The sequence below is a fragment of the Streptomyces sp. NPDC026301 genome, assembly GCF_055567935.1.
Window position 1 is genome coordinate 308102 of record NZ_JBVHPN010000008.1, and the last position, 54468, is coordinate 362569.

General features: G+C 68.7%; 62 protein-coding genes and 4 tRNA genes (1 of these 66 running past the window's edge). 7 read left to right on the forward strand and 59 right to left on the reverse strand.

Going from position 1 to position 54468, the window contains the following annotated elements; genetic code table 11:
• Positions 1 to 131 precede the first annotated feature (131 nt).
• From ACZ4MH_RS16650 to ACZ4MH_RS16840, 39 genes are all read right to left on the reverse strand, one after another.
• Positions 132 to 788, reverse strand: coding sequence for an adenylate kinase (locus tag ACZ4MH_RS16650; protein ID WP_351590566.1), 657 nt, complete (start codon positions 786 to 788; stop codon positions 132 to 134).
• The gene (gene secY / locus ACZ4MH_RS16655; protein WP_351590564.1) at positions 788 to 2101 is read right to left on the reverse strand and encodes a preprotein translocase subunit SecY; all 1314 of its coding nucleotides are present in this window, start codon (positions 2099 to 2101) and stop codon (positions 788 to 790) included. The genes ACZ4MH_RS16650 and secY overlap by 1 nt, the downstream gene beginning before the upstream one ends.
• A 283-nt stretch (positions 2102 to 2384) precedes the next feature.
• A complete protein-coding gene (gene rplO / locus ACZ4MH_RS16660) occupies positions 2385 to 2840 on the reverse strand; it encodes a 50S ribosomal protein L15 (RefSeq protein ID WP_351590560.1) in 456 nt (151 codons plus the stop codon).
• Position 2841: 1 nt separating this feature from the next.
• On the reverse strand, positions 2842 to 3021 hold the full coding sequence (gene rpmD, locus ACZ4MH_RS16665; RefSeq protein WP_351590557.1) for a 50S ribosomal protein L30: 180 nt from the start codon (positions 3019 to 3021) through the stop codon (positions 2842 to 2844).
• Positions 3021 to 3626: a 30S ribosomal protein S5 gene (gene rpsE / locus ACZ4MH_RS16670; protein ID WP_351590555.1), complete on the reverse strand. Its 606-nt coding sequence runs from the start codon at positions 3624 to 3626 to the stop codon at positions 3021 to 3023. The genes rpmD and rpsE overlap by 1 nt, the downstream gene beginning before the upstream one ends.
• 46 nt (positions 3627 to 3672) lie before the next feature.
• Positions 3673 to 4056, reverse strand: a complete 384-nt coding sequence (gene rplR / locus ACZ4MH_RS16675; protein WP_351590552.1) for a 50S ribosomal protein L18 — start codon at positions 4054 to 4056, stop codon at positions 3673 to 3675.
• Positions 4057 to 4059: 3 nt separating this feature from the next.
• The gene (gene rplF, locus ACZ4MH_RS16680; protein ID WP_351590549.1) at positions 4060 to 4599 is read right to left on the reverse strand and encodes a 50S ribosomal protein L6; all 540 of its coding nucleotides are present in this window, start codon (positions 4597 to 4599) and stop codon (positions 4060 to 4062) included.
• A 22-nt stretch (positions 4600 to 4621) separates the two neighbouring features.
• A complete protein-coding gene (gene rpsH, locus ACZ4MH_RS16685) occupies positions 4622 to 5020 on the reverse strand; it encodes a 30S ribosomal protein S8 (RefSeq protein WP_351590547.1) in 399 nt (132 codons plus the stop codon).
• 240 nt (positions 5021 to 5260) lie between these two features.
• Complete coding sequence (locus tag ACZ4MH_RS16690) at positions 5261 to 5446, reverse strand: type Z 30S ribosomal protein S14 (RefSeq protein WP_004571834.1); 186 nt, start codon at positions 5444 to 5446, stop codon at positions 5261 to 5263.
• Between the two features lie 5 nt (positions 5447 to 5451).
• Positions 5452 to 6012, reverse strand: a complete 561-nt coding sequence (gene rplE / locus ACZ4MH_RS16695; protein WP_030262823.1) for a 50S ribosomal protein L5 — start codon at positions 6010 to 6012, stop codon at positions 5452 to 5454.
• Positions 6012 to 6335, reverse strand: coding sequence for a 50S ribosomal protein L24 (gene rplX / locus ACZ4MH_RS16700; RefSeq protein WP_351511168.1), 324 nt, complete (start codon positions 6333 to 6335; stop codon positions 6012 to 6014). Before rplX ends, rplE begins: the two co-directional genes overlap by 1 nt.
• 3 nt (positions 6336 to 6338) lie before the next feature.
• Complete coding sequence (gene rplN / locus ACZ4MH_RS16705) at positions 6339 to 6707, reverse strand: 50S ribosomal protein L14 (protein WP_003974257.1); 369 nt, start codon at positions 6705 to 6707, stop codon at positions 6339 to 6341.
• 141 nt (positions 6708 to 6848) lie between these two features.
• Positions 6849 to 7130 (reverse strand): 30S ribosomal protein S17, encoded by a 282-nt coding sequence (rpsQ, locus tag ACZ4MH_RS16710; protein WP_030262818.1) that lies wholly within the window; start codon positions 7128 to 7130, stop codon positions 6849 to 6851.
• Positions 7130 to 7354 (reverse strand): 50S ribosomal protein L29, encoded by a 225-nt coding sequence (rpmC, locus tag ACZ4MH_RS16715; RefSeq protein WP_351590542.1) that lies wholly within the window; start codon positions 7352 to 7354, stop codon positions 7130 to 7132. Before rpmC ends, rpsQ begins: the two co-directional genes overlap by 1 nt.
• A complete protein-coding gene (rplP, locus tag ACZ4MH_RS16720) occupies positions 7354 to 7773 on the reverse strand; it encodes a 50S ribosomal protein L16 (protein ID WP_006604880.1) in 420 nt (139 codons plus the stop codon). Before rplP ends, rpmC begins: the two co-directional genes overlap by 1 nt.
• A 3-nt stretch (positions 7774 to 7776) precedes the next feature.
• Entirely contained in the window at positions 7777 to 8610 is an 834-nt protein-coding gene (gene rpsC / locus ACZ4MH_RS16725; protein ID WP_351590539.1) for a 30S ribosomal protein S3, read from the reverse strand.
• Entirely contained in the window at positions 8610 to 8957 is a 348-nt protein-coding gene (gene rplV, locus ACZ4MH_RS16730) for a 50S ribosomal protein L22 (RefSeq protein ID WP_351590630.1), read from the reverse strand. Before rplV ends, rpsC begins: the two co-directional genes overlap by 1 nt.
• 44 nt (positions 8958 to 9001) lie before the next feature.
• Entirely contained in the window at positions 9002 to 9283 is a 282-nt protein-coding gene (gene rpsS / locus ACZ4MH_RS16735; RefSeq protein WP_030262810.1) for a 30S ribosomal protein S19, read from the reverse strand.
• 12 nt (positions 9284 to 9295) lie between these two features.
• Positions 9296 to 10132 carry a 50S ribosomal protein L2 gene (rplB, locus tag ACZ4MH_RS16740; RefSeq protein ID WP_351590535.1) on the reverse strand — a complete coding sequence of 279 codons (837 nt, stop codon included), beginning with the start codon at positions 10130 to 10132 and terminating at the stop codon, positions 9296 to 9298.
• A gap of 40 nt (positions 10133 to 10172) precedes the next feature.
• Positions 10173 to 10496, reverse strand: coding sequence for a 50S ribosomal protein L23 (gene rplW / locus ACZ4MH_RS16745; protein WP_351590530.1), 324 nt, complete (start codon positions 10494 to 10496; stop codon positions 10173 to 10175).
• Entirely contained in the window at positions 10496 to 11146 is a 651-nt protein-coding gene (gene rplD, locus ACZ4MH_RS16750) for a 50S ribosomal protein L4 (RefSeq protein ID WP_351590527.1), read from the reverse strand. The genes rplW and rplD overlap by 1 nt, the downstream gene beginning before the upstream one ends.
• A gap of 8 nt (positions 11147 to 11154) precedes the next feature.
• Positions 11155 to 11799, reverse strand: coding sequence for a 50S ribosomal protein L3 (rplC, locus tag ACZ4MH_RS16755; RefSeq protein ID WP_351590525.1), 645 nt, complete (start codon positions 11797 to 11799; stop codon positions 11155 to 11157).
• Between the two features lie 17 nt (positions 11800 to 11816).
• Complete coding sequence (gene rpsJ, locus ACZ4MH_RS16760; RefSeq protein WP_014054162.1) at positions 11817 to 12125, reverse strand: 30S ribosomal protein S10; 309 nt, start codon at positions 12123 to 12125, stop codon at positions 11817 to 11819.
• A 456-nt stretch (positions 12126 to 12581) separates the two neighbouring features.
• Positions 12582 to 13007: an aspartate 1-decarboxylase gene (gene panD / locus ACZ4MH_RS16765; RefSeq protein ID WP_351590521.1), complete on the reverse strand. Its 426-nt coding sequence runs from the start codon at positions 13005 to 13007 to the stop codon at positions 12582 to 12584.
• Positions 13008 to 13129: 122 nt separating this feature from the next.
• Positions 13130 to 13714, reverse strand: coding sequence for a Uma2 family endonuclease (locus ACZ4MH_RS16770; RefSeq protein ID WP_351590518.1), 585 nt, complete (start codon positions 13712 to 13714; stop codon positions 13130 to 13132).
• A gap of 208 nt (positions 13715 to 13922) precedes the next feature.
• Positions 13923 to 15116 (reverse strand): elongation factor Tu, encoded by a 1194-nt coding sequence (gene tuf, locus ACZ4MH_RS16775; protein WP_351590515.1) that lies wholly within the window; start codon positions 15114 to 15116, stop codon positions 13923 to 13925.
• Between the two features lie 165 nt (positions 15117 to 15281).
• Positions 15282 to 17402: an elongation factor G gene (gene fusA / locus ACZ4MH_RS16780; RefSeq protein WP_351590512.1), complete on the reverse strand. Its 2121-nt coding sequence runs from the start codon at positions 17400 to 17402 to the stop codon at positions 15282 to 15284.
• A 39-nt stretch (positions 17403 to 17441) separates the two neighbouring features.
• A complete protein-coding gene (rpsG, locus tag ACZ4MH_RS16785; protein ID WP_027749253.1) occupies positions 17442 to 17912 on the reverse strand; it encodes a 30S ribosomal protein S7 in 471 nt (156 codons plus the stop codon).
• A 2-nt stretch (positions 17913 to 17914) separates the two neighbouring features.
• Positions 17915 to 18286: a 30S ribosomal protein S12 gene (gene rpsL / locus ACZ4MH_RS16790; protein WP_003948652.1), complete on the reverse strand. Its 372-nt coding sequence runs from the start codon at positions 18284 to 18286 to the stop codon at positions 17915 to 17917.
• Positions 18287 to 18682: 396 nt separating this feature from the next.
• Positions 18683 to 19156 (reverse strand): DUF1707 and DUF4190 domain-containing protein, encoded by a 474-nt coding sequence (locus ACZ4MH_RS16795; protein ID WP_351590628.1) that lies wholly within the window; start codon positions 19154 to 19156, stop codon positions 18683 to 18685.
• A 205-nt stretch (positions 19157 to 19361) separates the two neighbouring features.
• Entirely contained in the window at positions 19362 to 23261 is a 3900-nt protein-coding gene (locus ACZ4MH_RS16800) for a DNA-directed RNA polymerase subunit beta' (protein ID WP_351590508.1), read from the reverse strand.
• A 96-nt stretch (positions 23262 to 23357) separates the two neighbouring features.
• Entirely contained in the window at positions 23358 to 26840 is a 3483-nt protein-coding gene (rpoB, locus tag ACZ4MH_RS16805; RefSeq protein WP_351590505.1) for a DNA-directed RNA polymerase subunit beta, read from the reverse strand.
• A 614-nt stretch (positions 26841 to 27454) separates the two neighbouring features.
• Positions 27455 to 27841 (reverse strand): 50S ribosomal protein L7/L12, encoded by a 387-nt coding sequence (gene rplL, locus ACZ4MH_RS16810; RefSeq protein WP_351590501.1) that lies wholly within the window; start codon positions 27839 to 27841, stop codon positions 27455 to 27457.
• A 110-nt stretch (positions 27842 to 27951) separates the two neighbouring features.
• A complete protein-coding gene (gene rplJ, locus ACZ4MH_RS16815; protein ID WP_351590498.1) occupies positions 27952 to 28479 on the reverse strand; it encodes a 50S ribosomal protein L10 in 528 nt (175 codons plus the stop codon).
• A gap of 424 nt (positions 28480 to 28903) precedes the next feature.
• Entirely contained in the window at positions 28904 to 29626 is a 723-nt protein-coding gene (rplA, locus tag ACZ4MH_RS16820; RefSeq protein ID WP_351590495.1) for a 50S ribosomal protein L1, read from the reverse strand.
• A 106-nt stretch (positions 29627 to 29732) separates the two neighbouring features.
• Positions 29733 to 30167, reverse strand: a complete 435-nt coding sequence (gene rplK / locus ACZ4MH_RS16825; protein WP_030262765.1) for a 50S ribosomal protein L11 — start codon at positions 30165 to 30167, stop codon at positions 29733 to 29735.
• A 176-nt stretch (positions 30168 to 30343) separates the two neighbouring features.
• Complete coding sequence (gene nusG, locus ACZ4MH_RS16830; RefSeq protein WP_351590491.1) at positions 30344 to 31246, reverse strand: transcription termination/antitermination protein NusG; 903 nt, start codon at positions 31244 to 31246, stop codon at positions 30344 to 30346.
• Between the two features lie 73 nt (positions 31247 to 31319).
• Entirely contained in the window at positions 31320 to 31616 is a 297-nt protein-coding gene (gene secE / locus ACZ4MH_RS16835; protein WP_030619976.1) for a preprotein translocase subunit SecE, read from the reverse strand.
• A gap of 111 nt (positions 31617 to 31727) precedes the next feature.
• Positions 31728 to 31800, reverse strand: a tRNA-Trp gene (locus tag ACZ4MH_RS16840).
• A 183-nt stretch (positions 31801 to 31983) separates the two neighbouring features.
• Here ACZ4MH_RS16840 and ACZ4MH_RS16845 point away from each other — a divergent pair.
• Positions 31984 to 33219 carry a pyridoxal phosphate-dependent aminotransferase gene (locus ACZ4MH_RS16845; protein ID WP_351590487.1) on the forward strand — a complete coding sequence of 412 codons (1236 nt, stop codon included), beginning with the start codon at positions 31984 to 31986 and terminating at the stop codon, positions 33217 to 33219.
• A 117-nt stretch (positions 33220 to 33336) separates the two neighbouring features.
• Complete coding sequence (locus tag ACZ4MH_RS16850) at positions 33337 to 34356, forward strand: adenosine deaminase (RefSeq protein WP_351590484.1); 1020 nt, start codon at positions 33337 to 33339, stop codon at positions 34354 to 34356.
• Positions 34357 to 34401: 45 nt separating this feature from the next.
• On the opposite strand, the gene ACZ4MH_RS16855 is transcribed toward ACZ4MH_RS16850, so the two are convergent.
• Complete coding sequence (locus ACZ4MH_RS16855; protein WP_351590481.1) at positions 34402 to 34998, reverse strand: TetR/AcrR family transcriptional regulator; 597 nt, start codon at positions 34996 to 34998, stop codon at positions 34402 to 34404.
• A 60-nt stretch (positions 34999 to 35058) separates the two neighbouring features.
• On the opposite strand from ACZ4MH_RS16855, the gene ACZ4MH_RS16860 reads away from it, so the two are divergent.
• Positions 35059 to 35691, forward strand: a complete 633-nt coding sequence (locus ACZ4MH_RS16860; RefSeq protein WP_351590626.1) for an NAD(P)-dependent oxidoreductase — start codon at positions 35059 to 35061, stop codon at positions 35689 to 35691.
• A 56-nt stretch (positions 35692 to 35747) separates the two neighbouring features.
• On the opposite strand, the gene ACZ4MH_RS16865 is transcribed toward ACZ4MH_RS16860, so the two are convergent.
• From ACZ4MH_RS16865 to ACZ4MH_RS16890, 6 genes are all read right to left on the reverse strand, one after another.
• The gene (locus ACZ4MH_RS16865; protein ID WP_351590479.1) at positions 35748 to 36803 is read right to left on the reverse strand and encodes a UDP-N-acetylmuramate dehydrogenase; all 1056 of its coding nucleotides are present in this window, start codon (positions 36801 to 36803) and stop codon (positions 35748 to 35750) included.
• Between the two features lie 125 nt (positions 36804 to 36928).
• A complete protein-coding gene (locus tag ACZ4MH_RS16870) occupies positions 36929 to 37363 on the reverse strand; it encodes a MaoC family dehydratase (protein ID WP_351590477.1) in 435 nt (144 codons plus the stop codon).
• Between the two features lie 5 nt (positions 37364 to 37368).
• Positions 37369 to 37824 (reverse strand): MaoC family dehydratase N-terminal domain-containing protein, encoded by a 456-nt coding sequence (locus ACZ4MH_RS16875; RefSeq protein WP_351590474.1) that lies wholly within the window; start codon positions 37822 to 37824, stop codon positions 37369 to 37371.
• Positions 37825 to 37930: 106 nt separating this feature from the next.
• Positions 37931 to 38095 (reverse strand): 50S ribosomal protein L33, encoded by a 165-nt coding sequence (gene rpmG, locus ACZ4MH_RS16880; protein ID WP_006604855.1) that lies wholly within the window; start codon positions 38093 to 38095, stop codon positions 37931 to 37933.
• Positions 38096 to 38185: 90 nt separating this feature from the next.
• A tRNA-Met gene (locus ACZ4MH_RS16885) sits at positions 38186 to 38258 on the reverse strand.
• Between the two features lie 46 nt (positions 38259 to 38304).
• A tRNA-Thr gene (locus tag ACZ4MH_RS16890) sits at positions 38305 to 38377 on the reverse strand.
• Positions 38378 to 38550: 173 nt separating this feature from the next.
• Here ACZ4MH_RS16890 and ACZ4MH_RS16895 point away from each other — a divergent pair.
• Both ACZ4MH_RS16895 and ACZ4MH_RS16900 read left to right on the forward strand, forming a co-directional pair.
• Positions 38551 to 39810 (forward strand): amidohydrolase family protein, encoded by a 1260-nt coding sequence (locus ACZ4MH_RS16895; protein WP_351590471.1) that lies wholly within the window; start codon positions 38551 to 38553, stop codon positions 39808 to 39810.
• 157 nt (positions 39811 to 39967) lie between these two features.
• Positions 39968 to 40630 carry an NAD(P)H-binding protein gene (locus ACZ4MH_RS16900; RefSeq protein ID WP_351590468.1) on the forward strand — a complete coding sequence of 221 codons (663 nt, stop codon included), beginning with the start codon at positions 39968 to 39970 and terminating at the stop codon, positions 40628 to 40630.
• A 67-nt stretch (positions 40631 to 40697) separates the two neighbouring features.
• On the opposite strand, the gene ACZ4MH_RS16905 is transcribed toward ACZ4MH_RS16900, so the two are convergent.
• Positions 40698 to 40779, reverse strand: a tRNA-Tyr gene (locus ACZ4MH_RS16905).
• Between the two features lie 199 nt (positions 40780 to 40978).
• Between ACZ4MH_RS16905 and ACZ4MH_RS16910 the strand changes: the two genes are divergently transcribed.
• The gene (locus ACZ4MH_RS16910; RefSeq protein ID WP_351590465.1) at positions 40979 to 41467 is read left to right on the forward strand and encodes a YajQ family cyclic di-GMP-binding protein; all 489 of its coding nucleotides are present in this window, start codon (positions 40979 to 40981) and stop codon (positions 41465 to 41467) included.
• 140 nt (positions 41468 to 41607) lie between these two features.
• Here ACZ4MH_RS16910 and ACZ4MH_RS16915 read toward each other — a convergent pair whose 3' ends face one another.
• The 12 genes from ACZ4MH_RS16915 to ACZ4MH_RS16970 form a co-directional block, all read right to left on the reverse strand.
• Positions 41608 to 42000: a YccF domain-containing protein gene (locus tag ACZ4MH_RS16915; protein WP_351590462.1), complete on the reverse strand. Its 393-nt coding sequence runs from the start codon at positions 41998 to 42000 to the stop codon at positions 41608 to 41610.
• Positions 41997 to 42860, reverse strand: coding sequence for a zinc metalloprotease HtpX (gene htpX / locus ACZ4MH_RS16920; protein ID WP_351590460.1), 864 nt, complete (start codon positions 42858 to 42860; stop codon positions 41997 to 41999). The genes ACZ4MH_RS16915 and htpX overlap by 4 nt, the downstream gene beginning before the upstream one ends.
• A 160-nt stretch (positions 42861 to 43020) precedes the next feature.
• A complete protein-coding gene (locus ACZ4MH_RS16925; protein ID WP_351590457.1) occupies positions 43021 to 44604 on the reverse strand; it encodes an NADH-quinone oxidoreductase subunit N in 1584 nt (527 codons plus the stop codon).
• Between the two features lie 2 nt (positions 44605 to 44606).
• Positions 44607 to 46286: a complex I subunit 4 family protein gene (locus ACZ4MH_RS16930; protein ID WP_351590454.1), complete on the reverse strand. Its 1680-nt coding sequence runs from the start codon at positions 46284 to 46286 to the stop codon at positions 44607 to 44609.
• Between the two features lie 88 nt (positions 46287 to 46374).
• On the reverse strand, positions 46375 to 48408 hold the full coding sequence (locus ACZ4MH_RS16935) for an NADH-quinone oxidoreductase subunit 5 family protein (RefSeq protein ID WP_351590451.1): 2034 nt from the start codon (positions 48406 to 48408) through the stop codon (positions 46375 to 46377).
• A complete protein-coding gene (nuoK, locus tag ACZ4MH_RS16940; protein WP_351590448.1) occupies positions 48405 to 48776 on the reverse strand; it encodes an NADH-quinone oxidoreductase subunit NuoK in 372 nt (123 codons plus the stop codon). Before nuoK ends, ACZ4MH_RS16935 begins: the two co-directional genes overlap by 4 nt.
• Complete coding sequence (locus tag ACZ4MH_RS16945; protein ID WP_351590445.1) at positions 48776 to 49369, reverse strand: NADH-quinone oxidoreductase subunit J family protein; 594 nt, start codon at positions 49367 to 49369, stop codon at positions 48776 to 48778. The genes nuoK and ACZ4MH_RS16945 overlap by 1 nt, the downstream gene beginning before the upstream one ends.
• A complete protein-coding gene (locus ACZ4MH_RS16950) occupies positions 49366 to 49977 on the reverse strand; it encodes a NuoI/complex I 23 kDa subunit family protein (RefSeq protein ID WP_351590443.1) in 612 nt (203 codons plus the stop codon). Before ACZ4MH_RS16950 ends, ACZ4MH_RS16945 begins: the two co-directional genes overlap by 4 nt.
• A complete protein-coding gene (locus ACZ4MH_RS16955; RefSeq protein ID WP_031050874.1) occupies positions 49978 to 50943 on the reverse strand; it encodes a complex I subunit 1/NuoH family protein in 966 nt (321 codons plus the stop codon). It lies immediately after the preceding gene.
• Positions 50940 to 52292 (reverse strand): NADH-quinone oxidoreductase subunit C, encoded by a 1353-nt coding sequence (locus tag ACZ4MH_RS16960; protein ID WP_467754544.1) that lies wholly within the window; start codon positions 52290 to 52292, stop codon positions 50940 to 50942. Before ACZ4MH_RS16960 ends, ACZ4MH_RS16955 begins: the two co-directional genes overlap by 4 nt.
• On the reverse strand, positions 52289 to 52993 hold the full coding sequence (locus tag ACZ4MH_RS16965; RefSeq protein WP_351601969.1) for an NADH-quinone oxidoreductase subunit B: 705 nt from the start codon (positions 52991 to 52993) through the stop codon (positions 52289 to 52291). The genes ACZ4MH_RS16960 and ACZ4MH_RS16965 overlap by 4 nt, the downstream gene beginning before the upstream one ends.
• Positions 52984 to 53385, reverse strand: coding sequence for an NADH-quinone oxidoreductase subunit A (locus ACZ4MH_RS16970; protein WP_031050865.1), 402 nt, complete (start codon positions 53383 to 53385; stop codon positions 52984 to 52986). Before ACZ4MH_RS16970 ends, ACZ4MH_RS16965 begins: the two co-directional genes overlap by 10 nt.
• Before the next feature lie 242 nt (positions 53386 to 53627).
• Here ACZ4MH_RS16970 and ACZ4MH_RS16975 point away from each other — a divergent pair, with 242 nt between their 5' ends.
• Positions 53628 to 54468, forward strand: partial view of a sensor histidine kinase gene (locus ACZ4MH_RS16975; protein ID WP_351601973.1) — the 5' portion only. The gene runs 353 nt beyond the window's last position; only the first 841 of its 1194 coding nucleotides appear in the window; the start codon lies at positions 53628 to 53630; its stop codon lies off the right edge, out of view.

The window sequence follows — 54468 nt, forward strand, 5'->3', positions numbered from 1 at the left end:
TTGTTTTGTGTCTTTCCCCCCCCTCTTTCTTCCCCCCCCCCCCCCCCCCCCCCCCCCCCCCCCCCCCCCCCCCCCCCCCCCCCCCCCCCCCCCCCCCCCCCCCGCGGCCGTCTCGGAGAGTGCTCCCGCGGTTACGCGGCCTGGCGCTCCAGGGCCGCCATCGCGCGCTGCGTGACCTCTTCGACCTTCCCGAGGGCCGGGATGGTCACCACGAGGTCCTGCGCCTTGTAGTAGTCGATGATCGGCTCGGTCTCCGTGTGGTAGACCTCCAGCCGCTTGCGCACCGTGTCCTCACGGTCGTCCTCGCGCTGGTACAGCTCGCCGCCGCAGATGTCGCACACGCCGGGCGTCTTCGAGGGGCTGTACTCGACGTGGAAGATGTGCTTGCCGTCCTTGCGGCACATCCGCCGGCCGGAGATGCGCTTGACGACCTCGTCCTCCGGGACCTCCAGGTCCAGCACCGCGTCCAGCGTCTGGTCCGCGTCCTTGAGGATGCCGTCCAGCGCCTCGGCCTGCGCCAGGTTCCGCGGGAAGCCGTCCAGCAGGAAGCCGCCGGTGGCGTCGGACTGCTCCATGCGGTCCTTGGCCATGCCGATCGTGACCTCGTCCGGCACCAGGTTCCCAGCGTCCATGAACGCCTTCGCCTGCTTGCCGAGGTCGGTGCCCTGGCTGATATTGGCGCGGAACAGGTCACCCGTGGAGATGTGCGGGATGGCGAGGTTCTCGGCGAGGTACGCAGCCTGCGTACCCTTGCCTGCCCCAGGAGGACCGACGAGGACGATTCGCATCAGCGGAGGAACCCTTCGTAGTTACGCTGCTGAAGCTGGCTCTCGATCTGCTTCACGGTCTCCAGACCCACACCCACGATGATCAGGATGCTCGTCCCGCCGAAGGGGAAGTTCTGGTTCGCGTTGAAAAGCACCAACGCCACTGTCGGCACCAGCGCGATCAGACCCAGATACAGCGAGCCCGGCCACGTGATCCGGTTGAGCACGTAGCTGAGGTACTCGGCCGTCGGGCGACCAGCCCGGATACCCGGGATGAAGCCACCATACTTCTTCATGTTGTCGGCAACTTCTTCGGGGTTGAAGGAGATGGCGACGTAGAAGAAGGCGAAAAACACGATCAGCAGGAAGTACGTAACGATGTAAACCGGCCCATCTCCGCGCTGGAAGTGTGTCTGAAGCCACGTGGCCCAGCCTGCCTTCGAGCCGCTGAACTGCGCGATGAGCGCAGGGATGTAGAGCAGCGACGACGCGAAAATGACAGGAATCACACCTGCCTGATTCACCTTGAGCGGGATATAGGTGGACGTTCCGCCGTACGAACGACGACCGATCATCCGCTTGGCGTACTGCACGGGGATCCTGCGCTGGGCCTGCTCGACGAAGACCACCAGCGCGATCATCGCGAGTCCGATCGCGATCACGGAGCCGAATTCGATCCAGCCGTCGGCGAGCTTGCCGGACACCTTGATCTGCCACAGCGCGCCCGGGAATCCGGAGGCGATCGAGATGAACATCAGGATCGACATGCCGTTGCCGATGCCGCGGTCGGTGATGAGCTCACCCAGCCACATGACGACGCCGGTGCCGGCGGTCATGCAGATGACCATCGTGACGGTCGTGAAGATGGCCGGGTCGGGAATGATTTCGTTGCGCAGGGTGCAGGTGCTGAAGAGCGCGCCGCTGCGGGCGGTGGCCACCAGACCGGTGCCCTGCAGGATCGCGAGCGCCACGGTGAGGTACCGGGTGTACTGCGTGATCTTCGCCTGCCCGGACTGCCCCTCCTTCTTCAGGGCCTCCAGCCGTGGGATCACCACGGTGAGCAGCTGAAGGATGATGCTCGCCGTGATGTACGGCATGATCCCGAGCGCGAAAAGTGTGATCTTGAGCAGCGCACCGCCGCTGAACATGTTCACCAGGCCGAAAAGCCCACTACCGGAGCCGGCCTGCTTCATGCAGGTCTCGACGTTGGAGTAGTTCACTCCAGGAACCGGTACGTGCGCCCCGAGCCGATAGACCAGCACGATGCCCAGCGTGAACAGCAGCTTCTTGCGCAGGTCGGGCGTCTTGAACGCTCGGGCGAACGCGGTGAGCACGGTGCCTCCTGCGCCCCCCGCCTCGTGGGCGAGAGGTGACGGTCTTGAGGATCTACGAATACTGAGCGGCCGAAAACCGCGCGGCCCCCGGCCACGCGGCATATCCTCCGCGGTCCGCCACATCAGTACCCTGACGCGGCATCCCCCGGCGAAAGTACAGCAATAGTGCACGCCACCTTACCGGCGACCATGCCCCCCTTGGAACGACCAACCGGGGATGCCCCAATTCGTGGGCATCCCCGGTCAGTTGATTCACTCGCGTCGGAGCGGCGTCAGAGAGGTGTCAGAGCAGCTCGGTGACGCTGCCGCCGGCGGCGGCGATCTTCTCCTTGGCGGAGCCGGAAACGGCGTCGACCGTCACCGTCAGCGCCACGGAGATCTCGCCCTGGCCCAGGACCTTGACGAGCTCGTTGTTGCGCACCGCGCCCTTGGCGACCAGATCGGCCACCGTGACCTCGCCACCCTGCGGGTAGAGCGCGGCCAGCTTCTCCAGGTTCACGACCTGGAACTGCTTGTGGGCGGGGTTCTTGAAGCCCTTCAGCTTCGGGAGACGCATGTGGAGGGGCATCTGGCCACCCTCGAAGCGCTCCGGAACCTGGTAACGGGCCTTCGTGCCCTTGGTACCACGACCAGCGGTCTTACCCTTGGACGCCTCACCACGACCCACGCGGGTCTTGGCGGTCTTGGCACCCGGGGCAGGACGGAGGTTGTGGACCTTCAGCGGGTTGTTCTCCGCCATGTCAGACCTCCTCGACAGTCACGAGGTGACGCACGGTGTGCACCATGCCGACGACCACGGAACTGGCCTCCCGGACGACGCTGTCGTTCACGCGCTTGAGACCGAGCGAACGGAGCGTGTCACGGTGGTTCTGCTTGCTACCGATGACGGACTTGCTCTGCGTGATCTTGAGCTGAGTCATTACGCACTCACCCCGGCACGCGCCCGCAGCAGAGCGGCGGGTGCAACGTCCTCCAGCGGCAGGCCACGACGGGCCGCGATCTCCTCGGGGCGCTGAAGGCCACGAAGCGCGGTCACCGTGGCGTGCACGATGTTGATCGGGTTCGACGAACCGAGCGACTTGCTCAGCACGTCGTGAATGCCGGCGCACTCGAGCACGGCGCGCACCGGGCCACCGGCGATCACACCGGTACCGGGGGAAGCAGGCTTGAGCAGGACGACGCCCGCGGCCTTCTCGCCCGTGATGGGGTGCGGGATGGTGCCCTGGATACGGGGGACCTTGAAGAAGTGCTTCTTGGCCTCCTCAACACCCTTGGCGATGGCGGCCGGCACCTCCTTGGCCTTGCCGTAACCGACACCCACGGTGCCGTCACCGTCGCCCACCACGACCAGCGCGGTGAAGCTGAAGCGACGACCACCCTTCACAACCTTGGCGACACGGTTGATGGCGACAACACGCTCGACGTAGGCGGTCTTTTCGGCAGCTGCGCCGCCGTCCCGCCGGTCCTTACGGTCCCGCCGCTCGCCGCCACCGGCGCCGCCACCGCGGCGCTGGGGTCCAGCCATTGGAATTACCTCTCTCTGTTACGTCCGCTAGCTACGGAACCGGGGCTCAGAACTTCAGCCCGGCTTCGCGGGCGGCGTCGGCCAGAGCGGCAATCCGCCCGGCGTACTGCTTGCCACCTCGGTCGAAGACGACAGCCTCGACACCGGCGGCCTTGGCACGCTCGGCGACCAGGGCGCCGACCTTCTTCGCCTGGGCGCTCTTGTCGCCCTCGCCACCACGGATCGACGCGTCCAGGGTCGACGCAGAGGCCACGGTGTGGCCCTTGATGTCGTCGATGACCTGTGCGGTGATGCCACGGTTGGACCGCGTCACGACCAGACGAGGACGCTCCGGGGTACCCGAAATCCGCTTACGGATGCGGATGTGGCGACGCTTCGCAGCGGCGCGCTTGTAGGCGTCGCCCTTAGCGATCTTCACACCGTATGCCATGGCTTACTTACCAGCCTTTCCGACCTTGCGGCGGATGACCTCGCCGGCGTACTTGACGCCCTTGGCCTTGTACGGGTCGGGCTTACGCAGCTTGCGGATGTTCGCGGCGACCTCGCCGACCTTCTGCTTGTCGATGCCCTCGACGCTGAGCTTGGTCGGGGACTCGACCTTGAACGAGATGCCCTCGGGCGCCTCGATCACGATCGGGTGGCTGTAGCCCAGGGCGAACTCCAGGTTGGAGCCCTTCGCCTGGACGCGGTAACCCACACCGCTGATCTCGAGCGCCTTGCTGTAGCCCTGGGTCACGCCGGTGATCATGTTCGCCACCAGCGTGCGGGACAGGCCGTGCAGGGCCTTGTTCTGACGCTCGTCGTTCGGGCGGATGACGTTGATGACGCCGTCCTCACCCTTGGCGACCTCGATGGGCGCGGCGACCGTGTGCTGAAGGGAACCCTTGGGGCCCTTCACGGAGACCGTCCGGCCATCGATGGTGACGTCCACACCAGCGGGAACCTGGATGGGCAGCTTGCCAATACGCGACATTAGCTATTCCTCCGTTCCCTGGTTACCAGACGTAGGCGAGAACTTCTCCGCCTACACCCTTCTTGCTGGCCTGCTGACCGGTCAGGAGACCGTGGGACGTGGAGATGATCGCCACGCCCAGGCCGCCGAGGACCTTCGGCAGGTTGGTGGACTTTGCGTAGACCCGCAGGCCCGGCTTCGAAATCCGCTTGATGCCGGCGATCGAGCGCTCGCGGTTCGGGCCGAACTTCAGCTCGAGGACGAGGTTCTTGCCGACCTCGGCGTCCTCGACCTTCCAGCCGGTGATGTAACCCTCCTGCTGGAGGATTTCCGCGATGTGCGACTTGATCTTGCTGTGCGGCATCGACACGGAGTCGTGGTATGCCGAGTTCGCGTTCCGCAGACGGGTCAGCATGTCTGCGATGGGGTCAGTCATGGTCATGAATTGGCCTTCGGCCTCTCTCGCCGGGGTTTCCTATATGCGCCATCCCTCTCCCCACTCAGTGGCGGGACGGGTGCGGCACGGGGACCTACGGCGTAGTAAGCGACTTTGAGCGGGTACGGAACCCGCGGTCGGTCTCGGGCGGCGGGCGCCCAACCCTTCCACTCTAGGTGATGAAGGGCGGGGCACCACGCCATCCGAATGCTTACCGAGAGCCTCCGGTAACCACCAAGTAGGCGGTTACCAGGAGCTCTTGGTCACGCCCGGCAGCTCGCCACGGTGAGCCATCTCACGAAGGCACACGCGGCACAGGCCGAACTTGCGGTAGACGGAGTGCGGACGACCGCAGCGCTGGCAGCGGGTGTACGCGCGCACAGCGAACTTGGGCTTGCGAGCAGCCTTCGCGATGAGAGCCTTCTTCGCCATCTCGCTCACGCCTCCTTGAACGGGAAGCCGAGGTGACGGAGGAGGGCGCGGCCCTCGTCGTCGTTGGTCGCCGTGGTGACCACGGTGATGTCCATACCCCGGGTACGGTCGATCTTGTCCTGGTCGATCTCGTGGAACATGACCTGCTCCGTGAGACCGAAGGTGTAGTTGCCCCGGCCGTCGAACTGCTTCGGCGACAGACCACGGAAGTCGCGGATGCGCGGCAGCGCGAGCGACAGCAGGCGGTCCAGGAACTCCCACATGCGGTCACCGCGGAGGGTGACGTGGGCACCGATCGGCTGGCCCTCACGCAGCTTGAACTGCGCGATGGACTTGCGGGCCTTGGTCACGGCCGGCTTCTGGCCGGTGATCGTGGTGAGGTCGCGGATGGCGCCCTCGATCAGCTTGGAGTCGCGGGCGGCGTCGCCCACACCCATGTTGACCACGATCTTGGTCAGACCGGGGATCTGCATGACGTTCTCGTACGAGAACTCGTCCTTCAGCTTCCCGGCGATCTCTTCGCGGTAGCGCTGCTTGAGGCGCGGCGCGTTGGTGGTGGCAGTCATCAGATGTCCTCACCGGTCCGCTTGGCAACGCGGATCTTGTTGCCTTCGTCATCGAAGCGGTACCCGACGCGGGTGACGACCTTGTTGCCGTCCTTCTCCACCACGAGCTGAACGTTGCTCACGTGGATCGGGGCCTCGGTCGTCACAATGCCGCCGGTCTTCGAACCGCGAGCGGTCTGACCGGCCTTGGTGTGCTTCTTGACCCGGTTGACACCCTCGACCAGGACACGGTCGTCGGCGGGGAAGGCCTGAATGACCTTGCCCTGCTTGCCCTTGTCCTTACCGGTGATGACCTGGACCAGGTCGCCCTTCTTGATCTTCATCGGTTACAGCACCTCCGGCGCGAGCGAGATGATCTTCATGAACTTCTTCTCGCGCAGCTCACGGCCCACGGGGCCGAAGATACGGGTGCCGCGGGGGTCGCCATCGTTCTTGAGGATGACGGCCGCGTTCTCGTCGAAGCGGATGTACGAACCGTCGGGACGGCGGCGCTCCTTCACGGTGCGCACGATGACCGCCTTGACGACGTCACCCTTCTTCACGTTGCCACCGGGGATCGCATCCTTCACGGTGGCGACGATGACGTCACCGATGCCCGCGTAGCGTCGGCCCGAGCCACCGAGAACACGGATGGTGAGAATTTCCTTCGCACCCGTGTTGTCGGCGACGCGCAGCCGAGACTCCTGCTGGATCACGTCTATCTCCTGATCGTCTGCCGGTTCCCCGCGGGGGCGTTACCTCTTACGAGGCGCAGCCCCCGCGGAGCCTGGCGGAACTATTCCGAGGGAATCCCCCTCGGGGGGATGTGCTTGCCGTCTGCAATTCCCTTGCGGGAATTACTTGGCCTTCTCGAGGATCTCGACGACGCGCCAGCGCTTCGTCGCGGAGGTCGGCCGGGTCTCCATGAGGAGGACACGGTCGCCCACGCCCGCGGCGTTCTGCTCGTCGTGCGCCTTGAGCTTGTTCGTACGACGGATGACCTTGCCGTACAGCGCGTGCTTGACGCGGTCCTCGACGGCGACGACGACGGTCTTGTCCATCTTGTCGCTGACGACAAGACCCTCGCGGGTCTTGCGGAAGCCGCGCTCGTTCTTCTCAGTCACATTCGTCTCGCTCATCAGGCGCTCTCCACCGTCTCGATGCCGAGCTCGCGCTCCCGCATCAGGGTGTAGATCCGGGCGATGTCCTTGCGGACGGCCTTCAGCCGGCCGTGGTTTTCGAGCTGTCCGGTCGCCGCCTGGAAGCGGAGGTTGAACAGCTCCTCCTTGGCCTCACGAAGCTTCGCGACGAGGTCCTCGTCATTCAGCTCGCGCAGCTCGGTCGCCTTGATACCGGCCGCCATCACGACTCACCTGCCTCGCGCCGCACGATGCGGCACTTCATCGGAAGCTTGTGGGCGGCGCGGGTCAGCGCCTCCTTCGCAACCTTTTCGTTCGGGAAGGACAGCTCGAACATCACCCGACCGGGCTTGACGTTCGCGACCCACCACTCCGGAGAACCCTTACCGGAACCCATGCGGGTCTCGGCCGGCTTCTTCGTCAGCGGGCGGTCCGGGTAAATGTTGATCCAGACCTTGCCGCCACGCTTGATGTGACGGGTCATGGCGATACGAGCGGACTCGATCTGCCGGTTCGTCACGTAGGCCGGGGTGACAGCCTGGATGCCGTACTCACCGAATGCCAGCTCGGTGCCACCCTTGGCCATGCCACTGCGCTTCGGGTGGTGCTGCTTGCGGTGCTTGACCCTACGAGGGATCAGCATGGGTCAGCTCTCCTTTCCGGCAGCGCTGGGCTCAGCGGCGGCACCGGCCGGAGCCTCGGCCTTGGCGGCCTCGGCGGAGGGAGCCTGCTGCTGCGGCTTGCGGCCACGGCCACCACGCTCGCCACCGCGGCGCGGACGGTCGTTGCCGCCGCCACCACGGGCCGGGCGGTTGCCCGCACGGGCGGCGGCGTTCTCGGCGCGAACCTCGGCGATGTTCTTGACGTCGCCCTTGTAGATCCAGACCTTCACGCCGATGCGACCGAAGGTCGTCTTGGCCTCGAAGAAGCCGTAGTCGACGTTCGCACGGAGCGTGTGCAGGGGCACGCGGCCCTCGCGGTAGAACTCCGAGCGGGACATCTCGGCGCCGCCGAGACGGCCACCGCACTGGATCTTGATGCCCTTGGCGCCGGCCTTCATCGTCGACTGCATGCTCTTACGCATGGCGCGACGGAAGGAGACACGCGAGGACAGCTGCTCCGCGACGGCCTGCGCGACCAGCTGGGCATCCGTCTCGGGGTTCTTGACCTCGAGGATGTTCAGCTGGACCTGCTTGCCGGTGAGCTTCTCCAGCTCACCGCGGATGCGGTCGGCCTCGGCGCCGCGGCGGCCGATGACGATGCCCGGACGGGCGGTGTGGATGTCAACGCGGACGCGCTCACGGGTGCGCTCGATCTCAACCTTCGAGATACCGGCGCGCTCCATGCCCTTCGTCATCATGCGACGAATGGCGACGTCTTCCTTGACGTAGTCCTTGTACAGCTTGTCGGCGTACCAGCGCGACTTGAAGTCGGTGGTGATGCCGAGCCGGAACCCGTGCGGGTTTACCTTCTGGCCCATTACCGGGTTCCTTCCTTGCTGCTGACGACCACAGTGATGTGGCTGGTCCGCTTGCGGATCCGGTAGGCACGGCCCTGAGCACGCGGACGGAACCGCTTCAGGGTCGGGCCCTCGTCGACGTACGCCTCGCTGATGACCAGCGAGGAGGCGTCCGTGTGGTCGTAGTTGTGCGCGGCGTTGGCAATGGCGCTGTCCAGCACCTTGCCCACCGGCACGCTCGCGGCCTGCGGGGCGAAACGCAGGACCGCCTGAGCCTCCGTGGCATCCATGCCACGGACAAGGTCCACCACGCGGCGGGCCTTCATGGGCGTGACACGCACGTAGCGCGCCTGGGCCCTGGCTTCCATGGTTGTCCCTTCGGTGTCAGTCATTGGTCTTCGCTTTCCGCAGATCAGCGACGACGCGACTTGCGGTCGTCCTTCTCATGGCCGCGGAAGGTGCGGGTCGGCGCAAACTCGCCGAGCTTGTGGCCGACCATCGACTCGGTGACGAACACCGGGACGTGGGTCTTGCCGTTGTGCACCGCCAGCGTGTGGCCGAGCATGGCCGGCACGATCATGGAGCGACGGGACCAGGTCTTGATGACGTTCTTGGTGCCGGCTTCGTTCTGGACATCCACCTTCTTGATCAGGTGGTCGTCGACGAAGGGCCCCTTCTTGAGACTGCGCGGCATCTAAACCCGCTCCTAGCGCTTCTTGTTCGTCTTGCGGCGGCGGACGATGTACTTGTTCGAAGCCTTCTTCGGCGAACGAGTACGACCCTCCTTCTGACCCCACGGCGAGACCGGGTGGCGACCACCGGAGGTCTTGCCCTCACCACCACCGTGCGGGTGGTCGACGGGGTTCATCACGACACCACGCACGGTCGGGCGAACGCCCTTCCAGCGCATGCGGCCGGCCTTGCCCCAGTTGATGTTCGACTGCTCGGCGTTGCCGACCTCGCCGACGGTGGCGCGGCAGCGGACGTCGACCAGGCGGATCTCACCCGACGGCATACGAAGGTGGGCCATGGAGCCCTCCTTCGCCAGCAGCTGCACGGAGGCACCCGCGGAGCGGGCGAACTTCGCGCCGCCGCCGGGCCGCAGCTCGATGGCGTGGATGGTCGTACCGACCGGGATGTTGCGCAGCGCCAGGTTGTTGCCGGGCTTGATGTCGGCGCCAGGGCCGTTCTCAATCCGGTCACCCTGCGACAGACCGCGGGGGGCGATGATGTAGCGCTTCTCGCCGTCCGCGTAGTGCAGGAGCGCGATGCGCGCGGTGCGGTTCGGGTCGTACTCGATGTGCGCGACCTTGGCCGGCACGCCGTCCTTGTCGTGACGACGGAAGTCGATCACGCGGTAGGCGCGCTTGTGGCCACCGCCCTGGTGGCGAACGGTCACACGACCGGCGTTGTTACGGCCGCCCTTGCTGTGCAGCGGGCGAACCAGCGACTTCTCCGGCGTGGACCGCGTGATCTCGACAAAGTCGGCGACGCTGGAGCCACGACGGCCCGGGGTCGTCGGCTTGTACTTGCGGATACCCATTTCTCAGTCCTCGTCCGATTCCGGACGATCCAGACCGCCGTTAGGCGGTCGGACCGCCGAAGATGTCGATGCGGTCGCCCTCGGCGAGGGTCACGATGGCGCGCTTGGTGTCAGCGCGCTTGCCGAAACCGGTGCGGGTGCGCTTGCGCTTGCCCTGCCGGTTGATCGTGTTCACCCCGGTGACCTTGACCGAGAAGACCGCCTCGACGGCCTGCTTGATCTGGGTCTTGTTGGCACGCGGGTCGACGATGAACGTGTACTTGTTCTCGTCCAGGAGCGCGTAGCTCTTCTCGGACACGACGGGCTTCTTCAGCACGTCACGGTGGTCCGTGTAGGTCTTGCTGGTGACGACGGCCTCACTCATCAGGCGTCGCTCCCTTCGGTCTCAGCGGCCTTGGGGCCAGACACGAAGGACTCGAAAGCGGTCTGGGTGAAGACCACGTCGTCCGAGACGAGCACGTCGTACGTGTTCAGCTGGCCCGGCTCCAGGATGTGAACCTGGGGCAGGTTGCGGGCGGACAGCCACGCGGCCTCGTCGCTGCGCTCGGCGACCAGGAGCAGGTTCTTGCGCTCCGAGATCTTGCCGAACAGCGTCTTCGCGGCCTTGGTGGAGGTCGCACCCTCGACCACGCCGGAAACGACGTGGATGCGCGAGTTGCGGGCCCGGTCGGTGAGGGCACCGCGCAGGGCGGCGGCCTTCATCTTCTTCGGGGTCCGCTGCGAGTAGTCACGCGGCACGGGGCCGTGGACGACGCCACCGCCGGCGAACTGCGGCGCACGGGTCGAGCCCTGACGCGCGCGGCCGGTGCCCTTCTGGCGGTACGGCTTCTTGCCACCGCCGCGGACCTCGCCACGGGTCTTGGTCTTGTGCGTGCCCTGACGGGCAGCGGCCAGCTGTGCGACGACGACCTGGTGGATCAGCGGAACGCTGACCTTCGCGTCGAAGATCTCCGTGGGGAGCTCGACGGTACCGGCCTTGTCGCCTGCCGGCGAAAGGATGTCAATGGTGCTCATCGGTTACCTCAGGCCCCCTTGGCCGCGGTACGGACCAGGACGAGGCCGCCGTTCGGACCAGGAACTGCGCCCTTGATGAGCAGCAGACCCTTCTCCGCGTCAACGGCATGGACGGTCAGGTTCTGGGTGGTGACCCGCTCGTTGCCCATACGACCGGCCATCCGCATGCCCTTGAACACGCGGCCCGGGGTGGCGCAGCCACCGATGGAGCCCGGCTTGCGGTGCACACGGTGCGCGCCGTGGGAGGCCTTGCCGCCGTGGAAGCCGTGACGCTTCATGACACCGGCGAAGCCCTTGCCCTTGCTCGTGCCGGTCACGTCCACCTTGATGCCGGAGTCGAAGACCTCGGCATTGATCTCCTGGCCGAGGGTGTACTCGCCGGCGTCGGCGGTACGGACCTCGACGAGGTGACGACGGGGGGTGACGTCGGCCTTGGCGAAGTGGCCCTTGAGGGGCTTGTTCACCTTGCGCGGGTCGATCTCGCCGAAGGCGATCTGGACGGAGTCGTAACCGTCCTGGTCTGCGGTGCGCACCTGGGTAACGACACAGGGGCCGGCCTTGACCACGGTCACCGGAACGACACGGTTGTTGTCGTCCCAGACCTGGGTCATGCCGAGCTTCTCGCCCAGGAGGCCCTTGATCTGCTTAGTCATTCTCGACTCACCGACCCTCAGAGCTTGATCTCGATGTCGACACCGGCCGGGAGGTCGAGTCGCATCAGGGAGTCAACGGTCTTCGGCGTCGGGTCGAGGATGTCGATCAGGCGCTTGTGCGTCCGCATCTCGAAGTGCTCGCGCGCGTCCTTGTACTTGTGCGGCGACTTGATGACGCAGTACACGTTCTTTTCAGTGGGCAGCGGCACCGGGCCTGCGACCGACGCACCAGTGCGGGTCACCGTCTCGACGATCTTCTTCGCCGAGCTGTCGATGACCTCGTGGTCGTAGGCCTTGAGCCGGATGCGGATCTTCTGTCCCGCCATGGCTACTGTGTAGTCCTTTGTCTCGTAAACGCTCTGGGACCCGATGCGCTTGTGCCTTGTACGGACACGGCCCACATCCGCCACGCTCTCGCTCTTCGCCGACCCACGCGGTCGGGCGTGTCGCATCCCTTCCCGCGTATCTCCGCAAGGGAGATCCTTCGAGAAGGAGAACGTGGGGTCATGGACACCCACCGGGCGCCTGGCTGAGGCACCCCGCTGAGCTTCCCGGAAGATTCCCGTACTTCCGCCCCTGATAAGAGGCGACGAATACCTAGGACTCGCTTCCGGTCCTCCCGGCGGGAGGCGCGCAGCATCGGCACTCAACCGAGCAACTTGGCTAGTGTGCCATATGGGGCACACGGCTGGCCAACCGAAGGGGAGAGAGTACCCCACGCCACACTCGGCGAATCCTCGGGCCCGCCTCATCCGTCCCGGACAGGCCCTCCGGCCCCGCCGTCAGCCGGCCGGAACGACCGCCTGCGGACTGCGCTCCTGCGCGCTCCCGGGCACCGGCGCCGAGGCGTCGCTCCCCAGCGCCACGATCCGGTTTCCGGCGTCCACATGCACCACGCGCGGCTTCATCGCCCGTGCCTCGGCGTCCTCCACCTGCCCGTAGCTGATGAGAATCACCAGGTCACCGGGGTGCACGAGGTGCGCGGCCGCGCCGTTGATCCCGATGACCCCGGACCCCCGCTCCCCCTCGATCACGTACGTCTCCAGCCGGGCCCCGTTGGTGATGTCGACGATGTGGACCAGCTCGCCCGGCAGCAGATCGGCGGCGTCCAGCAACTCCGCGTCAACGGTCACGGACCCGACGTAATGCAGATCGGCCTGGGTCACGGTCGCCCGGTGGATCTTCGACTTGAACATGGTGCGCAGCATGGCGTCACTCCTGTGATAAGGGTCGCGCCCTCACCCGAGGTGCGCGCCGACGAGCCCATGCTAAGCGCCCCCATCGGGCCCACAAAGAGTGACGACTGTCACCGCCAGGAACCCCTCAAGCCCTACAGATGGTCGACCTCGCTCAGATCGATGTCGATCGTGAACGGCACCGTCGTCTTCAGCCGCTCATGGTGAATACCGGTGAGCCCGTACGCCTTCGTGACCGCGTCCAGCTCGTACGTGTGCACCGCCGGGTGGTCCTTCTCCCCCGCCATCTCGACCAGCCAGAAGTGCGGGATGCCCGCCGCCGCGTACTTGCCCGGCTTGGTGTCCCGGTCCCGCGCCTCGGAGTCGGGCGAGACGACTTCCACGGCGAGCACGGCATCGGACGCCTCGTAGCGCGTCTGCCGCCGGTCCCGTACGGCCTCGGCGTGCAGCACGACGATGTCCGGCTCGGGGGCGTTCCGCGCGTCCAGTACGACGGTCATCTCCCGCCGCACCCGGAAGCGCTCCGGCGCCGTCCGCCGCAGCCCGGCCTCCAGCAGATACATCACCAGCGTGTGAAAATCCCGCTGGGGGCTCACGAAGACCAGGCTCCCGTCGATCAACTCGGTGTGCGGCGGGAGATCGGGCAGAGCGAACAGGTCGTCCACGGTGTAGCCGTACGGCGGCGGCACCGGCCAGGTGTGCTGCGGTTCGGCGGTCATGATTCCTCCCATGGACGAGATCGTCGACCGTCCACCCACCGTAGCGCCCCGATACGACCAAAAGCCGCTCGAAGGCGGGGGAACACCTGCACACCCTTGACGCCATGCAAGAAGGGCCCGTACGACCGAAGTCGTACGGGCCCTTCTGTGAGCCGAGGCTCGGTGCTCCTAGGAGCGCCGGGTCTCCTCGATCAGCAGGTAAGCGAGCTTACTTGTTGATCTTGGTGACCTGGCCGGCGCCGACGGTCCGGCCACCCTCACGGATGGCGAACTTCAGGCCCTCCTCCATGGCGACCGGCTGGATCAGCTGGACCGACATGGCGGTGTTGTCGCCCGGCATGACCATCTCGGTGCCCTCGGGGAGGGTCACGACGCCGGTCACGTCCGTGGTACGGAAGTAGAACTGCGGGCGGTAGTTGTTGAAGAAGGGGGTGTGACGGCCACCCTCGTCCTTCGACAGGATGTAGGCCTGGGCCTCGAACTCGGTGTGCGGCGTGACCGAACCGGGCTTGATGATGACCTGGCCGCGCTCGACGTCCTCGCGCTTGATACCGCGAAGCAGCAGACCGACGTTCTCACCGGCCTGACCCTCGTCCAGCAGCTTCCGGAACATCTCGATGCCGGTGACCGTGGTGGTGGTCTTCTCGGTCTTGATGCCGATGATGTCGACGGTCTCGTTGACCTTCAGGACACCGCGCTCGATACGGCCGGTGACGACCGTACCGCGACCGGTGATCGTGAAGACGTCCTCGATCGGCATCAGGAACGGCTTGTCGGTGTCGCGCTCCGGGGCCGGGATGGCCTCGTCGACAGCCTTCATGAGGTCCAGGACCGACTTGCCCCACTCGGCGTCGCCCTCGAGCGCCTTCAGCGCCGAGACCTTGACGACCGGGAGGTCGTCGCCCGGGAACTCGTACTCGGAGAGGAGCTCACGGACCTCGAGCTCGACGAGCTCCAGGATCTCCTCGTCGTCCACCATGTCGGCCTTGTTCAGGGCGACAACGATGTAGGGAACGCCGACCTGGCGGGCCAGGAGCACGTGCTCCTTGGTCTGCGGCATCGGACCGTCGGTCGCGGCGACCACGAGGATCGCGCCGTCCATCTGGGCGGCACCGGTGATCATGTTCTTGATGTAGTCCGCGTGACCGGGGCAGTCGACGTGGGCGTAGTGACGGTTTTCCGTCTGGTACTCGACGTGCGCGATGGAGATGGTGATACCACGCTGGCGCTCTTCCGGCGCCTTGTCGATCATGTCGAAGGCCGAGGCCTCGTTCAGGTCCGGGAACGCGTCGTGCAGCACCTTGGTAATGGCGGCCGTGAGGGTCGTCTTACCGTGGTCGATGTGACCGATGGTGCCGATGTTGACGTGCGGCTTAGTCCGCTCGAACTTCGCCTTCGCCACTGGGGTCCTCCTGTGGAGTGGTTCTGTACGCCTTACTCATCGGCGCCAGGTGATCTTTGCTGGGGTGCCGGCTGACGGGGGCAATCCTCACGGATAGCGGGGATTGCCCCGTCAGTCGGTGTCAAGCCTAAAGCGTGTCGGGGTCCGACTCTGACGAGACGGGTCTTACTCGCCCTTGGCCTTCGCGATGATCTCCTCGGCGACGTTCCGCGGAACCTCGGCGTAGGAGTCGAACTGCATCGAGTAGCTCGCGCGACCCGACGTCTTGCTGCGGAGGTCTCCGACGTAGCCGAACATCTCCGAGAGCGGAACCAGGCCCGTGACGAGCTTGGCACCGTGACGGTCCTCCATGGACTGAATCTGTCCACGGCGGGAGTTGATGTCGCCGATCACGTCGCCCATGTAGTCCTCGGGCGTGGTGACCTCGACCTTCATCATCGGCTCGAGCAGGGCCGGGGAGGCCTTGCGGGCGGCCTCCTTGAAGGCCATCGAACCGGCGATCTTGAACGCCATCTCGGAGGAGTCGACCTCGTGGAAGGCACCGTCGAGGAGCGTGACGCGGACACCCGTCAGCGGGTAGCCGGCGAGCACACCGAACTCCATGGCCTCCTGGCAGCCGGCGTCCACGGACGGGATGTACTCCCGCGGGATGCGGCCACCGGTGACCTTGTTCTCGAACTCGTAACCGTCGCCCTCCAGGGGCGCGATCGCGATCTGCACCTTCGCGAACTGGCCGGAACCACCAGTCTGCTTCTTGTGCGTGTAGTCGAGACGCTCGACGGGCTTGCGCAGCGTCTCGCGGTACGCGACCTGCGGCTTGCCGACGTTGGCCTCGACCCGGAACTCACGCTTCATACGGTCGACCAGCACGTCGAGGTGCAGCTCGCCCATACCCGCGATGATGGTCTGGCCGGTCTCCTCGTCGGTGTGGACCTGGAACGACGGGTCCTCTTCGGCGAGGCGCTGGATGGCGACACCCAGCTTCTCCTGGTCGCCCTTGGACTTGGGCTCAATGGCGACCTGGATGACCGGGGCCGGGAACTCCATCGACTCCAGGATCACCTGGTTGGCGGAGTCACAGAGGGTCTCACCGGTGGTGGTCTGCTTCAGACCCATGACGGCGACGATGTCACCGGCACCCACCGAGTCGATCTCCTCACGCTTGTTCGCGTGCATCCGGTAGATCTTGCCGATGCGCTCCTTCTTGCCCTTGACGGAGTTCAGCACCTGCGTGCCGGACTCCAGGCGACCCGAGTAGACCCGGATGAAGGTGAGCTTGCCCAGGTGCGGGTCGCTCGCGATCTTGAAGGCAAGAGCGGCGAGCGGCTCGTCCTCGGACGGACGGCGCGTGATGACCTGCTCGGCGTCGTTGACCGCGTGGCCCTCGATGGCCTCGACGTCCAGCGGCGACGGGAGGTAACGCACGACCGCGTCCAGCAGCGGCTGGACACCCTTGTTCTTGAACGCGGTACCGCAGAACACGGGCGTGACGGTGGTGTTCTCCGCCTTGCCGGCGTTGATGGTGATGCGGCGGATCGCCGCGTACAGCTGCTCCACGGTGGGCTCCTGGCCCTCCAGGTACAGCTCCATCAGCTCTTCGTCGTTCTCGGCGACCGTCTCGAGGAGCTTGCCGCGCCATTCCTCGGCAGCCTCGATGTGGGTGTCGGGGATGTCGACGGTGTCGTACATCTCGCCCTTGGCGGCCTCGGCCGACCACAGCAGGGCCTTCATGGTGACGAGGTCGACGACGCCCTTGAAGTCCGCCTCGGTGCCGATCGGCAGCTGCATCACGATCGGGGTCGCGCCGAGGCGGTCCACGATCATGTCGACGCAGCGGTGGAACTCCGCGCCGGTGCGGTCGAGCTTGTTGACGAAGCAGATACGCGGCACGCCGTAGCGGTCCGCCTGACGCCACACGGTCTCGGACTGGGGCTCAACGCCGGCAACGCCGTCGAACACCGTCACAGCACCGTCGAGCACACGCAGGGAACGCTCCACCTCGACGGTGAAGTCGACGTGACCCGGGGTGTCGATGATGTTGATGGTGTGGTCGACGTTTTCCAGCGGCCAGTGACAGGTGGTGGCAGCAGAGGTGATCGTGATGCCACGCTCCTGCTCCTGCTCCATCCAGTCCATCGTGGCGGCGCCGTCGTGGACCTCACCGATCTTGTACGAAACACCGGTGTAGAACAGGATCCGCTCGGTGGTCGTCGTCTTGCCCGCGTCGATGTGGGCCATGATCCCGATGTTGCGGACCTTGGCCAGGTCAAGTGAAGTGGTAGCCATAAGGCTTTCGTCTTCTCTCGGTCTCGATGTGGGTAGCGACTACCAGCGGTAGTGCGCGAAGGCCTTGTTGGACTCGGCCATCTTGTGCGTGTCCTCGCGCTTCTTGACCGAAGCGCCGAGGCCGTTCGAGGCGTCCAGCAGCTCGTTCATGAGGCGCTCGGTCATGGTCTTCTCGCGGCGGGCGCGGGAGTAGCCCACGAGCCAGCGCAGCGCCAGGGTCGACGCGCGGCCCGGCTTGACCTCGATCGGGACCTGGTAGGTCGCGCCACCGACACGGCGGGACTTGACCTCGAGGGTCGGCTTGATGTTCTCCAGCGCGCGCTTCAGCGTGATGACCGGGTCGTTGCCGGTCTTCTCGCGCAGCCCCTCCATGGCGCCGTAAACGATGCGCTCGGCGGTGGAGCGCTTTCCGTTCAGCAGCACCTTGTTGATGAGGGAGGTCACCAGAGGAGAGTTGTAGACCGGGTCGATGATGACCGGGCGCTTCGGGGCGGGGCCCTTACGAGGCATTCTTACTTCTCCTTCTTGGCGCCGTAGCGGCTGCGAGCCTGCTTGCGGTTCTTGACGCCCTGCGTGTCGAGGGAGCCGCGGATGATCTTGTACCGAACACCCGGCAGGTCCTTCACACGACCGCCACGCACGAGCACGATCGAGTGCTCCTGCAGGTTGTGGCCCTCACCCGGAATGTAAGCGGTGACCTCGATGCCGCTGGTCAGACGCACACGCGCGACCTTACGCAGGGCCGAGTTCGGCTTCTTCGGGGTGGTGGTGAAAACACGCGTGCAGACGCCACGGCGCTGGGGCGAACCCTCGAGTGCAGGCGTCTTGTTCTTCTCGACCTTGTCCTGCCGGCCCTTGCGGACCAGCTGCTGGATCGTAGGCACCGTTTCTCCGGTTTCTGTGTGCCAGTCTCGGTAAAGCTAACCTGGAACTTCGCCGACCCACGAGGTCGGGTGTGTCGAATACCGCAGATCCCTCGCTGGAACGAGGAGCAGCGAATTACGGTGTCGGACCCGGCTTCGTGCGCACCGGCACCGCCCGCCCGAAGGCTGAGGGAGATGCGCGCACGGCAGGCCAGGGACACCCCAGGCACAAGGTCAGAGCGTACCTACCGCATGGGCTGCGGTCAAAACAAATGCACACGCGTAGGACACGCCGGACTCCCACGGCGCTGCCGCCACCGTAGTGCGCTGATCGCGCCGACGGAAGAAGGTGTCCAGCCCCGTTGCGACAGCGCCCCGGAGCGTGCCCCACGGCCCGTGCGGACGCCGCCCCGCGCCTCAGGTCTTCGGCAGCAGCGCCAGCAGCGTGATCAGCATCACCAGGCACCAGCCCCCGATGGCCAGCCAGCCCAGCACCACGCCGGTGAGCGCCATGCCGTCGCCCCGCTCGTCGTTCCGGCGGATCTCCGCCCGCGCCTTGTGCCCCAGGATCACCGCCGGGATCGCGGTCACTCCCCAGGTCAGCGGGGTGAGCAGGCCGCAGATCATGGCGCCGGTCGCGGACGGGTTGGTCCGCGCCGGGGGCATCGGCAGGAACGTCGGCGGGACCATCGGCTGCGGCAGCAGCATCGGCGGCTGCGGCACCGGCCCCTGCGGCAGGTCCCCCACCAGTAACTGCAGGTCGCCGTAGGTCAGCGCCTGATAGGCGCGCTCCACCCGCTCCTCGTACTCGCTCTGGGAGAGCCGCCCCTCGGCGAACCCGGCCTTCAGTACATCGACCGCCCGCTCCCGGTCCGCGTGCGCGGCGCGCATCGCGGGCATGGCGGGCATCTGACGGGGCGGGTGGGCCGGCCGGCCCCCCTGCCACGGTTCGAATGCCACCTGTGAGACCTCCCCCCGGCCGGAGCCCTGATAGCCCCATCATCCCCCACACACCGCAGGGCGGTCATCCAACATGAGGATGACCGCCCTGCGGTTCGCGTTTCGCCCTTACGGGCCGGCCGCCGCCGACCACCGCTTACTGGTTGTACGGACCGTAGTCGTAGTCCTCCAGCGGAACGGCCTGGCCGGAGCCGGTGCCGAACGGCGAGTAGTCGATGTCGTCGTAGCCGACGGCCGAGTACATCGCGGCCTTGGCCTCCTCGGTCGGCTCGACCCGGATGTTGCGGTAGCGGGACAGGCCCGTACCGGCCGGGATGAGCTTACCGATGATGACGTTCTCCTTGAGGCCGATCAGGGAGTCCGACTTGGCGTTGATCGCCGCGTCGGTCAGGACCCTGGTCGTCTCCTGGAAGGACGCCGCCGACAGCCACGACTCGGTGGCCAGCGACGCCTTGGTGATACCCATCAGCTGCGGACGGCCGGAGGCCGGGTGGCCACCCTCCGCCACGACCCGACGGTTCTCACCCTCGAACTTCGAGCGCTCCACGAGCTCGCCCGGCAGCAGCTCCGCGTCGCCGGACTCGATGATCGTCACGCGGCGCAGCATCTGCCGGATGATGATCTCGATGTGCTTGTCGTGGATCGCCACGCCCTGGCTGTTGTAGACCTTCTGGACTTCGCCGACCAGGTGGACCTGGACCGCACGCTGGCCGAGGATGCGCAGCACGTCGTGCGGGTTGATCGCACCCACGGTCAGCGGCTGGCCGACCGTGACGTGGTCGCCCTCGCCCACCAGCAGACGGGCACGCTTGGAGACGCCGTAGGCCGTCTCGTCGCTGCCGTCGTCGGGGGTGACGATGACCTTCTTGGTCTTCTCGGTCTCCTCGATCCGCACGCGGCCTGCGGCCTCGGAGATCGGGGCGACGCCCTTGGGCGTACGGGCCTCGAAGAGCTCGACGACTCGCGGCAGACCCAGGGTGATGTCGTCACCCGCCACACCACCGGTGTGGAAGGTACGCATCGTCAGCTGGGTACCGGGCTCACCGATGGACTGGGCCGCGATGATGCCGACGGCCTCACCGATGTCGACCAGCTTGCCGGTGGCCAGCGAACGGCCGTAGCAGAAGGCACAGGTGCCGACCGCGGACTCACAGGTCAGGACCGAGCGGGTCTTGACCTCCTCGACGCCGTGCGCGACCAGCTGGTCGATGAGCACGTCACCGAGGTCGACGTTGGCGGGGCCGATGACCTTGCCGTCGACGACGACGTCCTCGGAGAGCATCCGGGCGTACACGCTGGACTCGACGTCGTCGGTCTTGCGCAGGACGCCGTCGGGACCCTTCGTGGCGATCCGCAGCTTGAGGCCGCGCTCGGTGCCGCAGTCCTCCTCGCGGATGATGACGTCCTGGGAGACGTCCACGAGACGACGGGTGAGGTAACCCGAGTCGGCGGTACGCAGGGCGGTGTCCGCGAGACCCTTACGGGCACCGTGGGTGGAGATGAAGTACTCCAGCACGGAGAGACCCTCACGGAACGACGCCTTAATGGGTCGCGGGATGGTCTCGTTCTTCGCGTTCGACACCAGACCACGCATACCGGCGATCTGCCGCATCTGCATCATGTTTCCTCGGGCACCCGAGTCAACCATCATGAAGATGGGGTTCGTCTTGGGGAAGTTGTCGTTCATCGCCTCGGCGACCTCGTTGGTCGCCTTGGTCCAGATGTTGATCAGTTCCTGAGTGCGCTCGTCCTTGGTGATCAGACCGCGCTCGTACTGCTTCTGGACCTTCTCGTCCTGGGCCTCGTAGCCCTCGACGATGGCCTTCTTGGCCTCCGGCACGACGATGTCGGAGACGGCGACGGTGACACCGGAGCGGGTGGCCCAGTGGAAACCGGCCGCCTTCAGGTTGTCCAGCGTCTGCGCGACGATGACCTTGGGGTACCGCTCGGCCAGGTCGTTGACGATCGCGGAGAGCTGCTTCTTGCCCACCGAGTAGTCGACGAACGGGTAGTCCTCGGGCAGCAGCTCGTTGAAGAGCGCGCGGCCCAGGGTCGTCCGCAGCCGGAAGCTGTCACCCTGCTGCCACTCGGGCTCGCCCTCCTCCGGAGCCGGCGGGGTCCAGCCGCGGGGCGGGACCGTGCCGATCGGGAAGCGGATGTCGACCTTCGCCTGGAGCGAGAGCTCCTTGGCGTCGAACGCCATGATCGCCTCGGCGACCGAGCCGAACGCGCGGCCCTCACCGATGACCTTGCGCTCCTCCTCGTCGGTGGTGAGGAAGAACAGGCCCAGCACCATGTCCTGGGTCGGCATGGTGACCGGACGGCCGTCGGCCGGCTTGAGGATGTTGTTCGAGGACAGCATCAGGATGCGGGCCTCGGCCTGCGCCTCCGCGGAGAGCGGCAGGTGCACGGCCATCTGGTCACCGTCGAAGTCCGCGTTGAACGCGGTGCAGACGAGCGGGTGAATCTGAATGGCCTTGCCCTCGACCAGCTGCGGCTCGAAGGCCTGGATGCCGAGGCGGTGCAGGGTGGGCGCACGGTTCAGCAGAACCGGGTGCTCGGCGATGACCTCTTCGAGGACGTCGTACACGACCGTGCGGCCGCGCTCGACCATGCGCTTCGCCGACTTGATGTTCTGCGCGTGGTTCAGGTCCACCAGGCGCTTCATCACGAACGGCTTGAAGAGCTCCAGCGCCATGGCCTTGGGCAGACCGCACTGGTGCAGCTTCAGCTGCGGGCCGACGACGATGACGGAACGCGCGGAGTAGTCCACACGCTTACCGAGCAGGTTCTGACGGAAACGGCCCTGCTTGCCCTTCAGCATGTCGCTGAGGGACTTCAGCGGGCGGTTACCGGGACCGGTGACCGGGCGACCGCGGCGGCCGTTGTCGAACAGCGCGTCGACGGCCTCCTGCAGCATCCGCTTCTCGTTGTTCACGATGATCTCGGGGGCACCGAGGTCAAGGAGACGCTTGAGGCGGTTGTTGCGGTTGATCACACGGCGGTACAGGTCGTTCAGGTCGGAGGTCGCGAAGCGGCCACCGTCCAGCTGCACCATCGGACGCAGGTCCGGCGGGATGACCGGGATGCAGTCCAGCACCATGCCGTTGGGGCTGTTGCGGGTCTGCAGGAACGCGGAGACGACCTTGAGGCGCTTGAGCGCACGGGTCTTCTTCTGGCCCTTGCCGGTACGGATGATCTCGCGGAGCTTCTCGGCCTCTTCGTCGAGGTCGAAGGACTCCAGGCGCTTCTGCAGGGCAGCCGCGCCCATGCCGCCCATGAAGTACGTGCCGAAGCGGTCACGCAGCTCGCGGTAGAGCAGCTCGTCGCCCTCGAGGTCCTGGACCTTGAGGTTCTTGAAGCGGTTCCAGACCTCGTCCAGGCGGTCGATCTCGCGCTGCGCACGGTCGCGCAGCTGCTTCATCTCGCGCTCGGCACCCTCGCGCACCTTGCGGCGCACGTCGGCCTTGGCGCCCTCGGCCTCCAGCTCGGCCAGGTCGGTCTCGAGCTTCTTGGCGCGGGCTTCGAGGTCGGCGTCGCGGCGCTGCTCGATCTGCTGACGCTCGACGGAGACGTGCGCCTCCAGCGAGGGCAGGTCGCGCGTACGGCGCTCCTCGTCCACCCACGTGATCATGTAGGCGGCGAAGTAGATGACCTTCTCGAGGTCCTTGGGGGCGAGGTCCAGCAGGTAGCCCAGCCGGCTCGGAACGCCCTTGAAGTACCAGATGTGCGTGACGGGCGCGGCCAGCTCGATGTGGCCCATCCGCTCACGACGCACCTTGGCGCGAGTGACCTCGACGCCGCAGCGCTCGCAGATGATGCCCTTGAAGCGGACGCGCTTGTACTTACCGCAGTAGCACTCCCAGTCCCGAGTGGGGCCGAAGATCTTCTCGCAGAAGAGGCCGTCCTTCTCGGGCTTGAGGGTGCGGTAGTTGATGGTCTCCGGCTTCTTGACCTCGCCGTGGGACCACTGACGGATGTCGTCAGCGGTGGCGAGGCCGATCCGCAGCTCGTCGAAGAAGTTGACGTCGAGCACTGTCGTCAATCCCTCTTTCAGGGTCGAGTCTCAATCATGGTCTGAGGGGGTCCGGGGTGGGGCCGGGACCTCACAGGGAGGTCCCGGCCAGACCCGTCAGACCTCTTCGACGCTGCTCGGCTCGCGCCGGGACAGGTCGATACCGAGCTCCTCCGCCGCGCGGAAGACGTCCTCGTCGGTGTCGCGCATCTCGATGGACATGCCGTCCGAGGACAGCACCTCCACGTTCAGGCACAGCGACTGCATTTCCTTGATGAGCACCTTGAAGGACTCGGGAATGCCGGGCTCGGGGATGTTCTCGCCCTTGACGATGGCCTCGTAGACCTTCACGCGGCCGGTCACGTCGTCGGACTTGATCGTCAGCAGCTCCTGGAGGGCGTAAGCGGCGCCGTAAGCCTCCAGCGCCCACACCTCCATCTCACCGAAGCGCTGGCCACCGAACTGAGCCTTACCACCCAGCGGCTGCTGGGTGATCATCGAGTACGGACCGGTCGAGCGGGCGTGCAGCTTGTCGTCGACCAGGTGGTGCAGCTTGAGGATGTACATGTACCCGACCGAGATCGGGTCCGGGAACGGCTCGCCGGAGCGGCCGTCGAACATCCGGGCCTTGCCGGTGTCCTTGACCATCCGGTCGCCGTCGCGGTTCGGCAGCGTGGAGTCGAACAGACCCTGCAGCTCGTCCTGGCGCGCACCGTCGAAGACCGGCGTGGCGACGTTGGTCCGCGGCGCGACGTCGTCGGCGCCGATGGCCTGCAGCCGCTGCTGCCACTCCTCGGAACCCTCGACCTTCCAGCCCTGGCTGGCGAGCCAGCCGAGGTGGATCTCCAGGACCTGTCCCGGGTTCATTCGGGACGGGACACCCAGCGGGTTGAGGATGATGTCGACCGGGGTGCCGTCCTCCAGGAACGGCATGTCCTCGACCGGCAGGATCTTCGAGATGACGCCCTTGTTGCCGTGACGGCCGGCGAGCTTGTCACCGTCGGTGATCTTGCGCTTCTGCGCCACGTACACGCGCACCAGCTGGTTCACACCGGGGGGAAGCTCGTCGCCCTCCTCGCGGTCGAAGACGCGGACGCCGATGACCTTGCCGGTCTCGCCGTGCGGCACCTTCAGCGAGGTGTCACGGACCTCGCGCGCCTTCTCACCGAAGATCGCGCGGAGCAGGCGCTCCTCCGGGGTCAGCTCGGTCTCACCCTTGGGCGTGACCTTGCCGACCAGGATGTCGCCGGCGACGACCTCGGCACCGATGCGGATGATGCCGCGCTCGTCGAGGTCCGCGAGGACCTCCTCGGAGACGTTCGGGATGTCCCGGGTGATCTCCTCCGGGCCGAGCTTGGTGTCACGGGCGTCGACCTCGTGCTCCTCGATGTGGATCGAGGAGAGGACGTCGTCCTGCACGAGGCGCTGCGACAGGATGATCGCGTCCTCGTAGTTGTGACCCTCCCACGGCATGAACGCCACGAGCAGGTTCTTGCCGAGCGCCATCTCGCCTTCGTCCGTGGACGGACCGTCGGCGAGGACCTGGCCCTCGATGACCCGCGCGCCCTCGTCCACGACGACCTTCTGGTTGAAGGAGGTGCCCTGGTTGGAGCGGGTGAACTTGGCGACGCGGTACGTGGTGTACGTGCCGTCGTCGTTGGCGACGGTGATGTAGTCCGCGGAGACCTCCTGGACCACACCGTCCTTCTCGGCCTTGATGACGTCGCCGGCGTCGACCGCGCAGCGGTACTCCATGCCGGTGCCGACCAGCGGCGCCTCGGCCTTGATCAGCGGTACGGCCTGGCGCATCATGTTCGAGCCCATGAGCGCGCGGTTGGCGTCGTCGTGCTCGAGGAACGGGATCATGGCGGTCGCGGCCGACACCATCTGGCGCGGCGAGACGTCCATGAAGTCCACCTCGTCGACCGTGACGAGGTCGGCTTCGCCGCCACGCCGGCGGACCAGGACACGCTGCTCGGCGAAGCGCATGTCCTCGGTCAGCGGGGCGTTGGCCTGGGCGATGATGAAGCGGTCTTCCTCATCGGCGGTGAGGTAGAGGACCTCTTCGGTCACCTGGCCGTCGACGACCTTGCGGTACGGGGTCTCAATGAAGCCGAAGACGTTGACCCGGCCGTACGAGGCGAGCGAACCGATCAGACCAATGTTCGGGCCTTCCGGGGTCTCAATCGGGCACATGCGGCCGTAGTGAGACGGGTGCACGTCACGGACGTCCAGGCCGGCCCGCTCACGGGAGAGACCACCCGGGCCCAGCGCCGAGAGACGGCGCTTGTGGGTCAGACCCGACAGCGGGTTGGTCTGGTCCATGAACTGGGACAGCTGGCTGGTGCCGAAGAACTCCTTGATGGAGGCGACGACCGGCCGGATGTTGATCAGGGTCTGCGGCGTGATCGCCTCGACGTCCTGGGTGGTCATGCGCTCACGCACGACGCGCTCCATACGGGCGAGACCCGTACGGACCTGGTTCTGGATCAGCTCGCCGACGTTGCGCAGGCGGCGGTTGCCGAAGTGGTCGATGTCGTCGGTCTCGACGACGATCTCCCGGCCGCTCTCGCCCATCGTCTCGGTCTCACCGGCGTGCAGCTTCACCAGGTACTTGATCGTGGCGATGATGTCGTCGGTGGTGAGCACGCCGGCGTCGAGCGGCTCGTCGCCGCCGAGCTTCTTGTTGACCTTGTAGCGGCCGACCTTGGCGAGGTCGTAACGCTTCGGGTTGAAGTACAGGTTCTCCAGCAGCGTCTGCGCGGCCTCACGCGTCGGCGGCTCGCCCGGGCGCAGCTTGCGGTAGATGTCGAGCAGCGCGTCGTCCTGGCCCTGGGTGTGGTCCTTCTCCAGGGTGGCGCGCATGGACTCGTACTCGCCGAACTCCTCGAGGATCTGCTCGGTCGTCCAACCGAGGGCCTTGAGCAGAACGGTGACCGACTGCTTGCGCTTGCGGTCGATGCGGACACCGACCATGTCGCGCTTGTCGATCTCCATCTCCAGCCAGGCACCCCGGGACGGGATGATCTTGGCGGAGAAGATGTCCTTGTCGGACGTCTTGTCGATCTGGCTGTCGAAGTAGACGCCCGGCGAGCGGACCAGCTGCGAGACGACGACACGCTCGGTGCCGTTGATGCAGAAGGTGCCCTTGTTGGTCATGAGCGGGAAGTCGCCCATGAAGACCGTCTGGGACTTGATCTCGCCGGTCTCGTTGTTGGTGAACTCGGCGGTGACGAAGAGCGGAGCCGCGTACGTGAAGTCGCGCTCCTTGCACTCGTCGATGCTGTTCTTCGGGGGCTCGAAGCGGTGGTCGCGGAACGTCAGCGACATCGACCCGGAGAAGTCCTCGATCGGGGAGATCTCTTCGAAGATCTCTTCCAGACCGGACTTGGTGGGGACGTCCTGACCGGACTCCAGCGCAGCCTCGACGCGACCCTTCCATGCGGCGTTGCCGAGCAGCCAGTCGAAGCTTTCGGTCTGCAGCGCAAGGAGGTTCGGAACCCCGAGGGGCTCCTTGATCTTCGCAAAAGAGATGCGCAGCGGGGCGGTGCTGTCGCCGTTGTTCGTATTGGCAGTCGAGGCGTTGCGCGAGGCGGCCAAGAGGGGGTCCTTCCGAGGGCTCGGACTCACTACGCGCGTACCGGTCCCACGTCCGCACAGAACGGAAGAAATCCCTGGTCAGGGAGGTGACGTCCGCAGTGCTGAGATGTGGGTATGCCCCTGGTGACGGGCAGGGAGCAGCTAACAGGCAGCGCAAAGGGTCAGTGTAGCCACTCGGCACACTGATGTCCAGACCGGGTTTTCGGAGACCGGCTCTGCACCCAATCTCTCCTCCGGAAGGCTCCCTCTAGCAGGGGTACCCCTCGTTGTAGTTCTTCACGCTCAGCGCCTGCTGCATACCGTGCGCCCCCTGGGCGCACATCGATACTGCCCTCTTCGTCGGCGATCCATGCCTCGGACTCCGGATCGCTTCTGACGTCGCGTCCTGAGAATTGCGCGCCGCGTGCTGTTCGTCAAGGCCCCCCACCCCAGGGAGATCGTCACGAGGCGCACGGCCGGACAACGAAGATCACCATACTCGCACGGGAGTGCGCGGCAACTCCGCAAGGACATCGCAACGCCGAAGGGCGACCACCCGCATGGGTGATCGCCCTTGGCACGGGACCCGGTACTCGCCCGGGGCCCGGAGGTGTTCAGTCAGCGACTGACAGAGGTCACTTGACCTCGACGGAGGCGCCGGCGCCCTTGAGGGCCTCAGCGGCCTTCTCAGCGGCGTCCTTGGCGACCTTCTCGAGGACCGGCTTCGGGGTGCCGTCCACGAGGTCCTTGGCCTCCTTCAGACCCAGGGAGGTCAGCTCACGCACGACCTTGATGACCTGGATCTTCTTGTCGCCCGCACCGGTGAGGATGACGTCGAACTCGTCCTGCTCCTCAGCGGCCTCGGCGGCCGGGGCGCCCGGGGCACCGGCGGCGGCAACGGCGACCGGGGCGGCAGCCTCGACGTCGAACTTCTCCTCGAAGGCCTTCACGAACTCGGAGAGCTCGATGAGGGTCATCTCCTCGAACTGCGCGAGCAGGTCTTCCTGGCTGAGCTTCGCCATGGTGGCGGTCCTTCCACTAATTCGGCTGGTGCCGGATGTACATGTCGGCGGGCGTACGTTGGGCCCGCTTTCGACCGTCGCCTCAGGCGGCGGTCAATGTGCGAGCCGAATTACTCGGCACCGCCCTGCTCGGCCTTGCTGCGAAGCGCGTCCGCGGTGCGGGCGAACTTCGTGAGGGGGGCCTGGAAGGTCGCCGCGGCCTTGGCCATGGACGCCTTCATGCCACCCGCCAGCTTGGCGAGCAGAACCTCGCGGGACTCGAGGTCCGCAAGCTTCTTGATGTCGTCGGCGGACAGCGCCTTCCCTTCGAAGACACCGCCCTTGATGACGAGGTTCTGGTTCTCCTTGGCGAAGTCACGAAGACCCTTCGCCGCCTCGACCGGGTCACCGGTCACGAAGGCGACGGCCGTCGAGCCCACGAGGTGCTCGTCCAGCACGGAGATCCCGGCCTCCTGGGCCGCGATCTTGGTCAGCGTGTTCTTCACCACACGGTACTGAGCGTTGTCACCGAGCGAACGACGCAGATTCTTGATCTGCGCGACAGTAAGTCCGGTGTACGCGGTGACGACAGCGGCGTTGGAGTTACGGAACTTGTCCGTGATCTCCTCGACAGCTGCGACCTTGTCGGGACTTGCCATGAGCCTCGGCCTCCTTCCGGGTGATGAGGACCGCGCAGAAGGGGCTGGGCAAAACAAACGCCCCGGCGCAGGCGCACGGGGCGTGACTCGACCGGGCACGGAATCCGTTCCGGGAGTTCATCCTCATTCACACCTGCGCAGGCCGTCCGCAGCTAGCGGATCCTTCGGCCACCGCACACCCGGACGGGCGTACAGAGACAACCAGCGGTCTTTGGCTTCCTGGTTAAGGTACGCGAACGGCCGAGGCCATGGCAAATCCGGCCCAACCCCGCTGTGGGAGCCAGCCACGATGCGCCCTCAGGCGCCCCGCCAAGGCCCGTACAGCGCCGCGCAGCCCGCCTCACGGCCGTACGCAAAAAGGCCGGGCCCCGCACCGAAAGTCGATGCGAGGCCCGGCCTCACGCGTACGCGCGAGCCGTCAGGCTCAGACCGCGGCCGGGTCCTCCTCGACGAGGAGGTTGCGGGTGCGGTTGGCGTCCAGCGGGACACCGGGGCCCATCGTGGTGGTGATGGTGGCCTTCTTGATGTACCGGCCCTTGGCGGCGGACGGCTTGAGGCGGTTGATCTCCTCGAGCGCCGCGGCGTAGTTCTCCACCAGCTTGGTGTCGTCGAAGGACACCTTGCCGATGATGAAGTGGAGGTTCGCGTGCTTGTCCACGCGGAACTCGATCTTGCCGCCCTTGATGTCGGTGACAGCCTTGGCGACATCCGGGGTGACGGTGCCGGTCTTCGGGTTCGGCATCAGACCACGGGGACCGAGCACGCGGCCGAGGCGGCCGACCTTGCCCATGAGGTCCGGCGTGGCGACGACGGCGTCGAAGTCCAGGCGGCCCTTGGAGACCTCGTCGATCAGCTCGTCCGCGCCGACGATGTCGGCGCCGGCGGCTTCCGCGGCCGCAGCACGGTCGCCGGTCGCGAAGACCAGGACCCGGGCGGTCTTACCGGTGCCGTGCGGGAGGTTCACGGTGCCACGGACCATCTGGTCGGCCTTGCGCGGGTCGACACCCAGACGCATGGCAACCTCGACGGTCGCGTCGAACTTGGCCGAGGAGGTGTCCTTGGCGAGACGGACGGCCTCGAGCGGGGCGTACACACGCTCCCGGTCGATCTTCGCGTCCGCGTTGCGAAGAGTCTTGCTGCGCTTCACTGCTGCTCCTGAATGCAGTTACGCCATGCGGCTCGTGCCGCCTGGCAGGTGGAGTCGTGGTCCGGGCCAGCGCCTGGCCCTGCCACGTTGGTGCGACGAGGCTCGATCAGCCTTCGACCGTGATGCCCATGGAACGGGCGGTGCCGGCGATGATCTTCGACGCGGCGTCCAGGTCGTTGGCGTTCAGGTCGGGCATCTTGGTGGTGGCGATCTCGCGGACCTGGTCGGCCGTGATCTTGGCGACCTTGGTCTTGTGCGGCTCGCCGGAGCCCTTCTCCACGCCCGCGGCCTTCAGGATCATCTTGGAGGCCGGCGGGGTCTTCGTGATGAAGGTGAAGGAACGGTCCTCGTAGACCGTGATCTCCACCGGGATGACCCAACCGCGCTGCGACTCGGTCGCGGCGTTGTAGGCCTTGCAGAACTCCATGATGTTGACGCCGTGCTGACCCAGCGCGGGGCCGACCGGCGGAGCCGGGTTAGCGGCACCGGCCTGGATCTGGAGCTTGATGAGCCCCGTGACCTTCTTCTTCTTGGGAGGCATTGCTCTCTCCGGGTCCTAGTGAGAGTTTCCAGCCGACCATCCGGTCATCCGGATGGAGGCATACCGCACAACGATAACGGGTATAGAGGTGCGGCCTAAAACCGAGCAGGTCAGGCGGCCCCTGAGGGCCTGCCTGACCTGTTCGGAAGCGGTTGCTCCAGGGTGTCCTGACGAGGTCAGTTCTTCTGGATCTGGTCGAAGCTCAGCTCGACCGGGGTCTCGCGGCCGAAGATCTCGACGAGGCCCTTGACCTTCTTCGAGTCGGCGTTGATCTCGTTGATCGTGGCCTGCAGCGTGGCGAACGGACCGTCGGTGACGGTGACCGAGTCGCCCACCTCGAAGTCCAGTACCTGGACCTCCATCTTGCGCTGCGGCGCCGGCTTGCCCTCGGCCTCGGCGGCCTCCTTGGCGGCCTTCTCCTCGGCCTCCGGGGCGAGCATCTTGACGATCTCGTCCAGCGTGAGCGGGTACGGGTCGTAGGCGTTGCCCACGAAGCCGGTGACGCCCGGGGTGTTGCGCACAACGCCCCAGGACTCGTTCGTCAGGTCCATGCGCACGAGCACGTAGCCCGGGAGCTTGTTCTGACGGACGTTCTTCCGCTCGCCGTTCTTGATCTGGACGATCTCTTCCTCGGGCACCTCGGCCTGGTAGATGAAGTCCTCGACGTTGAGCGAGACGGCGCGCTGCTCCAGGTTGGCCTTCACGCGCTTCTCGTAGCCCGCGTACGTGTGGATGACGTACCACTCGCCGGGCAGGCCGCGCAGCTCCTCACGCAGCGCCGCGATCGGGTCCACCGGCTCCGCCTCGGCCGCTTCCTCGGCGACCTCGTCGGTGGCCTCGGCCTCGTCGGCTTCCTCGGCGGACTCGGTGCGCACCGCGGCTTCCTCGGCGGCCTCACCGGCGGCAGCGTCCTCGGCGTCGAGCTCGTCGACGACGTCGGCGCCCTCGACGATCTGCTGCGCGTCCTGGTCCTCGGTCGACGCCGTGTCGCCCTCGACCTCGGCCGTAGCCGCCGCGTCGACGTCGGCAGCCGCCGCCGCGACGGGCTCGGCGGGCTCGTTCAGGTTCGGGTCAGACACTGTGGCTGCTTCTTCCTGGCTTCAAGGGGTTGAACATGCGAACGGGCGCCCGCTTCAGGCGCCCATCGCGGGATCAGGCGAAGACGTAATCGACGACTTCCTTGATTCCCAAGTCAATCACGGTTACGAGACCGATGACGATGACTACGAAGACGATCACCACGGTGGTGTACGTCGAAAGCTGGTTCCGCGTCGGCCAGACGACCTTACGGAGCTCCGCGATGATCTGGCGGTAGAACAGTGCGAGCCGGGCGAGGGGGCCCTTCTTGCCGCGCTTACCTCCGCGGCGGGGCTTCTTCTTCGACTCGGTCGCGTCGTCATCGGAACGGCCACGCTCAGGCATGTCGATGGAGCCCAGGGCGTCCGTCACTCGTCCTCACCTGAATCCGGGTCGTGGCCGTGCCGCGCCCGGTAGAGCCCGCACGGCGGTGCATTGCCTTACGTACGCGTGCACGCACCCTGGTGAATCAAGTGCGTGTAGCAGGGCCGGAGGGACTTGAACCCCCAACCGCTGGTTTTGGAGACCAGTGCTCTACCAATTGAGCTACGACCCTTTGTGGTTTCCCCAACCTACAGCATGTGACCGGTGCACTGTGTGCGCGGCCACCGACGACCCGTCGGGGAGCCAACGGTGGTCGAGTGTACGTGCTCCGCGGCCGGGCGTCGAACGGAAACCCCCGGGCCGACCGCGCCAAACCGCCGTGCCGGGCGCCCGGGCGGTCTGCGACGATGCAGGTATGAGCGCTGCTACTCCTCCCGCACAGTCCCCTACCGAGCGTCGTGTGTCGGCCCGCGTCGGCGCGATCTCCGAGTCCGCCACGCTGGCCGTGGACGCCAAGGCGAAGGCCCTCAAGGCCGCCGGGCGCCCGGTGATCGGCTTCGGCGCCGGTGAGCCCGACTTCCCGACGCCCGGCTACATCGTCGAGGCCGCCGTCGAGGCCTGCCGCAACCCCAAGTTCCACCGCTACACGCCGGCCGGCGGCCTGCCCGAGCTCAAGGCCGCGATCGCCGCGAAGACGCTGCGCGACTCCGGCTACGAGGTCGAGGCCGCCAACATCCTGGTGACCAACGGTGGCAAGCAGGCCATCTACGAGGCGTTCGCGGCGATCCTCGACCCGGGCGACGAGGTCATCGTCCCGGCCCCGTACTGGACCACCTACCCCGAGTCGATCCAGCTCGCGGGCGGCGTCCCGGTCCCGGTCGTGGCCGACGAGACCACCGGCTACCGGGTCAGCGTGGAGCAGCTGGAGGCGGCCCGCACGGAGAACACCAAGGTGGTGCTCTTCGTCTCGCCGTCCAACCCGACCGGCGCGGTCTACAGCCGCGAGCAGGTCGAGGCGGTCGGCCGCTGGGCCGCCGAGCACGGCCTGTGGGTCATGACGGACGAGATCTACGAGCACCTCGTCTACGGCGACGCCGAGTTCAGCTCGCTGCCGGTCGTCGTGCCCGAGCTGCGCGACAAGTGCATCGTCGTCAACGGCGTGGCCAAGACGTACGCCATGACGGGCTGGCGGGTGGGCTGGGTGATCGGCCCGAAGGACGTGATCAAGGCCGCGGCGAACCTCCAGTCGCACGCCACGTCGAACGTCGCCAACGTCTCCCAGGCCGCCGCCATCGCGGCCGTCTCCGGCGACCTGAAGGCCGTCGACGAGATGAAGGTCGCCTTCGACCGCCGCCGCCGGAAGATCGTCCAGATGCTCAACGAGATCGAGGGCGTCGTCTGCCCCGAGCCCGAGGGCGCGTTCTACGCGTACCCCTCGGTCAAGGGTCTGCTCGGCAAGGAGATCCGCGGCAAGCGGCCGCAGACCAGCGTCGAGCTGGCCGAGGTCATCCTGGAGGAGGCCGAGGTCGCGGTCGTCCCGGGCGAGGCCTTCGGCACCCCGGGCTACCTGCGTCTTTCGTACGCACTGGGCGACGAGGACCTCGTCGAGGGCGTGTCGCGCATCCAGAAGCTGCTGGCCGAGGCGAAGTAAGGCACGCGGAGCGGCGGGTTTCGGATCAGTCCGAAACCCGCCGTTCGCATGTTCACACAATCCTTCGTTCGAGGCTGGGCCTACCGGATCGGCGGTCGCGTGCGGCAAGATCCTGGAATGGTGCGTGTCCGAGATCTCCGTCTGCTGCCCAAGGCCCATCTCCATCTGCACTTCACCGGGTCCATGCGGTCACCGACCCTGCTGGAGCTCGCCGAGAAGTACGGCGTCCACCTGCCGGAGGCGCTCAGCAGCGGCGAGCCGCCGAGGCTCCGGGCGACCGACGAGCGGGGCTGGTTCCGCTTCCAGCGGCTGTACGACATCGCGCGGTCCTGCCTGAGATCACCCGAGGACATCCAGCGGCTGGTGCGCGAGACGGCCGAGGAGGACGTCCGCGACGGCTCCCGCTGGCTGGAGATCCAGGTCGACCCCACCTCGTACGCGCCCCGGCTGGGCGGGCTGATCCCGGCTATGGAGATCATTCTCGACGCGGTGGCGACCGCCTCCCGCGAGACCGGTCTCGGAATGCGCGTCCTGGTCGCCGCGAACCGCATGAAACACCCCCTGGACGCCCGCACACTGGCCCGGCTGGCCGTGCGCTACGCCGACCACGGGGTGGTGGGTTTCGGCCTCTCCAACGACGAACGGCGCGGTTTCGCGCGCGACTTCGACCGGGCGTTCGCGATCGCCCGGGACGGCGGGCTGCTGGCCGCGCCGCACGGCGGCGAGCTGTCGGGCCCCGCCAGCGTCCGGGACTGCCTGGACGACCTGCACGCGGGCCGGGTGGGGCACGGCGTACGGGCGGCGGAGGACCCGTACCTGGTGAAGCGGCTCGCGGACTCCGGGGTGACCTGCGAGGTCTGCCCGGCCTCGAACGTGGCGCTGGGTGTGTACGAGAAGCCCGAGGACGTGCCCCTGCGGGCGCTGTTCGACGCCGGGGTGCCGATGGCGCTCGGCGCCGACGACCCGCTGCTCTTCGGGGCCCGGCTGGCCGCGCAGTACGAGATCGCCCGCGAGCACCACGACTTCTCGGACGCCGAACTGGCCGAGCTGGCCCGGCAGTCGGTACGCGGCTCGCGCGCGCCCCTGGAGGAGCGGCGGCGCATGCTGGCGGACATCGACGCATGGCTGGCCGACTGAGGCGCCGCGCGTCCTCCGTACTCCGCACTCGGTACTCCGTAGCCCTCAGCCGATGCCTGTGAGGACCGTCCGGGCCGCCTCCGCGGCGAAGTCACCCGTGGATTCCGCCGCCGTGCCTTCCGAGAAGGCGGTGAAGAAGGCGCGCTGGAAGCAGGCGCCGAGCAGCAGCGCGGCGGCGGCCTCGGGGTCGGCGTCGGCGCGGATACGCCCGCGGTCGCGCTCCCGGCGCAGGTAGCGGGCGAGCTGGTCGCGCGGCTCGTGCGGCCCCGTGCCGAGCTCCGCCAGGCCCTCCCGGTGCCTCCGCAGCAGCGCGGGCTCGGCGAAGAGCGAGCCGGCGATCGGCAGCGTCTGCGCGTAGAGGTCCATGGCCCGGCGGGCGACGGCGGTCAGGCACTCCTCGACGGTGCGCTCCCCCGGGTCGGCGGTGAGCTCCTCCAGGAGCGGGCCGACGCCCGGCAGCCGCTCCTTCAGTACCCGTACGAAGATCTCTTCCTTGTTCGCGAAGTGCTTGTAGAGCGCCGCCTCGGAGCAGCCGGCGGCGCGCGCGATCTCCTTGGTGGTGGTGCGCGCGAGGCCGGTCGTGCGCAGCAGTTCATGGGCGGCGTCGAGGATCCTGGCGGGCGTTGACTTCTGGGTGGGCATTCACTCACCCTAAGGGTGAGTGAATACTTACCCACCTCAGGAGGTGCGGACATCATGACGCTGAAGCTCACGGTCTTCGGGGCGACCGGTGGCATCGGTCAGGAGATCGTCAGGCAGGGGCTGGCGGCGGGTCACGAGGTGACGGCCGTGGTCCGCGACCCGGCACGGCTGACGGTCTCGGGGGCGGGCTTGGAGGTGTTCAGGGCGAACCTCGCGGACCCCGAGACGCTGCGCCCGGCGGTGGCGGGGCGGGACGTGGTCTTCTCCGGGCTGGGCGCGCGCTCCCGTAAGGACGCGGGGACCGCCACCCGGGTGACCGTTCCCGTACTGCGCGCCCTGGAAGCGGCGGACGTACGGCGGCTCCTCGTGGTGAGCGCTGCGCCGGTCGGCCCCGTCCCCGAGGGCGAGCCGCGTCTCGACCGCGCCCTACGGGCGGTGATCGGCGCGCTCCTGAAGGACATCTACACCGACCTCACCGCCATGGAGGCCGAGCTGGCCCGCTCCGCGACGGACTGGACGGCCGTACGCCCGCCGAAGCTGACCGACGGACCGCTGACCGGCACGTACCGCACGGCCGTCGGCGGGACCCCGCGCAGCGGCCGTACGATCTCGCGCGCCGACGTGGCGCACGCGATGCTCGCGATGGCCGGCGACCCGGCGACGGTGAAGCAGGGCGTGGGCGTGGCCTACTAGGGCGCGGGCGTGGCCTACGGGGCCGCGCGAAGGCCGCCTCTCGGGCGCCGCGCGCCTCAGAGGCCGACGCCCACCATCACCGGCTCGTTCACCAGCGTCACCCCGAAGGCCGCGCGCACTCCGTCGCGCACCTCACGGGCCAGCGCGAGCAGGTCCTCCGTCGTCGCCGCGCCCCGGTTGGTGAGCGCGAGCGTGTGCTTGGTGGAGATGCGCGCCGGGCCTTCGCCGTACCCCTTGGTGAAGCCGGCCTTGTCGATCACCCAGGCGGCGGACGTCTTCGTACGCCCGTCCCCAGTGGGGAAGGCGGGCGGCATGACATCGGCGCCGAGCCGCTCGTGCACCCGGTCGACGAACTCCCGGTACTCCTCGGCCGTGAGGACCGGGTTGGTGAAGAAGGACCCCGCCGACCAGGTGTCGTGGTCCTCCGGGTCCAGGACCATGCCCTTGCCGGCGCGCAGCTTGAGCACCGTCTCGCGGGCGGTCGCGGCGGGCACCCGGTCGCCTGCCTCGACGCCCAGCACGCGGGCCGTCTCGGGGTACTTGATGGGCGCGGACAGGCCGCCCGCGTCCTCCAGGGCGAAGCGGACGCGCAGCACGACGTACCGGTCGGGGTGCTCCTTGAAGCGGCTGTGCCGGTACGAGAAGTCGCACTCGGCGTTCGTCAGCGTCACCGTTTCGTCCGCCTGGCGATCGAAGGCGATCACTTCGGTGATGGTGGCCGACACTTCCTGGCCGTACGCACCCACGTTCTGGATCGGCGTGGCGCCCGCGGAGCCGGGGATGCCGGCCAGGCACTCGACGCCCGCCAGGCCCGCCTCGACCGTACGGGCCACGGCCTCGGACCAGTTCTCACCGGCGGCCAGGGTCAGCGCCGTGCCGTCCAGGTCGAAGCCGCGGGTCGCGATGCGCAGCGCGGTGCCCTCGAAGCCCTTGTCGCCGATGACGAGGTTGCTGCCGCCGCCGATGATCAGCAGCGGGGTGCCGCTCGCGTCGGCCGCACGGACGGCGGCGATCACCTCGTCGTCGGTCGTGGCCGTGACGAGCCGCGCGGCCGTCCCGCCGAGCCGAAAGGTGGTCAGAGGGGCAAGGGGAGCATCCTGAAGTACCTGCACCCCTCAAGAGTACGGGCGCACACCCCGGCCGCTGTGGGCAGTCGTTCCGCTGGGGCGGAACGGGTGGGCACAGCGGAACCCCGACGGCGGGACGCCGCTACCACCCACCCGCACCACAGACGACGTCAGGCGAGCCGCACCACGGCCCGCGACATCCCCAGCACCTTCTGCCCCGCGCTCATCGCCGTCAGGTCGACCCGCACCGTCCGCGCGTCATCGTCCAGCTTCGCCGCGACCTTGCCCGACACCTCGATCACCGCGCCCTGGTCATCGTTCGGCACGACCACCGGCTTGGTGAAGCGCACGCCGTACTCGGCCACCGCGGCCGGGTCACCGGCCCAGTCCGTCACCACGCGGGCCGCCTCGGCCATGGTGAACATGCCGTGCGCGATGACGTCCGGGAGGCCCACCTCCTTGGCGAACTTCTCGTTCCAGTGGATCGGGTTGAAGTCGCCGGAGGCGCCCGCGTACTGGACAAGAGTGGCGCGTGTCACGGGGAACGACTGTGCGGGCAGCTCCGTGCCGACCTCGACGTCGTCGTAAGAGATCTTCGCGGTCATCGCTGTCAGGCCTCCTCATCGGCGGCGCGGGCCACCAGCTTGGTGAGCGCGGTCACCACGTGCTCACCGGCCTCGTCGTGCACCTCGCCCCGGATGTCGAGGACGTCGTTGCCCGCGAGGGACTTGATCGACTCGATGGTGGAGGTGACGGTCAGCCGGTCGCCGGCGCGCACCGGACGGGTGTAGGCGAACTTCTGGTCGCCGTGCACCACCCGGCTGTAGTCCAGACCCAGCTGCGGGTCCTGGACCACCTGCCCCGCGGCCTTGAAGGTGATCGCGAAGACGAAGGTCGGCGGGGCGATCACATCGGGATGGCCGAGGGCCTTGGCGGCTTCGGTGTCCGTGTACGCCGGGTTCGCGTCACCGATCGCCTCGGCGAATTCCCGGATCTTCTCGCGGCCCACTTCATACGGGTCGGTGGGCGGGTACGTCCGTCCGACAAAGGACTGGTCGAGCGCCATGGCTCGCAACCTCCAGGGGTGTCACGCGGGCTCCAACGCTACGAGGCCGCCCCCTAATGTGGGGGCGGCCTCGTAGTAACTGCTTATCTGAGCAGTGCCTTTGTTGTTATCGCGTCTCGCGGTGCGCGGTGTGCGAGTTGCAACGGGGGCAGTGCTTCTTCATCTCAAGACGGTCCGGGTCATTACGCCGGTTCTTCTTGGTGATGTAGTTCCGCTCCTTGCACTCCACGCAGGCCAGCGTGATCTTCGGGCGGACGTCGGTGGCAGCCACGTGAGTGCTCCTTGGACGAACAAGTTTGGACGGATTAACGCATGAATAGTAGCCGATCGGAGGACCGACCCCACAATCGGCTACTGTGTGTAGCGGTGACCGGACTTGAACCGGTGACACAGCGATTATGAGCCGCTTGCTCTACCGACTGAGCTACACCGCTGTGATGCGAGTGGGACTCACCCGAAGGTGAGTACCTCACACACCAGAGCCCCAATACGGAATCGAACCGTAGACCTTCTCCTTACCATGGAGACGCTCTGCCGACTGAGCTATTGGGGCGAGCGATGAAGACATTACACGGCCGACAGCCAAACGTGAAATCCGTATCGGCCCGTCGCCACAACTGCCTCGTACACCACACCGGTACGACTATTCCGCGCCTGCTCGAAGGCGCCCGTACCGCGCCCTAGGCTCGGACCACGCTGCGTGATCTTGCACCCCCTAGGAGCGCGATGGCCGACAGCAGTCAGCAGCCGAAGCCGGGGAAGCCGCACGGGTCCGGCCGGTCCGAGCGGCCCGACGCGGGCTCCCTGGTGCTGTGCGGCGCCCGGCTGGCCGACGGCCGGACGGTGGACGTACGGCTCGGCGGCGGGCGCATCGAGGCGGTCGGCACGACCGGCAGCCTCGACACCCAGGGGCCCCGTATCGACCTGCACGGCTACCTGCTGCTGCCGGCCCCCGCCGAACCGCACGCGCACTGCGACACGGCGCTGACCGCCGACTGCGGCGGGCCCGCCTCCGACGACCCGGACGACGTGCAGCGCCGCACCACGGAGTCGGCGCTGCTGCACCTCGGGCACGGGGCGACCGCGCTGCGGACGCACGTACGGATCGGGGACGTCTCCGGGCTGCGCTCCCTGGGGGCCGTACTGCAGGCCCGGCGGACCCTGCACGGGCTCGCCGACCTCACCGCGGTGGCCGTGCCGCGGCTGCTGACCGGCGCGGCGGGCGCGGACGCGCGGGCGATGCTGCGGGACGCCGTGAAGATGGGCGCCACGGTGCTCGGCGGCTGCCCCGACCTGGACCCCGACCCTGCGGGCTATGCGGAGACGGTCCTGGACCTGGCCGCCGAGTTCGGCTGCGCGGTCGACCTGCATACGGACGGGGACGACCCGGCCCGGCTGGGCCGGCTGGCGGCGATGGCCGGCGGGCTGCGGCCCGGCGTGGCCATCGGACCGTGCGCGGGGCTGGCCCGGATGCCGTGGCGGGTGGCCGCGCGCGCAGCGGAGCAGCTGGCGGCGGCCGGGGTCACGGTCGTCTGCCTGCCGCAGGGCGACTGTGCGGGCCTGGAACGGCCGTCCTCGCAGGTGACGGGCCCGGCGCCGGTGCGGCTGCTGCGGGCGGCCGGGGTGCGCGTCACGGCGGGCAGCGGCGCGCTCCGGGACGCGGCGAACCCGGTCGGCCGGGCCGATCCGCTGGAGGCCGCCTACCTGCTGGCGGCGCGCGGCGAGGCGAGCCCGGAGGGCGCGTACGACGCGGTGAGCGCGGCGGCGCGGGAGACGCTCGGCCTCCCGGAGGTCCGCGTGGAGGCGGGCTTCCCCGCCGAGCTGCTGGCCGTGCGCGGCGACGGCATCGCGGCCGCGCTGTCCCTGGCGTACAGCCGGATCGTGGTCCACCGGGGGCGGGTGGTGGCCCGTACGAGCGCGGTCCGCGAGTACTGCGACTCGGAGGCGACGGTGGCGCTGGAACTGCCGCGGCAGTCGCAACGCTGAGAGCGGGCGCGGGCTTTCGGACATCCGCGCGGGCGCGGGCTTTTCGGACGCGCTCCGCGTACGCGCTGTGCGCCGGATGGCGTGGAACGCCCTCACCCGGCGGCGTGTGCGGGGCTTCGGCGCCCGGCCCGCGGCGCGCGGGCGTACGGTCGGGATCATGCGCATTGTCATCGCAGGAGGACATGGTCAGATCGCGCTGCGGCTGGAGCGGCTGCTCCACGCGCGCGGGGACGACGTCGCGGGCATCGTCCGGCGGCCCGAGCAGGCCGGGGCTCTCCTGGCCGCCGGCGCCGAACCGGTCGTGTGCGACCTGGAGACGGCCACGGTCGGGGAGGTCGCACGGCATCTGGAGGGCGCGGACGCCGCGGTCTTCGCCGCGGGCGCGGGCCCGGGCAGCGGCGCCGAACGCAAGGAGACCGTCGACCGGGGCGCCGCCACGCTGTTCGCCGACGCCGCCGAGGCCGCGGGCGTACGGCGGTTCCTGGTGATCTCCTCCATGGGAGCGGACCGCGAGCCGCCCGAGGGCACGGACCCGGTGTTCGCCGCCTATCTGCGCGCCAAGGGCGCGGCGGACGCGGACGTACGGGACAGGGCGGGCCTGGACTGGACGATCCTGCGCCCGGGGCGGCTGACGGACGACGCGGGCACGGAGCGGGTGCGGCTGGAGGAGTCGACCGGCCGGGGCGACGTCACCCGGGACGACGTGGCGGCGGTACTGGTGGCCCTGCTGGACGAGCCGAAGACGGCCGGCCGGACACTGGAGCTGATCGGCGGCGACGTACCGGTCGAGGACGCGGTACGGAACGCGGCGAGCGGCTGAGCCCGCGAGCAACCGCCCAGCAAACACGCAAAGGCCCCCACTTCCGTGGGGGCCTTTCGCTCTCCTGTGGCGGCGCCAGGATTCGAACCTGGGAAGGCTGAGCCGGCAGATTTACAGTCTGCTCCCTTTGGCCGCTCGGGCACACCGCCTGGGATCGCTGCCGGGAATCCCGCCTGGGCGGTGCTCCGTGGCAACGACGTAAACCATACCCGATGGCAGGGGGTGGTCCGCCACTCGGTTCCGCGCACCCCGATCACGGCCGGGCCGCTGCCCGGGTGGCTAGGCTTGCGGGGCGGTCCCGGACGGGCCGCGTCCCTGACTGATCTACGTACGAGGAGCCAACTCAACATGGCCGACTCCAGTTTCGACATCGTCTCGAAGGTCGAGCGGCAGGAGGTCGACAACGCCCTCAACCAGGCCGCCAAGGAGATCTCGCAGCGGTACGACTTCAAGGGCGTCGACGCCTCGATCGCCTGGTCCGGCGAGAAGATCGAGATGCGCGCCAACGCCGAGGAGCGCGTGAAGGCCGTCCTCGACATCTTCCAGTCCAAGCTGGTCAAGCGCGGGATCTCGCTGAAGGCGCTGGACGCGGGCGAGCCCCAGGCCTCCGGCAAGGAGTACAAGATCTTCGCGTCGCTCGAGGAGGGCATCTCCCAGGAGAACGCGAAGAAGGTCGCCAAGATCATCCGCGATGAGGGCCCCAAGGGCGTCAAGGCGCAGGTGCAGGGCGACGAGCTGCGCGTGTCCTCCAAGAGCCGCGACGACCTGCAGGCCGTCCAGCAGCTCCTGAAGGGCAAGGACCTGGACTTCGCCCTCCAGTTCGTGAACTACCGGTAGGCGCTGCGCCTACGGGGCGACGGACACACCGGACGGGGCGGCACGCGCACGGCGCGCCGCCCCGTCGGCGTATCCGCGTACGGAAGGACGCCGTCTCAGCGGGCGCTTCAGTGGCGCTTCAGTGGCGCTTCAGCGGCGCCTCAGCGGGCCGCGAAGGGCTGGTCCGTACGGACGATCTCGCGGCCCAGCGGCAGCAGCGACACCGGGATCAGCTTGAAGTTCGCGATCCCGAAGGGGATGCCGATGATCGTGACGCACAGGGCGATGCCCGTGACGATGTGCCCGAGCGCCAGCCACCAGCCCGCGAGCACCAGCCAGATGCCGTTGCCCAGGCAGGACGCGGCGCCCGCTTCGCGCCGCTCGACCGTGGTGTAGCCGAACGGCCAGAGGGCGTACATGCCGATCCTGAAGGACGCTATGCCCCAGGGGATCGTGACGATCAGGATGCACATGATCACGCCGGCCAGGGCGTAGCCGAGGAACAGCCAGAAGCCGGACAGGACGAGCCAGATGATGTTCAGGATGGTCTTCACGGTGTGTACCCTGCCAGTTCCTCCAGGCGGCTGATGCGCTCCCGCATCGGCGGATGGGTCGAGAAGAGCTTGGAGAGGCCATCGCCGGCCCGGAACGGGTTCGCGATCATCATGTGGCTCGCCGTCTCCAGGCGCGGCTCCGGCGGCAGCGGGAGCTGCTGCGTGCCGTACTCCAGCTTCCGCAGGGCCGAGGCGAGGGCCAGCGGGTCGCCCGTGAGCCGGGCGCCGGAGGCATCCGCCTCGTACTCCCGGGAGCGGCTGACGGCGAGCTGGATGAGGGACGCGGCGAGCGGTCCGAGGATCATGATCAGCAACATGCCGAACAGCCCGGGGCCCTCGTCGTCGTCCGATCTGCCGATGGGGATCAGCCAGGCGAAGTTCACCAGGAACATCACCACGGAGGCGAGCGCGCCCGCGACGGAGGAGATCAGGATGTCGCGGTTGTAGACATGGCTGAGCTCGTGCCCGATCACGCCGCGCAGCTCGCGCTCGTCCAGCAGCTGGAGGATGCCCTCCGTGCAGCAGACCGCGGCGTTGCGCGGATTGCGGCCGGTCGCGAAGGCGTTCGGGGCCTGGGTCGGTGAGATGTACAGACGGGGCATGGGCTGGCGCGCTGCCGTGGAGAGCTCGCGGACCATGCGGTAGAGCTGGGGCGCCTGGAACTCGCTGACGGGGCGCGCCCGCATGGCGCGCAGGGCGAGCTTGTCGCTGTTCCAGTACGCGTACGCGTTGGTGCCCAGCGCCACGAGAACCGCGACGACCAGGCCAGTACGGCCGAACAGGCTGCCGATGACGATGATGAGCGCGGACAGTCCCCCGAGGAGAACTGCGGTCCTGAGCCCGTTGTGCCGGCGGTGCACGGTACGCCCTCCAGGTCGTGCGGCAGGGGAACCCTTTGCGATTACGTGTCCACTTTTCAGTGGACCCTCCGTTTCTGGTCAACGCCAGACGGCGGAGCGTGGTTCCCTCGGCCCCTGGAGGGGGGCGTTGGTCCGTTCGGGTGGGGCTGTTCCGGGGCTGCTAGAGCAGCGCGCCCGAGGCGAAGCGCAGGACGAGCTGCGGGGCGCCGGAGAGCGCGATGCCGACGAGCGCGGAGAGGCCGACCGCGGTGGCGAGCGGGGCCGGGATGCGCGGCCGGGTGGCGGGCCGGGCCTCGCCCTCGGGGGCGGTCTCCGGTGCGCGGAAGAGGACCGCCGTCCACTGCAGGTAGTAGTAGAGCGCGATCACGACGTTGACGGCCATCACGACGGCCAGCCAGGCCAGGCCCGCGTCCACGGCCGCGGAGAAGACCGTGACCTTGGCGAACAGCCCGATGATGCCCGGCGGCAGGCCGGCCAGGCACAGCAGGAAGAAGCCGAGGGCGAGCGCGTACACGGGGTGCGCGGCGTAGAGGCCCCGGTAGTCGGCGATGCGGTTCCCCGGGTGCGTGCGGGCCACGAGGGCGGCCACCGCGAAGGCCCCGAGGTTCACCGCCGCGTACATGAGGGCGTACGCCACCGTGGACCCGATGGCGTGTGCGGCGTCGTCGGCGTACGCGGCGGACGCGATCGGCACCAGGAGGTACCCGGCCTGGCCGACGGAGGACCAGGCCAGCAGGCGTACGGCGCTGTGCGCGCGGTCGGGGCGCTGGCGCAGCGCGGCGACGTTGCCGACCGTCATGGTGAGCGCGGCCAGTACGGCGAGGACCGGGCCCCAGACGTCGCTGTACGAGGGGAACGCCTTGACGGTGACGACGATCAGGCCGGAGAAGCCGACCGCCTTGCCGACCACGGAGAGGTACGCGGCCACCGGGAGCGGCGCGCCAACGTAGGTGTCGGGCACCCAGAAGTGGAACGGCGCGGCGGCCGTCTTGAAGGCGAAGCCCACGAGGGTGAGCGCGACGCCGGCCTTGGCCAGCACATCGAGCTGCGGGTCCGGGTGGGTGAGGGCCTCGGCCACCTGGGCGAGGTGCAGGCTGCCGGTGGCTGCGTACACGAAGCTGACGCCGAGCAGCATCACGGCGGTCGCGGTGACCGAGGACAGGAAGAACTTCAGCGCCGCCTCGGAGGAGAGCCGGTCGCCGCGCCTGATGCCCACGAGGGCGAACGCGGGCAGCGAGGCCACTTCGAGGGCGATGACCAGCGTGGCGAGGTCCCGGGAGGCCGGCAGCAGGGCGGCACCGGCCGCCGAGGACAGCAGCAGGAACCAGAACTCCCCGCCGGGCAGCTTCTCGTCCTTGACCGGGTTGACCGACAGCAGGGCGGTGAGCAGCGCGCCGCCGAGGACCAGCAGTTGGACGACGATCGCGAAGTGGTCGGCCTCGTAGCTGCACACCTCGGGGTGCGCGGTGAGGCAGAAGGTGGTGCGGTCGCCCTTCAGAAGCGGCAGCAGCGACAGGCCGGCCAGCACCAGGCCCACGACGCCGATCCATCCGAGGAGCGGCTTGCGGCGCTCGGAGAGGAAGAGATCGGCGACGAGGACGATCAGGGCGAAGACGGCGGCGAGGGTGGGCGGGGCGACGGCGAGCCAGTCCACGGACTGGACGAGGCTCGTGACGCCGCCCGCCGCGTGCGTGGCGGTCCCGCCGGCCGCTGCGCTCCCGGCGCTCGCTGCGAGGACAGTCATCATCAGCTACCGCCTCCGAGGAGGTTCTGCACGGCCGGGTCGGTGAGGCCCAGCAGGGCCGCGGGCCAGAGGCCGGCGAGGACGGTGAGGGCGGCCAGCGGGGTCCAGGCCACGTACTCGTAGGGGGCGATGTCGGGGAGGGCGGGGGCCTTCTCCTTGACCGCGGTGGGGGCCGTGGCGACGGTGGTCGCGGCGGCCGGGCCGGGGGTGACCCCGGCGGTCGAGCCCTCGCCCGAGGTGGCGGCCAGCGCGTCCTGCTCGGCGGTCTCCTTGCTGCCCATGCAGACCCGGCGGACGACGACGAGGAGGTACGCGGCGGTCAGCAGGGTGCCCAGGCCGGCCAGCGCCATGAAGGTCAGGAAGGCGGGGCGGCTGAGGCCGTCGGCGGGCTTGAAGGCGCCGAACATCGCGAGCATCTCGCCCCAGAAGCCGGCCAGGCCTGGCAGGCCGAGCGAGGCGATCGCCCCGAAGGCGAGCAGGCCGCCGAAGCGGGGCGCGCGGCCGTAGAGCGCGGCGCCGGTCCGGCCGGCGAGCCGGTCCAGGTCGGTGGTCCCGTACCGGTCCTTGAGCGCGCCGACCATGAAGAAGAGCAGGCCGGTGATGAGGCCGTGGGCGATGTTGGCGAAGAGCGCGCCGTTGACGCCGGTGGGCGTCATGGACGCGATGCCGAGCAGCACGAAGCCCATGTGGCCGACCGAGCTGTACGCGATCAGGCGCTTGAGGTCTCCCTTGGCGCCGCGGCGGGCCAGCGCGAGGCAGGCGAGCGAGCCGTAGATGATCCCGACCGCGGCGAAGGCGGCGAGGTACGGCGCGAAGGTGTGCATGCCGTCCGGCGCGATGGGCAGCGCGATGCGCACGAAACCGTACGTGCCCATCTTCAGCAGTACGCCGGCGAGCAGGACCGAGCCGACGGTGGGGGCCGCGGTGTGGGCGTCGGGCAGCCAGCTGTGCAGCGGCCACATCGGCGCCTTGACCGCCAGTCCGATGCCGATCGCGAGCACGGCCACGAGCTGAACCGTGTGGCTGAGCTGGGATTTCGGGCCGTTGTCAGTGGCGAGTGCCACCATGTCGAAGGTGCCGGATTTCAGGCCGATGAGGAGGAGGCCCAGCAGCATCACGACGGAGCCGAGCAGCGTGTAGAGGATGAACTTCCAGGCCGCGTACTGCCTGTTCGCGCCGCCCCAGCGGTTGATCAGGAAGTACATCGGGATGAGGACCATCTCGAAGGCGAGGAAGAAGAGCATCAGGTCGAGGACGGCGAAGCTGGCGAGGGTGCCGGACTCGAGCACGAGGATCAGCGCGACGAATGCCTTGGGAGACGGGCCCGCCGGCATTTTGAAGTAGCTGTAGAGCGCGCAGAGGAACGTCAGCAGCGCGGTCAGGACGACGAGGGGGAGCGAGATGCCGTCGATGCCGAGGTGGATACGGATGCCGAGCGCCGGGATCCAGCTGATATCGGTCTGAGCCTGCATCCGGGCGGGGTGGCCGTGGTCGAAGCCGGCCGTGAGCGCGAGGGACGCGGCAAGGACGACGCCGGTGACGGTCACGCCGTGGCGGAGCACGGCCTGGTCCGGGTTGCGGCCCTTCAGGCCGGGCGGGGCCGGGAGCAGCGCCGCGAGCGCGCCGATCAGCGGGAGGACGACGACGCCCGCGAGGAGGATCTGCAGGGCGTGGTGGCTCATGGTCAGGCCCTCCTCAGGGTGTTGGCTCCGGCGAGCCCGGACAGCGGCTGGGGGTACGGGGGTCGTCCCCCGGAAGATTGCGGCATGGTCAGGCTCCCGTGCCCGTAGCGACGAGGACGGCGGCGACGGCCAGCACGAGTGAGCCCGCGAGCAGCGCCCCGAGGTAGGTCTGCACGTTGCCGGTCTGTGCCCGGCGGACGGCCGAGCCCAGCCAGCGTGCGCCGGTGCCCGCGCCGTGCACGTAGGTGTCGACGACCTCGCGGTCGAGGAAGCGGACGAGCCGGGCGGCGGCGCGTACGGGCCGGACGAAGAGCGCGGTGTACACGGCGTCCAGGTGGAAGCCGCAGGTCGCCGGGGCGTGCAGCGGGCCGAGGAGGAGGCGCCCGGGGTCGGCAGGGTCCGGCGCTCCGGCGTTGTCCCCGTAGGCCGCGGCGTGGCTGGCGATGGCCTCTTCCTCGGAGACCGCCGGGGCGGCTTCCGGGTCGACCGCGACGGCGCCGAGGGGGCTGCGGGCTGCGACGGCGTTCGTATGCCGCCAGGCGCCGTACATGATCAGCGCGCCGGCCAGCGCGAGGCCGGTGCCGAGGACGGAGGTGACCAGGGTCGGCGTCAGCGCGTTGCCGTCGAACCAGTCCGGGAGGACGGGCGCGGCGATGCCGAACGCGGCGGTGGGGATGAAGAGCACCCACAGCACGGCGTTCATGGCGAACGGCTGCTTGCCGTGGTCGGGGGCCTCCTGCGGGCCGCGGCCGAAGAAGGCGAGCAGCCACAGGCGGGTCGCGTAGGCGGCCGTGAGGAGGGCGGTGAGCAGGCCGGCGATCAGGACGGTCCAGCCGGCGGCGGACGGCACGGAGCCGAGGTGGCCGTGTGCCCCGCCGAGCGCGAGATGTGCCTCGCCGACGGCGGCGTGCTCGGCGGCGCCGAGGACGGCTTCCTTGGAGAAGAAGCCGGCGAACGGCGGGATGGCGGCGAGCGCGAGGAGCGCGACCGTCACCGTCCAGAAGGCGTCGGGGATGCGCTTGGACAGGCCGCGCATCCGCGACATGGCGGCGAGCGAGTTGGTGCCGGCGGCGTGGATGATCACGCCGGCGCCGAGGAAGAGGAGCGCCTTGAAGGCGCCGTGCGAGAGGAGGTGGAAGACGGCCGCACTGCGGTCACCGACGGCCAGCGCGCCGGTCATGTAGCCGAGCTGGCCGACCGTGGAGTACGCCAGTACCCGCTTGATGTCGTCCTGGGCGAGCGCGGCGAGCGCCGAGCCGACCATGGTCACGGCGGCCATCACGGCGAGTACGACCAGCGCCGCGGCGGAGGCCGCGAAGACCGGGAGGAGCCGGGCAATGAAGTAGACACCGGCCGCGACCATCGTGGCGGCGTGGATCAGCGCGGAGACCGGCGTCGGGCCGGCCATCGCGTCGGGCAGCCATGTGTGCAGCGGGAACTGCGCGGACTTGCCCGCCACACCGGCGAGCAGCAGCAGCGCGATCAGCGTCGGGTGGTGCAGGTCGCCGCTGGTGACGGCGTTCAGTACGCCGGTGATGCGGAAGGTGCCGGCGTCCGCGGCGAGCGCGAAGAGACCGAACAGGAAGGGGACGTCGCCGAGCTTGGTGACCAGGAAGGCCTTGAGGGAGGCGGACCGGGCGGCCTCGGTCTCCCAGTAGTGGCCGACGAGGAAGTACGAGCAGATGCCCATGATCTCCCAGCCGACCAGCAGCACCATCAGGTCGCCGGAGTAGACGACGAGCAGCATCGCGGAGGTGAAGAGGGAGACCAGCGCGGCGTACGAGGCGTAGCGCGGGTCGTCGCGCAGGTAGCCGGTGGAGTAGAGCTGCACGCACGTGGCGACGGTGCCGACGAGGACCGCCACCAGGGCGGCGAAGCCGTCGATGTGCAGGGCCAGTTCGATGGGGACCGAGCCGGTCGGGGTCAGCTGCGTCGCGGCGTCGACCGCCGCTCCCCCGCCCTGCCGTGCGGCCACGACGACGGCCAGCACGGCCGCGGCGAGGGTCGGCAGGACGGAGAGCGGCCGTACGAGGCCGGGCGCGCGGCGGCCGAAGAAGAGGCCGAAGGCGGCGCCGAGGAACGGCAGGAGGGGGACGAGGACGGCGGTGGTCGTGGTCGTCACGCGGCGGCCTCCGCCTGCTGGTCGGACTGCGGTCGAGCGTGCTCGTCCGTACCGTCTCCGGGGCGCTCGGCGAGGTCGGTGAGCTTGTCGACGTCGGAGCTGCCGCGGTTGCGGTAGACGAGCAGGACGATCGCGAGGCCGATGCCGATCTCGGCGGCGGCGACGGCGATCGTGAAGAGGGTGAGCGCCTGGCCGGCGTGCAGGGCGTCGCGCAGCCAGACGTCGAAGGCGACGAGGTTGAGGTTGACCGCGTTGAGCATCAGCTCGACGGACATCAGGACCAGGATCGCGTTGCGCCGGGCGAGGACGCCGTAGAGGCCGACGCAGAAGAGGAGGACGGCGAGGACGGCGGGGTAGGCGAGATGCATCAGCGCTGTCCCTCTCGGCGTGCGGGGGCCGCGGCGCGGCCGGTCTCCTGGGTGCCCTCCCCGTTCCTGCGGGACAGCACGATCGCGCCGACCAGCGCCGCCAGCAGCAGTACGGACAGCGCCTCGAAGGGCAGCACCCAGTGCTGGAAGAGGCTGCGCCCGGAGACCTCGGTGGAGCCCTGGGCGGCGCCGTCCAGGTCGATCCAGGACGCGCGGAAGGCGTCGACGACGACCCAGACGAGGGCCGCGGCGGAGGCCACGGCCACCAGGAGCGCGGCCCAGCGGTTGCCCGAGTCGGCGTCCGGCGAGCGGCCGATGGGCGCCTTGGTCAGCATCAGTCCGAAGAGGAGGAGGACGACCACGGAACCGACATAGATGAGCACCTGCACCCAGGCGATGAACTCCGCGGTGAGCAGGAGGTACTCCACGGCGATTCCGCCGAGGGCGACCACCAGCCACAGCGCGGCGTGCACCAGCTGCTTGGTGGTGACGGTGACCACGGCCGCGCCGAGGGTGACCAGGCCGACGAGGAGAAACGCGATCTCCACGCCGCTGGTCGTCAGGAAGCCGTGGCTGGCGGCGGCGAGCGTCACGCTTCCTCCCCTGCGTCCCGACCGGACTCCCCGGGCTCCCCGGACTCCCCGGATGCGGCCCGGCGCGCCTCTTCGGCCTCCTTGGCCTGCTGGGCCGCCAGCTTGTCGGCGGCCTTCTGCGCGGCGGCGATCTCCTTGGGCTGCTCCGCCGCCGGGTCGAGCGGGGGCGGCTCCGGCACCGTCCACATCCACTCGCGCAGCTTGTCGCGCTCGTGGGTCAGCTCGTGGATGTCGGTCTCGGCGTACTCGAACTCCGGCGACCAGAAGAGGGCGTCGAACGGACACACCTCGATGCAGATCCCGCAGTACATGCACAGCGAGAAGTCGATGGCGAAGCGGTCGAGCACGTTACGGCTGCGCTCGCGGCCTCCGGGTGCCGCCGGCGGCACCGTCTCCTTGTGGGAGTCGATGTAGATGCACCAGTCCGGGCACTCGCGGGCACACAGCATGCAGACCGTGCAGTTCTCCTCGAACAGTCCGATGACGCCGCGGGTGCGGGACGGCAGCTCGGGCTGGACGTCCGGGTACTGCTCGGTGACCGTGCGCTTCGTCATGGTCCGGAGCGTGACGGCCAGGCCCTTGGCGAGGCCGGAACCGGGGATGCCCATTTAGGAGATCACCACCTTGATGACGCCGGTGAGGGCGATCTGGGCGAGGGCGAGCGGGATGAGGCAGGTCCAGGCGAGCTTCTGCAGCTGGTCCTCGCGCAGCCGCGGGTAGCTGACCCGCAGCCAGATGACGCCGAAGGCCAGTACGACGGTCTTCAGGAGCATCCAGAGCCAGCCCAGCCCGTCCGCGCCGAACGGACCGTGCCAGCCGCCCAGGAAGAGGACGGCGGTCAGCGCGCAGAGGACGACGATGCCGGCGTACTCGGCCAGCAGGAAGAGCGCGAAGCGCAGCCCCGTGTACTCGGTGTACGCGCCGAAGATGATCTCCGAGTCGGCCACCGGCATGTCGAACGGCGGGCGCTGCAGCTCCGCGAGCCCGGCCGTGAAGAACACCAGCCCGCCGACGATCTGCCACGGCACCCACCACCAGTGGAAGGCGTCGAGGATGCCGGGCAGCGAGAGCGTGCCGGCGGCCATCGCGACGGACGCGGCGGCGAGCAGCATCGGCAGCTCGTACGCCAGCAGCTGCGCGGCCGTACGGAGGCCACCGAGCAGGGAGAACTTGTTCGCCGAGGCCCAGCCGGCCATCAGGGAGCCGAGGACGCCGACGCCCATCACCGCGAGCACGAAGAAGACGCCCGCGTCGAGCGCCTGGCCGACCGCGTTGCCCGGGCCGACCGGGATGGCGATCAGGACGAGCAGGTACGGCAGCAGGGCGACGGCCGGCGCGAGCTGGAAGATCCGCCGGTCGGCACCCGCCGGGACGATGTCCTCCTTCTGCGCGAACTTCACGCCGTCGGCGACCAGCTGCGCCCAGCCGTGGAAGCCGCCCGCGTACATCGGGCCGAGGCGGCCCTGCATGTGCGCCATGACCTTGTGCTCGGTCTGGCCGATGACGAGCGGGAAGACCAGGAAGATCACGAAGACGGCGAGGACGCGGAGGACGATCGCGAGCGTGTCACTCATGCGGGGCCGCCTCCTGTCTCGTCGTCGGTGCGGTCGGTGCCGCGGGGACGTGCGGTGTCGTCGGTACGTGCCGTGTCGTCGGCCGGTGCGTCCTTACGGGCGCCGCCCTCGGCCTTCGGGGCGGGCTCGGAGGGCTCGGCCTTCGGGGTCTCGCCCTCGGGTGACGGCTTGTCCCCGGAGGACGGCTCGCCCTCCGATGACGGCTCGCCTTCGAACGCGGGACGCGCATGGTGCCACGGTGCGTCCGAAGAGCGCGGAGCGGTCCGGGGGGCGGACGCCGCGGTGTCCGGTGCCGTCGGCCCCGTCGTACGGGCCGGGTCCGCGGCCGCCTCCTTGGCGGCCTCGGCGGCCTTCGGGGCCTCCGTGTCCTTCGGCGGTTCGACGCCCTTGGAGTCGGGCGTCTCGGCGGCCGCGGCGGCCTGCTGGCTCGCCGACCCGGCGCTCACGCTCCGCGTCCGGCGGGCCGGCCGCTCCCCGGCGGCACCCGCAGCTGCCTCCCGGCCCGCGCCGGCCGCCCGGCCGGCCCCGGCAGCACGCCCCGCCGCACCGGCACCGCCGGCCGCTCGGGCGCCCCGGGCGGCTCCGCGCGCGGGACGGGCCGGAGCGGGCGGCAGCTGGCCCTTGAGCGGGCCCCACTCGTTCGGGTCGGGCACGCCGGGCGGCAGCATCTGGCGGCGCTTGGGGCCGCCGTGCTCGGACTCGCCCGGCTCCTTCGCGCCCGGCCACGCCTTGGCGACCCGCGCGGCGAGCACGAAGTCCTTGCGCAGCGGGTGGCCTTCGAAGCCGTCGGGCAGCAGCAGCGGCGCGAGGCCGGGGTGGCCCGTGAAGTCCACGCCGAACATCTCGTGCGTCTCGCGCTCGTGCCAGCCCGCGCCCGCGTACACGCCGATGGCCGTGGGCAGCACGGCCGCCTCGTGCGGCACGGTCGTCCGTACGAGGAGCCGCCGGATGTCCCCGGTACGGGATACGTCGGCGACGTGCGCGCAGACGCGGAACCCGGTACCGGGCTCGTCGACGGCACTCAGCCAGTCGAAGTACGTGCAGCCCAGGGCGTCCCGGGCGGCGGTCAGCGCGTCGGTCCAGGCCGTGGCCGGTACGTCCACGGTGAGCAGGCCGTATGCCTCCTCGGCCGTGGCCCCGGCCCCGAAGATCCGCTCGGCCGGCTCCGGCAGCCACCCCACGGGCGCCGCGGGCGCGGCTTCGGGGGCAGCTTCGGGCGCGCCTTCGGGGGCCTCGGCGGGCGCCCCTTCAGGTGCCGCGGACGCCCCTTCAGGTGCCGCGGGCTTGCCTTCAGGTGCTGCGGGCGTCGCCTCTTCGGGCGTGCCCGGCTCGGGCGACCGGTCCGTCATCGGGTGTCCTCCCCGGTCTGCTCGGACGGCGGCTGCTCGGTGGTCGGCTGCCCGGGCCCGGCGGCGGGCGGCGCCGGCGGGGCCACCAGCCCGCTCCGCAGCGCCTTGGCCGACGGCCGGCCCGCGCCCTTGCCGGTCTTCCCGGACTCGCCGCCGTGGCCGTACCGCTCCGCCAGCGACTCCTGGGCGATCTTCTCCTGGAGCTTGAGGATGCCCTGCAGCAGCGCCTCGGGGCGCGGCGGGCAGCCCGGTACGTACACGTCCACCGGGATGATCTGGTCGACGCCCTTCGTGACGGAGTACGAGTCCCAGTAGGGGCCGCCGCAGTTGGAGCAGGCCCCGAAGGAGATCACGTACTTCGGCTCGGGCATCTGTTCGTACAGCCGCTTGACCGCGGGCGCCATCTTGTCCGTGACCGTGCCGGACACGACCATCAGGTCGGCCTGGCGCGGGCCGGGCGCGAACGGGATCACGCCGAGCCGGATGAAGTCGTGCCGCGCCATGGACGCGGCGATGAATTCGATCGCGCAGCAGGCGAGCCCGAAGTTGAAGACCCACAGGCTGTAGCGGCGGCCCCAGTTCAGGACCACCTTCATCGGTTCGGGGGCCAGGCGGGCCAGCGGGCCGAGGCGGCGCGGCTCGGGCAGGAGCTCGGGGCCCGGCGAGGCTCCGTTGGCCGCGGAGGCGGGGGTCACGTCCATTCCAGGACGCCCTTCTTCCATGCGTAGAGCAGGCCGACAGCGAGGAAGCCGAGGAAGATGAACATCTCCACCAGCGTGATGCCGCCGAAACCGGGTGCGGCGAAGACCGTCGCCCAGGGGAACAGGAAGATCGAGTCGACGGCGAAGATGACGTACAGGAACGCGTATACGTAGTAGCGGACCTGGGTGTGTGCCCAGCCCTCCCCTACGGGGTCCACTCCGCATTCGTACGTGAGCAGTTTCTCGGGTGTGGGCACCACAGGCCGCATCAGGCGTGCGGACCCGAAGGCGACGGCCACGAAGAGCACGCCGATCACGGCGATGAGCCCGACAGCCGAATAGCCCTGGAAGTAGTCCGCGGCGCTGATGGTGCGTACGGTCGCGTCCGGCACGTCCGCCCCTCGCTCCCTGACTGCTCGTGTGCAGCGGGCCGCCTCGTACGCGCCGTACGCGCCGGGCCACCCCTCTGCAACCGCTTTCGCCGAAATTTTTCGACGATCTGTACTGACGGGAGTCTAGGCCCTGCGGGGGCGGGGCCCATCAGTCCCACCGGCGGGGAGGTGGGGATATCCCCACTTCACCCCACCTATCCACCCCATGGTCGCGGGCCGTGCGGCCCGGCAAGCTGGCCCGTATGACGGTGACCTCCGCCCCGGGCACGCGCCCCCACGAGGGCCACGACGACGCATTCGTCCTGGTTCCTCCCCCGCCCCGCCCGCCCCTGAGCGCCTGGACCTGGCGCGAGATCACGCACCTGCTGTCCAACTTCCCGCTGGACGTGACGGCCTTCGCGCTGCTGGTGAGCTGGCTGGCGGCGAGCCTGGGCCTGTCGGTCACGGTCATCGGGCTGCCGCTGCTCGCGCTGGTCCTGGGGGGCTGCCGGCAGTACGGGAGGCTTGAGCGGGCCAGGGCCCGCGCGCTCCTCGGGGTGCGCGTCGCCGAGCCCAGTCCGCCGCGCGCCCTCGAACGGGGCTTCTTCCCCTGGCTGTGGGCGCGCCTGAAGGACCCGGTCGGCTGGCGGCACGCGCTCTACGTCTTCGTACGGCTGCCGTGGGGCGTGCTCAGTTTCGCGCTCACCTTCGTGTCGCTCTTCGTGGCCTGGCCGGCGCTGCCCTGGGTGGCGCGCGGGCTGACGAACGTGGACCGCGCGCTGATACGGGGGCTGCTGTCGCCCTCGGACGAGCTGGAGCGGCGGATCGCCGAGCTGGAGTCGGGGCGCGGGGCGGTCGTGGACACCGCGGCGGCCGACCTGCGGCGCATCGAGCGCGACCTGCACGACGGGGCGCAGGCCCGCCTCGTGGCGCTCGCCATGGGGCTGGGGCTGGCCAAGGAGAAGCTGCTGGAGGACCCGGACGCGGCGGCGCGAATGGTGGACGAGGCGCACGGCGAGGTGAAGCTGGCCCTTCGGGAGCTGCGCGACCTGGCCCGCGGCATCCACCCGGCGATCCTCACCGACCGCGGCCTGGGCCCGGCGC

Excerpts from the sequence above, each read along its gene's own strand:
- ACZ4MH_RS16650 (WP_351590566.1), bottom strand. The coding sequence starts at position 788 with ATGCGAATCGTCCTCGTCGGTCCTCCTGGGGCAGGCAAGGGTACGCAG.
- rplO (WP_351590560.1), bottom strand. The coding sequence starts at position 2,840 with ATGGCGGAGAACAACCCGCTGAAGGTCCACAACCTCCGTCCTGCCCCG.
- rpmD (WP_351590557.1), bottom strand. The coding sequence starts at position 3,021 with ATGACTCAGCTCAAGATCACGCAGAGCAAGTCCGTCATCGGTAGCAAG.
- rpsE (WP_351590555.1), bottom strand. The coding sequence starts at position 3,626 with ATGGCTGGACCCCAGCGCCGCGGTGGCGGCGCCGGTGGCGGCGAGCGG.
- rplR (WP_351590552.1), bottom strand. The coding sequence starts at position 4,056 with ATGGCATACGGTGTGAAGATCGCTAAGGGCGACGCCTACAAGCGCGCC.
- rplF (WP_351590549.1), bottom strand. The coding sequence starts at position 4,599 with ATGTCGCGTATTGGCAAGCTGCCCATCCAGGTTCCCGCTGGTGTGGAC.
- rpsH (WP_351590547.1), bottom strand. The coding sequence starts at position 5,020 with ATGACCATGACTGACCCCATCGCAGACATGCTGACCCGTCTGCGGAAC.
- ACZ4MH_RS16690 (WP_004571834.1), bottom strand. The coding sequence starts at position 5,446 with ATGGCGAAGAAGGCTCTCATCGCGAAGGCTGCTCGCAAGCCCAAGTTC.
- rplE (WP_030262823.1), bottom strand. The coding sequence starts at position 6,012 with ATGACTGCCACCACCAACGCGCCGCGCCTCAAGCAGCGCTACCGCGAA.
- rplX (WP_351511168.1), bottom strand. The coding sequence starts at position 6,335 with ATGAAGATCAAGAAGGGCGACCTGGTCCAGGTCATCACCGGTAAGGAC.
- rpsQ (WP_030262818.1), bottom strand. The coding sequence starts at position 7,130 with ATGAGCGAGACGAATGTGACTGAGAAGAACGAGCGCGGCTTCCGCAAG.
- rpmC (WP_351590542.1), bottom strand. The coding sequence starts at position 7,354 with ATGGCGGCCGGTATCAAGGCGACCGAGCTGCGCGAGCTGAATGACGAG.
- rplP (WP_006604880.1), bottom strand. The coding sequence starts at position 7,773 with ATGCTGATCCCTCGTAGGGTCAAGCACCGCAAGCAGCACCACCCGAAG.
- rpsC (WP_351590539.1), bottom strand. The coding sequence starts at position 8,610 with ATGGGCCAGAAGGTAAACCCGCACGGGTTCCGGCTCGGCATCACCACC.
- rplV (WP_351590630.1), bottom strand. The coding sequence starts at position 8,957 with ATGGAAGCCAGGGCCCAGGCGCGCTACGTGCGTGTCACGCCCATGAAG.
- rpsS (WP_030262810.1), bottom strand. The coding sequence starts at position 9,283 with ATGCCGCGCAGTCTCAAGAAGGGGCCCTTCGTCGACGACCACCTGATC.
- rplB (WP_351590535.1), bottom strand. The coding sequence starts at position 10,132 with ATGGGTATCCGCAAGTACAAGCCGACGACCCCGGGCCGTCGTGGCTCC.
- rplW (WP_351590530.1), bottom strand. The coding sequence starts at position 10,496 with ATGAGTGAGGCCGTCGTCACCAGCAAGACCTACACGGACCACCGTGAC.
- rplD (WP_351590527.1), bottom strand. The coding sequence starts at position 11,146 with ATGAGCACCATTGACATCCTTTCGCCGGCAGGCGACAAGGCCGGTACC.
- rplC (WP_351590525.1), bottom strand. The coding sequence starts at position 11,799 with ATGACTAAGCAGATCAAGGGCCTCCTGGGCGAGAAGCTCGGCATGACC.
- rpsJ (WP_014054162.1), bottom strand. The coding sequence starts at position 12,125 with ATGGCGGGACAGAAGATCCGCATCCGGCTCAAGGCCTACGACCACGAG.
- panD (WP_351590521.1), bottom strand. The coding sequence starts at position 13,007 with ATGCTGCGCACCATGTTCAAGTCGAAGATCCACCGGGCGACCGTGACC.
- ACZ4MH_RS16770 (WP_351590518.1), bottom strand. The coding sequence starts at position 13,714 with ATGACCGCCGAACCGCAGCACACCTGGCCGGTGCCGCCGCCGTACGGC.
- fusA (WP_351590512.1), bottom strand. The coding sequence starts at position 17,402 with ATGGCTACCACTTCACTTGACCTGGCCAAGGTCCGCAACATCGGGATC.
- rpsG (WP_027749253.1), bottom strand. The coding sequence starts at position 17,912 with ATGCCTCGTAAGGGCCCCGCCCCGAAGCGCCCGGTCATCATCGACCCG.
- ACZ4MH_RS16795 (WP_351590628.1), bottom strand. The coding sequence starts at position 19,156 with ATGCGCGCCGCGCACGCGGACCGGGAGCGGGCGGTCGATGTACTGAAG.
- rplL (WP_351590501.1), bottom strand. The coding sequence starts at position 27,841 with ATGGCGAAGCTCAGCCAGGAAGACCTGCTCGCGCAGTTCGAGGAGATG.
- rplJ (WP_351590498.1), bottom strand. The coding sequence starts at position 28,479 with ATGGCAAGTCCCGACAAGGTCGCAGCTGTCGAGGAGATCACGGACAAG.
- rplK (WP_030262765.1), bottom strand. The coding sequence starts at position 30,167 with ATGCCTCCCAAGAAGAAGAAGGTCACGGGGCTCATCAAGCTCCAGATC.
- ACZ4MH_RS16845 (WP_351590487.1), top strand. The coding sequence starts at position 31,984 with ATGAGCGCTGCTACTCCTCCCGCACAGTCCCCTACCGAGCGTCGTGTG.
- ACZ4MH_RS16850 (WP_351590484.1), top strand. The coding sequence starts at position 33,337 with ATGGTGCGTGTCCGAGATCTCCGTCTGCTGCCCAAGGCCCATCTCCAT.
- ACZ4MH_RS16855 (WP_351590481.1), bottom strand. The coding sequence starts at position 34,998 with ATGCCCACCCAGAAGTCAACGCCCGCCAGGATCCTCGACGCCGCCCAT.
- ACZ4MH_RS16870 (WP_351590477.1), bottom strand. The coding sequence starts at position 37,363 with ATGACCGCGAAGATCTCTTACGACGACGTCGAGGTCGGCACGGAGCTG.
- ACZ4MH_RS16875 (WP_351590474.1), bottom strand. The coding sequence starts at position 37,824 with ATGGCGCTCGACCAGTCCTTTGTCGGACGGACGTACCCGCCCACCGAC.
- ACZ4MH_RS16895 (WP_351590471.1), top strand. The coding sequence starts at position 38,551 with ATGGCCGACAGCAGTCAGCAGCCGAAGCCGGGGAAGCCGCACGGGTCC.
- ACZ4MH_RS16900 (WP_351590468.1), top strand. The coding sequence starts at position 39,968 with ATGCGCATTGTCATCGCAGGAGGACATGGTCAGATCGCGCTGCGGCTG.
- ACZ4MH_RS16910 (WP_351590465.1), top strand. The coding sequence starts at position 40,979 with ATGGCCGACTCCAGTTTCGACATCGTCTCGAAGGTCGAGCGGCAGGAG.
- ACZ4MH_RS16925 (WP_351590457.1), bottom strand. The coding sequence starts at position 44,604 with ATGACTGTCCTCGCAGCGAGCGCCGGGAGCGCAGCGGCCGGCGGGACC.
- ACZ4MH_RS16930 (WP_351590454.1), bottom strand. The coding sequence starts at position 46,286 with ATGAGCCACCACGCCCTGCAGATCCTCCTCGCGGGCGTCGTCGTCCTC.
- nuoK (WP_351590448.1), bottom strand. The coding sequence starts at position 48,776 with ATGCATCTCGCCTACCCCGCCGTCCTCGCCGTCCTCCTCTTCTGCGTC.
- ACZ4MH_RS16950 (WP_351590443.1), bottom strand. The coding sequence starts at position 49,977 with ATGGGCATCCCCGGTTCCGGCCTCGCCAAGGGCCTGGCCGTCACGCTC.
- ACZ4MH_RS16955 (WP_031050874.1), bottom strand. The coding sequence starts at position 50,943 with ATGAGTGACACGCTCGCGATCGTCCTCCGCGTCCTCGCCGTCTTCGTG.
- ACZ4MH_RS16960 (WP_467754544.1), bottom strand. The coding sequence starts at position 52,292 with ATGACGGACCGGTCGCCCGAGCCGGGCACGCCCGAAGAGGCGACGCCC.
- ACZ4MH_RS16965 (WP_351601969.1), bottom strand. The coding sequence starts at position 52,993 with ATGGACGTGACCCCCGCCTCCGCGGCCAACGGAGCCTCGCCGGGCCCC.